General features: G+C 37.9%; 55 protein-coding genes and 2 pseudogenes (2 of these 57 cut by a window edge). 29 read left to right on the top strand and 28 right to left on the bottom strand.

The window, feature by feature from the left end; genetic code table 11:
- Nucleotides 1–379 carry the 3' portion of a TSUP family transporter gene (locus RMB13_RS15335; protein ID WP_005301047.1) on the top strand. Its footprint begins 398 nt before the window's first position, so only the last 379 of its 777 coding nucleotides appear in the window; the start codon falls outside the window, past its left edge; its stop codon occupies nucleotides 377–379.
- Nucleotides 380–592: 213 nt separating this feature from the next.
- Complete coding sequence (locus RMB13_RS15330) at nucleotides 593–1,036, top strand: hemerythrin domain-containing protein (protein WP_003653765.1); 444 nt, start codon at nucleotides 593–595, stop codon at nucleotides 1,034–1,036.
- A gap of 7 nt (nucleotides 1,037–1,043) precedes the next feature.
- Here the strand turns inward: RMB13_RS15330 and RMB13_RS15325 are convergent, their stop codons facing one another.
- The 3 genes from RMB13_RS15325 to serA form a co-directional block, all read right to left on the bottom strand.
- Nucleotides 1,044–1,907: an EamA family transporter gene (locus RMB13_RS15325; protein ID WP_311085673.1), complete on the bottom strand. Its 864-nt coding sequence runs from the start codon at nucleotides 1,905–1,907 to the stop codon at nucleotides 1,044–1,046.
- Between the two features lie 92 nt (nucleotides 1,908–1,999).
- A complete protein-coding gene (locus RMB13_RS15320; RefSeq protein WP_017390971.1) occupies nucleotides 2,000–2,884 on the bottom strand; it encodes a DMT family transporter in 885 nt (294 codons plus the stop codon).
- Nucleotides 2,885–2,982: 98 nt separating this feature from the next.
- A complete protein-coding gene (gene serA / locus RMB13_RS15315) occupies nucleotides 2,983–4,215 on the bottom strand; it encodes a phosphoglycerate dehydrogenase (protein WP_003653762.1) in 1,233 nt (410 codons plus the stop codon).
- 364 nt (nucleotides 4,216–4,579) lie between these two features.
- On the opposite strand from serA, the gene RMB13_RS15310 reads away from it, so the two are divergent.
- The gene (locus RMB13_RS15310; RefSeq protein WP_004639662.1) at nucleotides 4,580–5,989 is read left to right on the top strand and encodes an FAD-binding oxidoreductase; all 1,410 of its coding nucleotides are present in this window, start codon (nucleotides 4,580–4,582) and stop codon (nucleotides 5,987–5,989) included.
- A 63-nt stretch (nucleotides 5,990–6,052) separates the two neighbouring features.
- Here RMB13_RS15310 and RMB13_RS15305 read toward each other — a convergent pair whose 3' ends face one another.
- The gene (locus RMB13_RS15305; protein ID WP_311085671.1) at nucleotides 6,053–6,841 is read right to left on the bottom strand and encodes a xanthine permease; all 789 of its coding nucleotides are present in this window, start codon (nucleotides 6,839–6,841) and stop codon (nucleotides 6,053–6,055) included.
- Between the two features lie 187 nt (nucleotides 6,842–7,028).
- Here RMB13_RS15305 and RMB13_RS15300 point away from each other — a divergent pair, with 187 nt between their 5' ends.
- Entirely contained in the window at nucleotides 7,029–7,397 is a 369-nt protein-coding gene (locus RMB13_RS15300; protein ID WP_311085670.1) for a hypothetical protein, read from the top strand.
- Between the two features lie 45 nt (nucleotides 7,398–7,442).
- On the opposite strand, the gene RMB13_RS15295 is transcribed toward RMB13_RS15300, so the two are convergent.
- Nucleotides 7,443–7,757: a putative quinol monooxygenase gene (locus RMB13_RS15295; protein ID WP_311085669.1), complete on the bottom strand. Its 315-nt coding sequence runs from the start codon at nucleotides 7,755–7,757 to the stop codon at nucleotides 7,443–7,445.
- 13 nt (nucleotides 7,758–7,770) lie between these two features.
- Complete coding sequence (locus tag RMB13_RS15290) at nucleotides 7,771–8,358, bottom strand: NAD(P)H-dependent oxidoreductase (RefSeq protein ID WP_005038353.1); 588 nt, start codon at nucleotides 8,356–8,358, stop codon at nucleotides 7,771–7,773.
- A 241-nt stretch (nucleotides 8,359–8,599) separates the two neighbouring features.
- Between RMB13_RS15290 and RMB13_RS15285 the strand changes: the two genes are divergently transcribed.
- The gene (locus RMB13_RS15285; protein WP_311085668.1) at nucleotides 8,600–8,965 is read left to right on the top strand and encodes a hypothetical protein; all 366 of its coding nucleotides are present in this window, start codon (nucleotides 8,600–8,602) and stop codon (nucleotides 8,963–8,965) included.
- A 363-nt stretch (nucleotides 8,966–9,328) separates the two neighbouring features.
- A complete protein-coding gene (locus RMB13_RS15280; RefSeq protein ID WP_311085667.1) occupies nucleotides 9,329–10,558 on the top strand; it encodes an MFS transporter in 1,230 nt (409 codons plus the stop codon).
- A gap of 39 nt (nucleotides 10,559–10,597) precedes the next feature.
- Here RMB13_RS15280 and RMB13_RS15275 read toward each other — a convergent pair whose 3' ends face one another.
- The 5 genes from RMB13_RS15275 to RMB13_RS15255 form a co-directional block, all read right to left on the bottom strand.
- Nucleotides 10,598–11,134, bottom strand: coding sequence for a hypothetical protein (locus tag RMB13_RS15275; RefSeq protein ID WP_311085666.1), 537 nt, complete (start codon nucleotides 11,132–11,134; stop codon nucleotides 10,598–10,600).
- A 25-nt stretch (nucleotides 11,135–11,159) separates the two neighbouring features.
- Nucleotides 11,160–13,310: a YccS family putative transporter gene (gene yccS, locus RMB13_RS15270; RefSeq protein WP_198497010.1), complete on the bottom strand. Its 2,151-nt coding sequence runs from the start codon at nucleotides 13,308–13,310 to the stop codon at nucleotides 11,160–11,162.
- A gap of 203 nt (nucleotides 13,311–13,513) precedes the next feature.
- The gene (sodC, locus tag RMB13_RS15265) at nucleotides 13,514–14,089 is read right to left on the bottom strand and encodes a superoxide dismutase family protein (protein WP_045433290.1); all 576 of its coding nucleotides are present in this window, start codon (nucleotides 14,087–14,089) and stop codon (nucleotides 13,514–13,516) included.
- Between the two features lie 123 nt (nucleotides 14,090–14,212).
- Complete coding sequence (locus RMB13_RS15260) at nucleotides 14,213–15,331, bottom strand: AI-2E family transporter (RefSeq protein ID WP_005038369.1); 1,119 nt, start codon at nucleotides 15,329–15,331, stop codon at nucleotides 14,213–14,215.
- Nucleotides 15,332–15,455: 124 nt separating this feature from the next.
- Nucleotides 15,456–16,100: a ParA family protein gene (locus RMB13_RS15255; RefSeq protein WP_017390979.1), complete on the bottom strand. Its 645-nt coding sequence runs from the start codon at nucleotides 16,098–16,100 to the stop codon at nucleotides 15,456–15,458.
- Between the two features lie 159 nt (nucleotides 16,101–16,259).
- On the opposite strand from RMB13_RS15255, the gene RMB13_RS15250 reads away from it, so the two are divergent.
- Together RMB13_RS15250 and RMB13_RS15245 are read left to right on the top strand one after the other, a co-directional pair.
- Nucleotides 16,260–16,727: a Holliday junction resolvase-like protein gene (locus RMB13_RS15250; RefSeq protein ID WP_003653742.1), complete on the top strand. Its 468-nt coding sequence runs from the start codon at nucleotides 16,260–16,262 to the stop codon at nucleotides 16,725–16,727.
- A 138-nt stretch (nucleotides 16,728–16,865) separates the two neighbouring features.
- A complete protein-coding gene (locus tag RMB13_RS15245) occupies nucleotides 16,866–17,429 on the top strand; it encodes a hypothetical protein (RefSeq protein WP_311085665.1) in 564 nt (187 codons plus the stop codon).
- A 54-nt stretch (nucleotides 17,430–17,483) separates the two neighbouring features.
- Here RMB13_RS15245 and RMB13_RS15240 read toward each other — a convergent pair whose 3' ends face one another.
- A complete protein-coding gene (locus tag RMB13_RS15240) occupies nucleotides 17,484–18,017 on the bottom strand; it encodes a hypothetical protein (protein ID WP_311085664.1) in 534 nt (177 codons plus the stop codon).
- 26 nt (nucleotides 18,018–18,043) lie between these two features.
- Nucleotides 18,044–18,832, bottom strand: a complete 789-nt coding sequence (locus RMB13_RS15235; protein ID WP_132070418.1) for a class I SAM-dependent methyltransferase — start codon at nucleotides 18,830–18,832, stop codon at nucleotides 18,044–18,046.
- Nucleotides 18,833–18,959: 127 nt separating this feature from the next.
- Between RMB13_RS15235 and RMB13_RS15230 the strand changes: the two genes are divergently transcribed.
- The 8 genes from RMB13_RS15230 to astE all read left to right on the top strand — a co-directional run bounded on the left by RMB13_RS15230 (nucleotide 18,960) and on the right by astE (nucleotide 30,607).
- Complete coding sequence (locus RMB13_RS15230) at nucleotides 18,960–20,237, top strand: hypothetical protein (protein ID WP_311085663.1); 1,278 nt, start codon at nucleotides 18,960–18,962, stop codon at nucleotides 20,235–20,237.
- Nucleotides 20,238–20,650: 413 nt separating this feature from the next.
- Complete coding sequence (locus tag RMB13_RS15225; RefSeq protein WP_132070414.1) at nucleotides 20,651–22,084, top strand: amino acid permease; 1,434 nt, start codon at nucleotides 20,651–20,653, stop codon at nucleotides 22,082–22,084.
- A gap of 1,031 nt (nucleotides 22,085–23,115) precedes the next feature.
- Entirely contained in the window at nucleotides 23,116–24,390 is a 1,275-nt protein-coding gene (locus tag RMB13_RS15220) for a Glu/Leu/Phe/Val dehydrogenase (RefSeq protein WP_005038387.1), read from the top strand.
- Between the two features lie 136 nt (nucleotides 24,391–24,526).
- Nucleotides 24,527–25,741 (top strand): aspartate aminotransferase family protein, encoded by a 1,215-nt coding sequence (locus RMB13_RS15215; protein ID WP_311085662.1) that lies wholly within the window; start codon nucleotides 24,527–24,529, stop codon nucleotides 25,739–25,741.
- A gap of 17 nt (nucleotides 25,742–25,758) precedes the next feature.
- A complete protein-coding gene (gene astA / locus RMB13_RS15210; protein WP_003653733.1) occupies nucleotides 25,759–26,790 on the top strand; it encodes an arginine N-succinyltransferase in 1,032 nt (343 codons plus the stop codon).
- Nucleotides 26,790–28,259 (top strand): succinylglutamate-semialdehyde dehydrogenase, encoded by a 1,470-nt coding sequence (astD, locus tag RMB13_RS15205; RefSeq protein ID WP_311085661.1) that lies wholly within the window; start codon nucleotides 26,790–26,792, stop codon nucleotides 28,257–28,259. The genes astA and astD overlap by 1 nt, the downstream gene beginning before the upstream one ends.
- A gap of 17 nt (nucleotides 28,260–28,276) precedes the next feature.
- Nucleotides 28,277–29,620 (top strand): N-succinylarginine dihydrolase, encoded by a 1,344-nt coding sequence (gene astB, locus RMB13_RS15200; RefSeq protein ID WP_003653731.1) that lies wholly within the window; start codon nucleotides 28,277–28,279, stop codon nucleotides 29,618–29,620.
- A gap of 12 nt (nucleotides 29,621–29,632) precedes the next feature.
- A complete protein-coding gene (gene astE / locus RMB13_RS15195) occupies nucleotides 29,633–30,607 on the top strand; it encodes a succinylglutamate desuccinylase (protein ID WP_311085660.1) in 975 nt (324 codons plus the stop codon).
- A 60-nt stretch (nucleotides 30,608–30,667) separates the two neighbouring features.
- On the opposite strand, the gene RMB13_RS15190 is transcribed toward astE, so the two are convergent.
- On the bottom strand, nucleotides 30,668–31,492 hold the full coding sequence (locus RMB13_RS15190; RefSeq protein ID WP_311085659.1) for a hypothetical protein: 825 nt from the start codon (nucleotides 31,490–31,492) through the stop codon (nucleotides 30,668–30,670).
- Nucleotides 31,493–32,083: 591 nt separating this feature from the next.
- Between RMB13_RS15190 and RMB13_RS15185 the strand changes: the two genes are divergently transcribed.
- Both RMB13_RS15185 and RMB13_RS15180 read left to right on the top strand, forming a co-directional pair.
- A complete protein-coding gene (locus RMB13_RS15185; protein WP_311085727.1) occupies nucleotides 32,084–32,392 on the top strand; it encodes a hypothetical protein in 309 nt (102 codons plus the stop codon).
- Between the two features lie 36 nt (nucleotides 32,393–32,428).
- Nucleotides 32,429–33,784: a S8 family serine peptidase gene (locus RMB13_RS15180; protein ID WP_311085657.1), complete on the top strand. Its 1,356-nt coding sequence runs from the start codon at nucleotides 32,429–32,431 to the stop codon at nucleotides 33,782–33,784.
- A 100-nt stretch (nucleotides 33,785–33,884) separates the two neighbouring features.
- Here RMB13_RS15180 and RMB13_RS15175 read toward each other — a convergent pair whose 3' ends face one another.
- The gene (locus RMB13_RS15175) at nucleotides 33,885–34,316 is read right to left on the bottom strand and encodes a hypothetical protein (protein ID WP_005038404.1); all 432 of its coding nucleotides are present in this window, start codon (nucleotides 34,314–34,316) and stop codon (nucleotides 33,885–33,887) included.
- Nucleotides 34,317–34,415: 99 nt separating this feature from the next.
- On the bottom strand, nucleotides 34,416–34,835 hold the full coding sequence (locus tag RMB13_RS15170) for a hypothetical protein (RefSeq protein WP_003653724.1): 420 nt from the start codon (nucleotides 34,833–34,835) through the stop codon (nucleotides 34,416–34,418).
- A 171-nt stretch (nucleotides 34,836–35,006) separates the two neighbouring features.
- On the opposite strand from RMB13_RS15170, the gene RMB13_RS15165 reads away from it, so the two are divergent.
- The gene (locus tag RMB13_RS15165) at nucleotides 35,007–35,903 is read left to right on the top strand and encodes a LysR substrate-binding domain-containing protein (protein WP_270903376.1); all 897 of its coding nucleotides are present in this window, start codon (nucleotides 35,007–35,009) and stop codon (nucleotides 35,901–35,903) included.
- Nucleotides 35,904–35,938: 35 nt separating this feature from the next.
- Here the strand turns inward: RMB13_RS15165 and RMB13_RS15160 are convergent, their stop codons facing one another.
- On the bottom strand, nucleotides 35,939–36,649 hold the full coding sequence (locus RMB13_RS15160; RefSeq protein WP_311085656.1) for an amino acid racemase: 711 nt from the start codon (nucleotides 36,647–36,649) through the stop codon (nucleotides 35,939–35,941).
- Between the two features lie 237 nt (nucleotides 36,650–36,886).
- A complete protein-coding gene (locus RMB13_RS15155) occupies nucleotides 36,887–37,753 on the bottom strand; it encodes a LysR family transcriptional regulator (protein ID WP_311085655.1) in 867 nt (288 codons plus the stop codon).
- A 108-nt stretch (nucleotides 37,754–37,861) separates the two neighbouring features.
- On the opposite strand from RMB13_RS15155, the gene RMB13_RS15150 reads away from it, so the two are divergent.
- Together RMB13_RS15150 and RMB13_RS15145 are read left to right on the top strand one after the other, a co-directional pair.
- Nucleotides 37,862–38,764 carry a DMT family transporter gene (locus RMB13_RS15150; RefSeq protein ID WP_311085654.1) on the top strand — a complete coding sequence of 301 codons (903 nt, stop codon included), beginning with the start codon at nucleotides 37,862–37,864 and terminating at the stop codon, nucleotides 38,762–38,764.
- 55 nt (nucleotides 38,765–38,819) lie between these two features.
- Entirely contained in the window at nucleotides 38,820–39,104 is a 285-nt protein-coding gene (locus tag RMB13_RS15145; protein ID WP_311085653.1) for a YciI family protein, read from the top strand.
- Nucleotides 39,105–39,157: 53 nt separating this feature from the next.
- Here RMB13_RS15145 and RMB13_RS21870 read toward each other — a convergent pair.
- The 5 genes and pseudogenes from RMB13_RS21870 to RMB13_RS15125 form a co-directional block, all read right to left on the bottom strand.
- Nucleotides 39,158–39,357 (bottom strand): annotated as a pseudogene (locus RMB13_RS21870) (hypothetical protein); the annotation flags it as partial.
- A complete protein-coding gene (locus tag RMB13_RS15140) occupies nucleotides 39,336–39,809 on the bottom strand; it encodes a hypothetical protein (RefSeq protein WP_132070392.1) in 474 nt (157 codons plus the stop codon). The gene RMB13_RS15140 and the pseudogene RMB13_RS21870, both read right to left, overlap by 22 nt.
- An 85-nt stretch (nucleotides 39,810–39,894) precedes the next feature.
- Nucleotides 39,895–41,964, bottom strand: a complete 2,070-nt coding sequence (glyS, locus tag RMB13_RS15135; RefSeq protein ID WP_311085652.1) for a glycine--tRNA ligase subunit beta — start codon at nucleotides 41,962–41,964, stop codon at nucleotides 39,895–39,897.
- The gene (gene glyQ, locus RMB13_RS15130; protein ID WP_002044989.1) at nucleotides 41,964–42,941 is read right to left on the bottom strand and encodes a glycine--tRNA ligase subunit alpha; all 978 of its coding nucleotides are present in this window, start codon (nucleotides 42,939–42,941) and stop codon (nucleotides 41,964–41,966) included. The genes glyS and glyQ overlap by 1 nt, the downstream gene beginning before the upstream one ends.
- A 91-nt stretch (nucleotides 42,942–43,032) precedes the next feature.
- Nucleotides 43,033–43,515, bottom strand: coding sequence for a hypothetical protein (locus RMB13_RS15125; RefSeq protein ID WP_003653714.1), 483 nt, complete (start codon nucleotides 43,513–43,515; stop codon nucleotides 43,033–43,035).
- Between the two features lie 137 nt (nucleotides 43,516–43,652).
- Between RMB13_RS15125 and RMB13_RS15120 the strand changes: the two genes are divergently transcribed.
- The 5 genes and pseudogenes from RMB13_RS15120 to RMB13_RS15100 all read left to right on the top strand — a co-directional run bounded on the left by RMB13_RS15120 (nucleotide 43,653) and on the right by RMB13_RS15100 (nucleotide 48,821).
- Complete coding sequence (locus tag RMB13_RS15120) at nucleotides 43,653–44,438, top strand: tetratricopeptide repeat protein (RefSeq protein ID WP_311085651.1); 786 nt, start codon at nucleotides 43,653–43,655, stop codon at nucleotides 44,436–44,438.
- Between the two features lie 561 nt (nucleotides 44,439–44,999).
- A pseudogene (locus tag RMB13_RS15115) lies at nucleotides 45,000–45,416 on the top strand (lysozyme inhibitor LprI family protein).
- Nucleotides 45,417–45,525: 109 nt separating this feature from the next.
- The gene (locus tag RMB13_RS15110) at nucleotides 45,526–46,788 is read left to right on the top strand and encodes a putative DNA modification/repair radical SAM protein (protein ID WP_004639582.1); all 1,263 of its coding nucleotides are present in this window, start codon (nucleotides 45,526–45,528) and stop codon (nucleotides 46,786–46,788) included.
- A gap of 2 nt (nucleotides 46,789–46,790) precedes the next feature.
- The gene (locus RMB13_RS15105) at nucleotides 46,791–47,588 is read left to right on the top strand and encodes a TIGR03915 family putative DNA repair protein (protein WP_311085650.1); all 798 of its coding nucleotides are present in this window, start codon (nucleotides 46,791–46,793) and stop codon (nucleotides 47,586–47,588) included.
- 132 nt (nucleotides 47,589–47,720) lie between these two features.
- Nucleotides 47,721–48,821, top strand: coding sequence for an HPP family protein (locus RMB13_RS15100; protein WP_004639579.1), 1,101 nt, complete (start codon nucleotides 47,721–47,723; stop codon nucleotides 48,819–48,821).
- Between the two features lie 67 nt (nucleotides 48,822–48,888).
- Here the strand turns inward: RMB13_RS15100 and RMB13_RS15095 are convergent, their stop codons facing one another.
- Nucleotides 48,889–49,143 (bottom strand): PspC domain-containing protein, encoded by a 255-nt coding sequence (locus RMB13_RS15095; RefSeq protein ID WP_005038434.1) that lies wholly within the window; start codon nucleotides 49,141–49,143, stop codon nucleotides 48,889–48,891.
- Between the two features lie 251 nt (nucleotides 49,144–49,394).
- Between RMB13_RS15095 and RMB13_RS15090 the strand changes: the two genes are divergently transcribed.
- Nucleotides 49,395–50,036 carry a hypothetical protein gene (locus RMB13_RS15090; protein ID WP_281836153.1) on the top strand — a complete coding sequence of 214 codons (642 nt, stop codon included), beginning with the start codon at nucleotides 49,395–49,397 and terminating at the stop codon, nucleotides 50,034–50,036.
- Between the two features lie 74 nt (nucleotides 50,037–50,110).
- Here the strand turns inward: RMB13_RS15090 and RMB13_RS15085 are convergent, their stop codons facing one another.
- On the bottom strand, nucleotides 50,111–51,934 hold the full coding sequence (locus tag RMB13_RS15085; RefSeq protein ID WP_003653705.1) for an acyl-CoA dehydrogenase C-terminal domain-containing protein: 1,824 nt from the start codon (nucleotides 51,932–51,934) through the stop codon (nucleotides 50,111–50,113).
- A 255-nt stretch (nucleotides 51,935–52,189) separates the two neighbouring features.
- Here RMB13_RS15085 and RMB13_RS15080 point away from each other — a divergent pair, with 255 nt between their 5' ends.
- Entirely contained in the window at nucleotides 52,190–54,544 is a 2,355-nt protein-coding gene (locus RMB13_RS15080) for a hypothetical protein (protein ID WP_311085649.1), read from the top strand.
- A gap of 49 nt (nucleotides 54,545–54,593) precedes the next feature.
- On the opposite strand, the gene aroE is transcribed toward RMB13_RS15080, so the two are convergent.
- The 3 genes from aroE to ribA all read right to left on the bottom strand — a co-directional run bounded on the left by aroE (nucleotide 54,594) and on the right by ribA (nucleotide 57,243).
- A complete protein-coding gene (gene aroE, locus RMB13_RS15075) occupies nucleotides 54,594–55,382 on the bottom strand; it encodes a shikimate dehydrogenase (protein ID WP_311085648.1) in 789 nt (262 codons plus the stop codon).
- A gap of 180 nt (nucleotides 55,383–55,562) precedes the next feature.
- Complete coding sequence (gene hemF, locus RMB13_RS15070) at nucleotides 55,563–56,513, bottom strand: oxygen-dependent coproporphyrinogen oxidase (protein WP_311085647.1); 951 nt, start codon at nucleotides 56,511–56,513, stop codon at nucleotides 55,563–55,565.
- Between the two features lie 118 nt (nucleotides 56,514–56,631).
- Nucleotides 56,632–57,243 carry a GTP cyclohydrolase II gene (gene ribA, locus RMB13_RS15065; protein ID WP_017391003.1) on the bottom strand — a complete coding sequence of 204 codons (612 nt, stop codon included), beginning with the start codon at nucleotides 57,241–57,243 and terminating at the stop codon, nucleotides 56,632–56,634.
- Nucleotides 57,244–57,546: 303 nt separating this feature from the next.
- Here ribA and dxs point away from each other — a divergent pair, with 303 nt between their 5' ends.
- On the top strand, nucleotides 57,547–57,671 hold the 5' end (the start) of the coding sequence (gene dxs / locus RMB13_RS15060) for a 1-deoxy-D-xylulose-5-phosphate synthase (RefSeq protein WP_311085646.1). The gene runs 1,780 nt beyond the window's last position; 125 of the gene's 1,905 nt are visible here — the first part of the coding sequence; its start codon is at nucleotides 57,547–57,549; the stop codon falls past the right edge of the window.

Genomic DNA, 57,671 nt, shown 5'->3' with positions numbered 1-57,671 from the left:
AATTACCAATAAAATGCTAATTTTAGCCGCTATAGGTAGTTTAGCGATTGGTTTTTATGACGGTATTTTTGGCCCAGGTACAGGTAGTTTCTTTATTTTCTTCTTTATCCGCTTTTTACAAGTTGATTTCTTGCATGCTTCAGCTTTGTCAAAAATCGGTAACTTTATGACGAACTTAGCTGCCTTGAGTTTCCTCATTCCGACAGGTCACGCGATTTTGCATATTGGTTTAATGATGGCTGTTGCAAATGTGCTTGGTTCTGTTGTTGGGGTACGTACCGCGCTTAAATACGGTAGCGGATTTGTTCGTATTATCTTTTTAATTTTGGTGAGTATCCTGATTTGCCGTTTGGGCTATCAAATGTTTGTAACAGGCTAAATATTTCGAAAAGTATGAACTGATCAGGAGGCGAAGTTCATACTTTTTACGATGCCATTCAAAATCATAAATATAAAAATAATTACAGAAGTTTACTAGAAAGAAAACTGTGTAAAAAATAGTCTCATTTTAAGCTACTTAAACATTATAAATTTCAACGTATGATAAGCCTTGAAATAAAAAAGATTTTTTAGCTAAAAAATGAGGAAGAAAATGAATATTTTCGAAGCATTAAGAGAAAGCCATGAAAATCAACGAAACCTTTCTGAACAATTAGTTCAGACACATGGTTTAACCGAAGAAAGAAAAGAATTATTTGATGCATTAAAAAACGAACTTTATGCTCATTCTGTTGCCGAAGACCGTTATTTATATATCCCTTTAATGTTTGATGATGTTGGTTTAGATATTACGAGACATGCTTTATCTGAGCACCATGAAATGGATGAGTTGGTCGAACAGCTCGAAAAAACAGATATGAGTAGCCCAAGCTGGTTAGCAACCGCCAAACAGTTGAGTGAAAAAGTCCATCACCATTTAAAAGAAGAAGAGCATAAATTTTTCCAACAGGCGGGAAAAATTCTTAAAGACAGTGAAAAAGAAACGCTTGGTAATAAATATTTAAAGGAATATAAAAAGTATAAAAAGCAGCAATAGGATTTAACTACGCTACTTTTTTAGTACTTCTTAAAGTAACCCCAATCGACGCTAGCATTACACAAGCTAAAGCCACCCATTGCAGCATACTGATTTCTTCGTGAAGTAATAAGAAACCCGTTAATGCTGCCAATGCTGGTGCTAAACTTGTGAGGGTACCGTAAGTTAATTTATTAAGTTGTTTGAGTGCCATCAAATCAAGAGCGTATGGAATAGCGGTCGCTAAAATAGCAATAAGCAATGCTTTACCCCAGTACTGCGTCTCAAGTAATGCGGGGGCATTATGCCAGATGCCAATGGGTAGTAAGGTCAGTGCAGATAATCCAATTCCAATGGTTAAAGCATGCATACCTATATTTTGGGTCACAACTTTCTGACCAAAATAAATATAGAAGGCCCAGCAAAATCCAGCACCTAGCGCACATGCAGCACCTACATAGGAAAAGTGGTGTTGCGTTGGGTCTTGCCAAGGTACCATCAGTGCAATACCTAACATGGCAAGTGCGACCCAAATGTAGTCACTCTTTTGTTTAATAGAGAGTAGAGCAAGACCTAATGGTCCAATAAATTCTAAGCCAACTGCAATCCCTTGAGGTAATTTTCCAAGCGACGTATAAAATAAAATATTCATGAGACCTAAAGATGCGCAGTACATCAATAAATCACGCCATTTTAAATAGGGTAAGCGTGACCAGATTTTCCATGAGCGGAACATGATAGCGACAATAACCGTTGCAAAGCTCAGCCTTAAAATTGTAACGGTCAGAGGGTCTAATATTACAATGAGCTGCTTAGCAAATGAAGCACTGATTTGATATGAGACCATCGACAGAATCATATAGAGCACAGCAATAATGGGAAGATTCTGCATGGAAAATACCCGAGGGCCTCATCTAATATTATTTAAAACAACAATGTTCAATTATAGCGAATACCATGTTCCAACTCGCAGGCTGAGTCGATTTAACTGACTGTTTTTTCACGTTCCTGACGTGCTTTTTGGGTGGTTATGGTACAACCGACTGAAGCTGCAATAATTGTTGCAAGAGCCAGCCATTGATTCCATAACAAATATTCACCTAAAAAGATAAAGCCAGAAAGTGCAGCAACTGCGGGTTCTAGGCTCATCAATGTTCCAAAACTTAACGGTGTTAAATTACGTAGTGCTAGCATTTCTAAAGAGAATGGTAATGCGCTGGCTAAAATTGCTAAGCCAATAAAATAAAAAAGATAGGGGAGCTCTATAACTTGGCCCATTGACCCTGAAAAAAAAGTAATTGGTAGCAATACACATGCACCTACAGTCATTCCTAAACACACAGTGTGGTTACCTGAAATGCCAGAAGGTTTTTGACCAGCAATAATATAAAGCGCCCAGCATGCCCCCGCACTAACCGCAAATAATACTCCGATCCAATCCAGACTATGAGCTTGATTGAAAGGGAAAAGTAAAATGAGGCCAATAATCGCGAAACTGACCCAGACAAAATCATATTTTTGGCGTGCGTGATATAAGGCTACACTTAAGGGACCAATAAATTCAAAAGCGACGGCAATACCAATTGGTAATCGCTCAATCGACAGATAAAAAAGTGCATTCATTCCGGCAAGAGCAAATCCATAAGCCAAGATCGCTTTCCAACGAACCTGACTAAAATTAATTCGCCAAATTTTAAAAATAAAGGCAAGAATTATTGCACCTAAACATAGGCGCATTGCGGAGACAGTGAGCACAGGAAAGTTCTGAAACAGAATTTTAGCTAAAGATGCACTGCTTTGTACGCTTAGCATAGCGAGAATGAGAAAGCCCAAAGCATGTAGCTGAGATTTCTGGTTCGAACTGGACATTTTATTATTTGATCGATTGGTATACTTTTCACATGATAATGTAAATGCCCATAAAAAAGCCACAGACAATGCTGTGGCTTTTAAATTTACAGTTCGTATTAGAACAATACGCGAACGCGAATTGTGCCTTCAACTTCATGCAACATATCTAAAGCTTCGTGAGAAGCAGAAGCGTCAACGTCCATTACGAGGTAACCAATGTCACCTTTAGTCATGAGTGATTGACCAGAAATGTTGATGCCTTGCTCAGCAAACAAGTTGTTGATTTTAGACAATACGCCCGGTACGTTTTTGTGGATGTGCAATAAACGGTGTTGGCCAGCAGTAAGTGGTAACGCGATTTCTGGGAAGTTCACCGCAGAAAGCGTCATACCCTTGTCAGAGTAAGCAACAAATTTCTCTGCAACTTCTAAACCGATGTTTGCTTGCGCTTCCATGGTTGAACCGCCAACGTGAGGAGTCAAAATCACATTGTCTAAGCCACGAAGTGGAGAAACAAACTCTTCACCATTTGCTTTTGGTTCTTTAGGGAATACGTCAACCGCTGCACCAGCAATATGGCCAGACTTGATTGCATCTGCTAAATCTTCAATCACTACACATGTACCACGTGCAGCATTTAGGAAGATTGCACCTTCTTTCATTTTTGCAAATTGTGCTTTAGTGAAGAAGTTACGTGTAGATGGAACATCAGGCACATGTAAAGTCACTACATCAGCAGTCGCTAAGAGTTCGTCTAACGAACCAACTTGGCGAGCATTACCCATTGGTAATTTAGTTACTGCATCGTAATAAATCACATGCATACCTAAGCTTTCAGCAAGAACAGAAAGCTGAGAACCGATGGAACCGTAACCTACAATACCTAAAGTTTTGCCACGAGTTTCGAAAGAACCGACAGCAGACTTATCCCAACCACCACGATGACAAGCCGCCGATTTTTCAGGAACACGGCGAAGAAGAAGAATCGTTTGAGCAAGTACAAGTTCTGCAACCGAACGCGTATTTGAATACGGTGCGTTAAATACAGGAATACCACGTGCCATTGCTGCTTTAAGATCAACTTGGTTTGTTCCGATACAGAAACAGCCCACTGCGATCAATTTATTTGCAGCTTCGAAAACTTCTTCAGTCAATTGGGTACGCGAACGAATACCAATAAAGTGAGCATCTTTAACCGCTTCTTTTAGCGCTTCGCCTTCAAGAGCAGTTTTGCGATAGTCAATATTGGTGTAACCCGCAGCGTTTAAAGTATCGACTGCGTTTTGGTGAACGCCTTCTAACAAAAGGAAACGGATTTTATCTTTAGGTAGTGAAAGATGTTGGCTCATTACGGCTCCGCTACAAAGGCCAAATTTGGTGGCGGTATAATAACATAATGGGCGGTGCTATAGATATTTCGTTTGCGCCATCATCTTATGGCAATTTTATCTATATCTAATCACTTCTGTTTATGGCTTGTTGACAGTTTTAAAATGTGCTTGTCATTTGAACTTAAAAATATTGATGCTTTGACGGTTCATAAGTCATTTATGAAGGTTAAACATGTTTTGTAGTGACAGTATCTCTATTCTGAACTTTATCGCTTGTGCGGTTACATGTAGAATATAGCTTATGGCTTTGCTCAGGTGAAAACTCTGAGAAATATTACGCCATAGTCCCACCACAGTTTACTTCTTGCTAGGTCTGCAAACGATGAATGCTCCAGTCGCTTTAACACCTGAGTTACTTACCCAATTAACGGCAATCGTCGGTGAAAACCGTATTAAAACCGATGCTGATAGTCTCGAAAACTGGGGTAAAGATCATACTAAGCATTTTAATCCGAACCCATCGGTCATCGTTTTTCCATCGACCACTGAGCAAGTTCAAGCTGTTGTGAAGCTTGCGAACCAGTTTAATATCGCAATTACCCCTTCAGGCGGCCGTACTGGTCTCTCGGCTGGTGCTGTTGCAACCAATGGTGAAATTGTCATTAGCATGGACAAAATGAACCAAATTCTTGAGTTCTTCCCAGCAGATCGTATGGTTCGAGTGCAAGCTGGTGTTGTGACTGAACAATTGCAAAATTATGCTGAAGAACAGGGTATGTATTATCCGGTGGACTTTGCGTCAGCAGGTTCTAGCCAGATTGGCGGTAATATCGGAACCAACGCTGGTGGTATTAAAGTAATTAAATACGGCATGACACGTAATTGGGTGCTTGGTTTAACCGTTGTCACTGGTAAAGGTGATATTTTACGTTTAAACAAAGGCATGGTTAAAAATGCAACTGGTTATGCATTACAGCATTTATTTATTGGTGGTGAAGGTACATTAGGTTTAGTGACTGAAGCGGAAATTAAACTTGAGCGTCAACCGCAAAACTTACAAGTTTTAGTTTTAGGTGTTCCTGATTTTGATGCAGTAATGCCTGTATTACATGCGTTCCAAAAAGATATCGACTTAACTGCATTTGAGTTCTTTGGTGAGCTTGCAATGCAAAAAGTTTTAGATCATGGACATGTACAACGTCCATTTGAAACTCAATGTCCATTCTATGTATTACTTGAGTTTGAAGCACCATATGAGCCGATTCTCGATAAAGCAATGGAGATTTTCGAGCATTGTATGGAGCAGGGTTGGGTACTTGATGGTGTAATGAGCCAGAGCCTTGACCAAGTAGAAAGCTTGTGGCGTTTACGCGAAGATATTTCTGAATCAATCGCGCCGTTCACTCCATATAAAAATGATATTTCAGTATTAATTACGCACGTACCTGCATTTATTCGTGAGATTGATGCAATTGTTCAAGAGAACTATCCTGACTTTGAAATTTGCTGGTTCGGTCATATTGGTGACGGTAATTTGCACTTAAATATTTTAAAACCTGAAAACTTAACCAAAGATGAGTTCTTTGCGAAGTGTCAGGTCGTCAATAAATATGTGTTCGATACCGTTAAAAAATACGATGGTTCAATCTCTGCTGAGCATGGTGTAGGTATGACGAAAAAGCCATATTTAGAATATTCGCGTTCAGCTGAAGAAATTGAATATATGAAAGCGTTGAAGAAAGTATTTGACCCGAATGGTTTAATGAATCCGGGTAAATTATTTGATCTTTAATGCCTGATTAGATAAAAGAATCTCTATTAAAAGCGTATCGAAAGATGCGCTTTTTTTAATCTATCATTTTTTATAAGCTCTCCAACCCGTCAAAATATGATAAATCAGTGGTAAAAGACAAAGAGCAAAGAAGCTACAAAGTCCAATGGCCCATACAGGCAAATTACGCGGATTACCTAAAAAGAAATAGGCAAAAATAGAATAAGACAACATTGCAAACATCGCCGTTGTGCCTAACGGAAGCGTTACTCTAAAAATTAAAATGCTAGCAAATGTTTTGTAGGGTTCCATGTTCCGATTGAGGCTATAGGCAATAATCATGAGCAATACATAACCTAAAATAAACAACATAAATAAGGCGGCTGCAAACAATAGAATTGCTCGCCAACTCTTTTCTTGCGCGGTGCGATCACCAGATTCATAAACAACTGTAATATGTTCACCAACTACAGGCACATCACCAGAGCGGACAGAGTTATCTAAAGTTAGTGTTTTGTTTTGATTATCTTTGAACTGAACCTGAGCGGTGTGCATGAGAGTTTGAGTTTTATATTTACGCCCATTGGAGTCTGTACGTTCAGTATCAACCCATTCAGAGGTATAGTTCACTACAGTTGCATCATAACTTGGCTTGGTTGCTAAACCGTATATTGCTTGTGAAACCCAATAAGTAAAAGGGAAAAATAAAGCGCTAATACTAAAAACAACTGCAAATAAATATGCAAATTCAAACTTACTACTTTTACGATTTTTTGCTAAACGCTTGACCCAAAACTTGGTAAGCACAAACGACCAGACCATTAAAATTGCAACGACTACCAAGAAAACTTGCCCTGCATAAGTCAGTTGCATGGATGATCCTATTTGTTATGTGTAATAGAAATTAATTTTATCAAACGAATGCCGTTAAGGTTGGGTGAACAGGATAAATTATTTGATCTTTAAGTGATTAGTCATCTTTAGAACTACATAGTTTCTATAGAGTAACCGACCAAGGCATAGCATCATAAAGCTATGGCTTTTGTTTTTGGTGATAAAAATGCAACGTTTATTTTTAATTTCAGCTCTCTGTGCTGGACTTTTCACTGGGTGTGCGACAACCAGTAAATTCATACCTTTTGTGGGTTCAGAAACCCCAATGCAACAAGTACTTAAATCTCAACCTGAGATTGTAAAAGAGTACAATAATACCTCAGTTCAGCAAGTGTTTAACCGTGTGGAATCACCAACTGTTTCTCGTATTACTGTCATTCAAACAGGTTTAATGGACGACTCTGTTTCTGCAATCCGAACAGAGTATGCATTTAAATTGGTTGATGAAAAGTGGCAATTGCAAAATAAGCAAAAGAGCTATCAATGTGCGAGAGGGAAAGGCTCTAGAGGTTTCCAAACACAACTTTGTTCTTAAGCAAAAAAAGACGATAAATATATCGTCTTTTTTTTATGGGCTAAATTATACGCCACTTTCTAAAATTTTAATTTTGACATCAATTACATCATCTTTAACTGCTGCATGATGGGCTTGCATATGAGGTGTAGCCAGATGTGCTTCAAGATGGCTAACACTTGCCCATTTTTCTAACATCACAATCGTGTCAGGCTCTTTGGTTTGGAAACTGGCATTTGATATATGGTCAATCAAAGGCTCATAGCCATGGCAACCATCTTCCGCTAAAACAGTAGGAATGATTTTTTGAAAGGCATCCAATACATTTTGGCGATGCTGTCCACCCGATTTAGTACGAATTTCCGCAATAATAGTAAGCATGTATTTTTCCTTATTAGGCTGCTGCAAATACAGAATTTAAGTGGGTTTTATATTCTTCAACATAACTATCAACGTCAGGCATTTTAATCACGTCGTTTACAATAAAAGTCGGTAATGTGCTCATCCCCAAAAACTGATTCGCTTTATGAAAGGGTAAATAAACACCATCAACACCTACGCCATGGAAAAACTGATCTGCATCATCAAATGCTTCCATCGGGGCATTCCATGTTAATGACAACATATATTTCTTGTCATGAATTAAACCGCCTGAACCGTATTTTTTTGCGGCATCAGAGCGGCTACGACCATCGTTTGCATAGAGTGAACCGTGACCCACAGTAAATACATCATCAATATATTTTTTTACAGTCCAAGGAGCACCCATCCACCAACCTGGCATTTGATAGATCACCACGTCAGCCCATAAGAATTTTTCAACTTCATTTTCTGCATCGTAGTTGCTATCGGCACGTGTCACTTGAACTTCATGTCCGAGTTCGGTGAGATGTGAGGTTGCCAGTGTGGTTAATGTGTCATTTAATTCACCATTTGAATGTGCAAATTGTTTGGCGCCGTTAATGACTAAAATCTTACTCATGGGAGTTACTCTAATTAAATTCCTAAATTTGAAATCTACTCTACGGAATTTACTCTTATAGAAAAATGCATGAATTGGAAAAATATTCTTGATTAAAAATCAATAATTAAATAGGAACTCGAATTGTGAAATAAATTTAGATGAATAATATCAATAACTTTAATCTTATTTTACAAAGTACTACGGAAAAAACTGTTTATGAGCTTTAGCATTAAGTTTGAGTAGGACTAAGAGATTACATATGAGAAAAATGAGTTTGCTGACTGTTTTTAGCTTAGCAGTGCTAACAGCTTGTGCTCCAGCTAAAAATTCTTCTGCTCAACTTGCTGATAGCCCGATTCAAGCAGTATTACTTGATCAACCAGATCTTCTAAATGATGCAAGTAATTTGGATATTTCACAGCAAATGAATGCTGCCGATGATCCCTCGAATGCTCAAGTTACTATTTTACAGACAGATCCTAGTGAAGATGCGATAACAAAAGTTCGTACGGAATATTTATTAAAGCGAGACCAGCAAGTCTGGAAAATTGTGAATAAAAAGCAAAGTTATCAATGTACGAAAGGGCAGGAAACCCCAGATTTCCAAGTTAATCCTTGTCCTTAATGATTAATTTTTATTATAGATGTGGATAACTTTAAGGTTATTCACAATAAAAAAAGTATGGCTGTGGGTAAAAAAATAAGATTTAAACTTCTTATAATTGTCCGATTGCTGAGCAATTCAAAAAATGCTATTGTTGCGCTCGGTAATTATGCCAACTGGTAAAAATTATCAAATCTCACGCCATATAATTTTTCTATTCTTAGACACCCTGTGAATACGGTGTTTCACATTCTAAACATGCACTCTCACGGCATATAAAAACTTAATTAAAGATTGATTGACCATACTGTCATCATCATGACTACATCCTATTTTATATGTAGTTGTAGAGACATATGGCCGCTATTTTGAAGTGTACAACTCATGAAAAATATTCAAACGACAACGTTGAACCGTACAACGTTGATGTTTCCTTTGGCCTTAGTGCTATTTGAATTTGCGGTTTATATTGGTAATGACCTGATTCAGCCAGCAATGTTGGCAATCACTGACGATTTTGGTGTAAGTGCAACTTGGGCACCTTCTTCAATGTCATTTTACCTATTAGGCGGTGCCTCGGTTGCATGGTTACTTGGGCCTTTGTCAGATCGTCTTGGGCGTAAAAAAGTACTTTTGACTGGTGTCTTATTTTTCGCCTTATGCTGTTTTTTAATTTTATTAACCCGACAAATGGAACACTTTCTGACATTACGCTTTTTACAAGGTATTGGTTTAAGTGTAATTTCAGCAGTGGGTTATGCTGCTATTCAAGAGAGTTTTGCTGAACGTGATGCAATTAAAGTCATGGCACTCATGGCAAATATTTCATTGCTTGCACCTTTGTTGGGACCCGTACTCGGTGCTTTCTTAATTGATTATGTGTCTTGGCACTGGGGCTTTGTAGCCATCGCTGTATTGGCATTACTCAGTTGGGTAGGTTTAAAAAAACAAATGCCAAATCAGCAGGTCAGTGTTACCAAGCAACCTTTTAGCTATCTTTTCGATGATTTTAAAAAGGTATTTAGTAATCACCGCTTTTTAGGTTTAAGCCTTGCTTTACCTTTGGTGGGTATGCCTTTAATGCTTTGGATTGCCTTATCTCCAATTATTTTGGTAGATGAATTGAAGCTAACGAGTGTGCAATATGGTTTAGCTCAATTTCCGGTATTTCTGGGTCTAATTATCGGGAATATTGTTTTAATTAAAATTATTGATCGCTTGTCTTTAGGTAAAACGGTCATGATCGGTTTACCTATCATGCTGATTGGCACACTCATTTTAATATTAGGTGTAGTGTGGCAAACCTATTTAATTCCTTGTTTACTCACAGGCATGACATTAATTTGCTTTGGTGAAGGAATTAGTTTCTCAGTTTTGTACCGCTTTGCACTGATGTCATCTGAAGTATCAAAAGGAACTGTTGCGGCAGCCGTTTCGATGCTGCTGATGATGAGTTTCTTTGCCATGATCGAGCTGGTACGTTATCTCTATACTCAATTTCATTTGTGGGCCTTTGCATTATCTGCCTTTACATTTATTGCGCTCTGGTTTACCCAACCACGAAATGTTTTAAAGCAAGAAATGCAAGAAAGAAAGCTTCAAGGAAATGATTAAATTAAAAATACCGGAATTTATATTCCGGTATTTTTTTAACTATTCTTTTAACATTTTTTCCATTTCTTCGCGGTCTGTTTCATAGGTACAACCTAATAATGTCATCGGACTTTTTCCGGTCATTTCTGATAAGTTGAGATTATGATAAACAGTAAAAGAATCTGCTGTTGCAGGTTCTGTCTTGACGGCGCGAACACCTCTAAAAAAAGGTAATGTTTTAAAGTCTGGATGTTGAGGTATATCAAATTTTTTCGAAAGTTGATTAACATTTGCATTTCGGAAAACGGCTACTATGCCTTGACCCGCCAAAGCAATTTCATGAGTTTTAATACCAAATAATTGAATGGGCTGAGCTGTTTTATATAAATAGATGAACGGTTGCTCTGGATCATCAACTTTTTTAAAACCAAGTGCTGATAAATTTTCATCATATTCAGAAGCAAAGTTGGTATAAGTTTCCTGATCTGATTGACACTCTATAATCTTTTTTAAATCATTTATTTCAAATGCATATGATGTGCTACTCAGCAATAAAAAAGTGGCACAAAGAAATTTATATATCTTTGGAAAGTACATTTTTATCCTCAATAAAGTGTTATAGCTATTTAATTTCTTGCTCTAAAAGTTTGTCTTTAAGCATTAGCAATTCTGGTAATGTTTCTAATAATAAACTGATTTGTTTCAAGACTAATGTATATTTCTCGGAAAGTTGTTCATGAGTGGTTAGGCCTCGAATTTCTTGCAATGTTTGCTCAATATGTGTGTTGTCGGGTAGTGACTGCCCAAGTACGCTTTGACTAAGGATTTGCTGGCAACGCAGTAATAATTGTAAAACTTGTTCTTCATCAATTTTTTGTCGTTGACTGCCTAATGCTGCCACATAGCTGAGTTGACTGTGGCTATAAACCAAATAACGAAAAGCATAATGAATGAGCTCTGGATTAGGATTAGGCTCGGCACTTAAGCTTGAGATCATGTTTGATAGCTCAATTTGAGCATTATGGGCCGCACGACGAATTCGACGGTACTCTATATCTTGATTTTTGCCATATTGGTATTGCTCAACAATTACATTGAAATAGTCGAGTGTCGCTTTGCTGCTTTTCTTAATATTGTTAGGAATATTGCGAAAATTCCAATCAGGCCATATAAAACTTACCGCGAGCCATGCAATAAAACAGCCTAATAGCGTATCTATCAGGCGAGGTAAAATAATGCTGTAGCCTGCACCTTTTAAATTAAAAATTAATAGCACCATGAGGGTAGCCATAAGAGTGGCCAAAGCATATTTCTTTTGCCGTAAGTAAAAAAAGCATACTCCACAAATAATCGTAATGATTAACTGACCTTCAATACTCGGTACAAAATATAAGATTGGTATTCCTAGTAAGACACCGATTAATGTCCCAATTGTTCGGAGCTTAAGGCGGCTTTTAGTCGCAAAATAGGTAATCTGACAAACAAATAAACTGGTCAGTAAAATCCAGTAGCCATGCTGAGCGAAAGGTAATAAGGAAATGGCATAACCCGCAGCGAAAACGACTGCAATTCGTATCGCATGTCTGAACAATGCAGATTGAGGGGTAAGCTGTTGCCGAAGTTTCAAGATCAGATCTGAAAATCCTTGAATATCATCATCAAGTAAATTTAAGTGCTCTTGCCTTGTTTGGGTATTATTTTCAGGGAAGGGCTGTGCATATTGCAGTTGTTCAAACTGTTCATGCATTCCTTTTAAATTATCAAAAATGAGTTTTAAATTTTTAACTTCAAAATTTTGTGGATGTTGTTGTATCCAGTCCTTTAAAGAACTCTCTAGGTGATTTAATCCTGTCTGGCTTTCTTGCGAAGGCTGAGATGGCCGATTATATAAAATACATTGGGCTAAGTCCTGACAAGCTTGTGCTTGTAGGCGCAGATTTTTTTGGAAACGGAAAATAAGATCACTACGGCTAAAGTTCTGTTGAATATGTTCGTAATGTAAATAATTAGAGGTGGCTTGCTCGTGAATGTCTCGCGCAAAAAAATACAGGTTTAGCCAATAGATACTTTTATTACTCACCCGTGAAGCCTTTAGCCGAGTGAGTAGGGAACTGCGTATTTGATTCAGACTTTGAGCCACTTGTGTATTTTGTAAGGACAGTTCATATAAGAGTTGTTCTACATTCTCTTTATTGTCTGGATCAAACAAACGTGCTTTGGCTTGCAGTAGAACAGAAATCTCTTTAAAAATTTGTGAGAGTTTATCTTGTAAGGGTAGTGTAGGTTTAATAATAAAAAACAAAATAGAGGTGAAACCGTACCATAAAGCTCCATAAACAAAGTAGGTAGGTTGTTGATACCAATGAGCATATTCTCCTAAACCGAACATGCTATAGATGGAAAGCAAAATAGTGCCAAACGAAATCGTGGCATAACGTTGCCCTAAAGCCCCTAATAAAATGAAAAAAGCGCTAGAAATTGAGAGATAGAGAATAAAGAAAATTTTGTAGGGAGCGAGAAATCCAAGAATGCTACTGACTGTAAAAAATAGCAGGCAGACATAGACTAAGTTGCGTAATCGAATGCTTAAACGGTCATCAAAGTCGGTTAACGCTGCTGCAATTGCTCCTAAAGTCACAGGAACAATCAGCTCGTTATGACCTAGTGAAAGTAAACCTAAAGTTGTGCCTGTGAGTACAATCAGAATTTGCAGGCAATAAATTAAAATCGAGTTTGTCTTAAAACTATTAAATATCTGGGTCAAATAATTCACGGCTTTTGTTCTAAATTAGAGAATACGTGAGAAAGCAGTATGTAACTTTAAATTTTTATTACTTCAAAAATATTATTCTTTTTATCTACAAAAGTCAGTCACTTTTTAAGATTTTATTAGGCTTAAACCAAGTTATAGTGATCAATAAATTAACAAAATTGTGGATATCTTTTTAGATACCCACAATTTAATAAACAGATAAATTATTTAATCACGCCACATGCAATTCGTGCTCCGCCACCGCCGAGAGGCAGAGGAGAGTCTGAATAATTATCTCCACCCGCATGAATCATGATCGCTCGGCCTTGAATATCTGCAAATTTCAATCGAGGTGCGATCACAGCAGTTGTTGCAACACCAGTATTATCGACCACTAAAGCAGGCAGATCACCTAAATGGCCAGTCGTTGGCGTACCATGATGAGGAGCTTGGTTAGGATTGTAGTGACTACCAGCAGCTAAAGCAGCACCAGGTTTTCCATCTTTCTCAGCAGGAGCACAAGAGGCATTTTCGTGAATATGGAAACCACGAGTACCGCTAGGTAAGTCAGCTAAAGCAGGGGTAATAATTAAACCTTTGTCGCTATCTTGAAAGCTAATGGTACCTATTTTTTTACCAATACCATTTGCGGTAACTTCATTTACATCAACCACTTTTTTCGTATGCATTGTGGTTAATGAGTGAGCTGTGTCGGATACAGTTTTTGTGACTGAACTACAGCCGACTGCAAAAAAAGCTGTAAGCGCAAAGACTGCGCCAATTTTATTAAAAGTCTGCATGGTTGGATGCCCTTATAAATATATATGTCTGATTATTAGATTCAAACAAAGGAAGGCTTAGCCTACAAGTTAATTTAAATAGTCACTTTGTATCTTGAAACATTTTTAAATTAAATAAGTATGTCACTCTTTATGATTGGAAGATTCATTATCAGAATCATAAATCATGGTCGTTTTAGGCATAGGTTCAGGTTCAATGGTTTCATGTAACCATTCACGCCAAATCGCCAATAAAATAGCTAAAATCACGGGTCCAATAAATAATCCCACCAAACCGAAACTCGCAATACCACCTAACACACCAAACATAATTAATAGGAATGGAATTTTAGTAGCACCGGAAATAACAAGCGGGCGAATCACATTATCTGAGCTACTAACAATCACCACACCCCATACAATTACACCAATTGCTTCCATGGTTTGTCCCTGAGAGAACAACCATAAGCCGACGCCTAAATAGGAGATTGGAGTGCCAAATGGGATTAGAGCCAATAAGAAAGTAGCAATGGTGAGTACCATTGGGTTTGGTACGCCCGCTACGAAATAACTTAATCCAGCTAAAACGGCTTGAGCAATTGCAGTTAAACCAACACCGTAGACTACGGCACGAGTCGTTTCAGAAATCGTATCAAGATAGTGATGAACACGAAGGCCTATGACCATTTCTAAAGCTTTGCTCACCTGAGACAAAATCAGTTGTCCATCACGGTAGAAGAAAAAGAGGCTAAATACTGCAAAGCCAAGTTTGACAATATTTTTACTAATTTCACCGAGCAGCACACGACCATAACTTAAATGGCTTTGTACCCAAGCTGCAATGTTCTGAATGGTACTATTAGGATCGTTATTTAACTCATTGAGTGTGCGAGAAATTTCTTTTCCAACAAAAGGAAGATCACGAATAAAATCAGGAACGCTTAAATGACCCGAAAAAACCTGACGTTGTAAGTCAAAATATAAGTTTCGGCCTTCATGCTGCAAAATAAAAATAGCGCATGTAAAAGGTATGCCAACAACCAAAATGACCAGACTAATCATTAGTGTTGCATTTAAAGTATTACGGGTTTCTCCAAAAAAACGTTGAATTCTTAAATAAATAGGCCAAGTCATATAAGCAATGATGGCAGCCCAAAGAACAGGAACAATAAAGTATTTCAGGATATTAAATCCTAAAAAAATCAAAATAAAAAACAGCCCAAACAATAAAACGCGCTGTAAATTAGGAGCGTATGGATGCACGAACAATATTTCTCTAATTTTCTACGTAGAATAAAGTCATATTAACTGAAAAATAACCTGAGGCAAATTTTAAGGCCGTAATGTAAAGAACCTTATACAACTCTTTTTAGAAGCTAAAATTTACTTAAAACCACTCAGCTTTGTCTTCAACTAACTTGTTTAGAACGGGTTGCCATTGATCTTGAATACTAATAAAGTTTTTTTGTGGTTTATCAAAAACACTTAAACCCTGCATAGCTAGGCTACCATAAGCACTGCGTTCAGAAATCCATGCAACAGGTTCTTGTTCAATTTTTTCAAAAAACTGTTGAATATCTTTTGAACTTGCACTGTTCGGTTTTACACGATTAGCAAGAAGTAAAATTTGTACTTTGCCTTTACGAATACGTTTAATATCTTGTAAATGCTTTAAAAAGCGACGAGTACTGTCTATATCAAAAAATGAAGGCTGAAGTGGAGTAATAATGGCATGAGCTTCGCTGATGAGTTGTTCAGCGTGTTCACCTGAAAGTGCACCAGGTGCATCAATAATTAAATAGTCCAGATGTTTAGGCGCATCACCAATTGATTTTTCATGACGCCAGTCTAAGCTCTGAATCGTTGCGACGGTATCAGGGCGTTGTTTTAACCACTGTAAAGCCGATTTTTGGTTATCGGAATCTGCTAATGCTACTTTATATCCTTTTTGTGCCAATGCCGTTGCCAACGTAATGGCCGTCATGGTTTTTCCGCATCCGCCCTTTTGATTTGCAATAAGTATCGTTTTCATAAATCCAATTATTTTCAGCAGCACATTTTGTTTATGTTTTATACCTTAGCATCTTTTTATGTGAAGGAGATGACCGCATTTGACAAAAGTTTAAGCTGTTTCGTTATTTTAGATATGATTAGATCTGCAATGTTGATTTGTGCTTGTTAAGGAAAGTTTATGTCTGTATGGCTTGCCATGCTAATTGGAGCGGGTATTGGTATTATTATCACTACTATTATTTTATCAAATACTCGCAATGGCCGAATTAAGGCTGAATATGAGCAATATATTGCTGAACTTGAATTGGAGCACCAACAAGCTCTGACTCAAGCACAAAAGAGAAGCGTGAATACAAGTCGTGCGGTGTTGAAAGGGAAAATGGCAGAACAATTCGCTCCCATTTTGCCAGAATTTCAGTATCTACCGAGCGATGCAAAATTCATGGGCGATCCGGTGGATTATATTATTTTTGATGGATACACCGATTTTCGAGATGGTGATGGAACGGCAGAAGACATTAATATTATTTTACTTGATGTAAAAAGCGGTGGGGCAAGGCTAACCAAAGGCCAACAGGCAATTGCACAAGCTGTGCAACAAGGAAAGGTTCGTTTTGAAACTTTAAGAGTGGATTTTGAAGATTAAATTTTAATTTTGAGTGCACAAAAATAGACGAAATTAATCTGTATTGTTACTAAATTCCGATATTTTTTTCATGGCTTGCGACTACTATAAATTGAAGATCTATTTAATTTGATCTAGCAATATTCGAGGTATAAAGCGATGAAAAAACAACGTTTAATGATGGGCTTGCTGGCTGCTATTAGTATGGGTTCAGCATTTGCATCGACCTCAAGTGAATATAATATTGCCCACGGTTTGAACCCTGTTGAAAAGGACCAGTCTATTTCAGTATTACAGCCTTTTCAGGGAAATTTCAGAATCTTGGGTTCAAAAGTTTATCAAAATGATGAACAAGCTAAGTTTTCACCTATTGACTATGCGGTAAGCTGGGGTTTGTTTGCTCAGCCTGAGATTGCACGTCATATTTCAGTAAAACAATATGACCGTTATCTAAACTGGAAAATTCCTAAATTACCTGTTCCAGCAGATCAGGCGATGCAAATGGTGTCTAACATGCACATCATTCCTGCGAACCCGCAAATCGCCCAACAGATTAAACAGGTAAAACGTGGAGATCTGGTCTATCTCAAAGGTGATCTTGTCGAAATTAAAGATAAAGATCTAGTTTGGAAATCATCGCTTACACCAACTGATACCGGTGATGGTGCTTGTGAACTATTTCGTGTGCAATCTATTCATTGGGTTGAAAAGCAAAATATATAATTTAAAAAAGCCTTCATAAATATGAAGGCTTTTTATTAAGGAATGTAGTAGTACTTATTTCTGTTGCGATGCTTTCCAATATTTTAATTGGTTTTGTGCTTGTAAATAGTCTGCAAGATCATTGACCTGCTCATCTTTAGTCGCGTGTTTGTCACTCAAGTGTTTTTCTTGGTTTTCCCAATATTGGTAGAGTAGGCCTTGTATATAACGGCCTTGTTCAGTGTTTAAATCCAAATCTTTTAGCATGGTCAGAGAAGAGCGCACATTATCAAGAGTACGTTGTTGCTCAAACTCTGTAGTGAGGGTTCCAGCTTCATGCATTTTTGCTAATTCGCTTTCCATCTCGTCACTCATTTCTGTAAAGCGGCGGTCATAGTCCTCTAGTAGCGCAATATCGTGTGCATCCTCAGCAGTTGCTGGAAAAGTCTTAATAGGTCTTTCATTCAGTTTTTCTAAAACCTGATCGGTAGATGAGGTGGCAGAAGGTTGCTCCGTCTTAGCAGGCTCATCCGCTTTTTTACAAGCAGTAAGAAATAGGCTAGAGCAAAGCAAAGACATTAATATGACCTGAGGTGTTTTCTTCTTCATAACTTTCAACCAAACCTATTCACTAATTATTTAACGGGTAACGTACTTTTCTGAAAGTGATATGCATACGTAACATATGGAAAATCAATCTGATCTTGAGGACCTAATCCCGTAAAATCATAAACAATTTTTTCGAACTGTGCTTTGAGTTGTAACTGATCTTTTTCAGTCATTGCAGCAATAAAACTTGTTGAGAGTAATCGCTTGCTCACCACTTGTTCGACGCTACCTCGTTGTGACTGTGTAAACGTTTGTAGACTATCAAACACAAATAAATCTTGTTGTTCAAATACGCGTTTCCACTTTTCACTATGATAACGAGGTGTATCTCCTTCAAGTGGAAGTAGAAAATCAGCTAAAGCTTTGACCCAGTCCGTACGCTCATCGCGTTGATTCCAAACCAGCCCTAAATGTCCTTGTGGTTTTAATATCCTATACATTTCTGTTAGGGTATCTATGTTGTCAAACCAATGAAAAGATTGCGCACAAATAATGGCATCAATTTTATGATCTGCTACAGGAATAGAATGGCTAAAAGCCTGTAATGTTTTGATATCAGGATAAACGTGTTGAAGCTGCTGTAACATCTCGCCAATTGGCTCAACTGCAATAATATCTGCATGTGTTTGTTTTAAGTAGGGTAAGAATTTGCCAGTACCCGATCCAAGATCGATAACAGTAGAGTTTTCCTGTATTTGGAGGCAATTTTGCAGCCAACTCACTATTTCTGCGGGATAATTAGGCCTAACTTGCTGATACAGTTCAGCAGCTGAGCTGAAGCCTTTTTGAGCGGCAGGATGTAAGGATTGTGTCATATTTTGCGCTTTTTAATCTGACTGGCATCTATAAAATAAGATACTCCGCAATCATAAATTGGCAAAACACCTATTTTGTTTCATTTTTGACGTTGTATGTGGGAGCAAATTTTCTTTCGGTGTGAGCATGGATAAGCAAATTATTTTTGAAGACGAACACATTAGAGCCATTTTTTTACCAGGCGATTCTAATACATTGGTTCTCTCTTTTGGCGATTTGATTACCCGAGCGAGTGGCTTATCTATCAATGCTGAAAAGTCCCTAATTAAATACCAATACAATGTTATTGGGATAATGCCAAAACAAAAATCATGGTTTCCTCAAGCGAGCATGATTGAGCTGGCGAAAACAATTTCGCCTATTCTTCAGGGTTTTAAAAATATTGTGGGTTATGGCGGTTCGATGGGCGGCTATGCAGCAATCAAATATTCTAATTTATTGAATATGAATCGTGTGATTGCATTTGTGCCTCAATATTCAATTGATCCTGACCATGTCGAAGATCGACGCTATGCTGAGTTTTTTGATGCGGTAGCAAACAAAGACATGCAGATCCAGCTGCAAGATGTGGATGCAGCGCGTGAATACGTCATTGTTTATGACCCTTATTTCTCGATTGACCGCGAACATTACCTAAAAATAAAAGAGCTATTGCCAAACTTACATACGATTCATTTGCCATTTACTGGTCATGAAGCATTGTCAGTATTAGCAAGTTCAAGTTTATTGCATGATTTTATTGAGCATGAGTTTGACGAAATTTATTTCTATCAACAGGTTCGTAAGGTCAAAAAACAAAGTAAATTTTATTTCCGTAATGTACTTGCACATGTTCTTTCGCATCATGACGACATGTTGTTAAAGATATTACGCCAAAATGATTTTCAGCTAGATGAACGTTATTTTGATAATCCCCTTAAACAGGCTATTACCCGTAGCCTTATGAAAGCAAAGCAGGCAACTGACTTAGACTTCCAAAAACTGGGTATTAAGGTACAACAAACTCAGCAAGAGGTGAGTTATAAAGAGGGATTACAGAATAGCTTTAATTCAATTTTGGTATTCAACCTCATTAATTCAAAGTTTGAGAGTTATGCTCTAGATGTTCTGTTGGCAAATAAGTCTTATTTGATTCCAATTGTGGCTGAACACACTGGTGTAGTGCACATTGAATTAAATAATGAAACTTATTTGTTAGGGATGAATGATCGTAAAGTCATTAAATTGTTCAAGAGCAACGAGCCTTTAACATCTGACATGAGTCCGTTTGTAATCAAAAAATATTCCGACTTTTTTGCAATTAGCTATAAACAATTAAATTTATCTTGTGATGAACATGGGATGTGTGAATTTATAGAAGGTTCAATCAAGCCTACTGAACAAATGATCTCAATCACCTATTAAACCTTTCTGGTGGTTAAATAAAGCTCAAGTCTAAAGATTTGGGCTTTATTTTTTGCTTAAAAAATATTTTTTCATTAATTTATTTGTATATTAAATTCAAAGTCATTATTTAAATAAATGATGTGTTTGTTTTGTGGATGTCTGGAGTATTAAATACAAGCATTATAAATTAGGTGAAAAAATATCATGCTTTAAAGTAAATGGCCTTTGTTTAGATATAAAGTAAATAAATGATCTAAGGCTAATTAAAATACAACTATAACTTTAAATTTTAATAAGTATTTGTTTTTTATTTATATGTTATTTATGTGGTGGTAGGTTGTTTAAAATAAATTCACTATTCAAAGATAATTGCATATTTATTTTTTTATCCTAAAATGATTTTTTACTAAATTGTCGTTACAGTTTTTTATATGCAATCATTAAATTATCGGAATAATGATGCATCGCAACATGGAAGTTCTGCACCTTTGAAACGAGCAATGAGTACTCGACATTTGGTGATGATCTCCCTTGGCGGTGCCATAGGTACAGGTCTTTTTTTAGGTTCTGGTGATGTAATTTCTCAAGCAGGCCCAATCGGGGCAATTATTTCTTATTTTTTGGGTGGTTTAATCGCCTACACCGTAATGCTATGCCTCGGTGAGCTTGCAGTTCATGTACCTGAATCGGGTTCTTTTGGAGAATATGCCCGCCGTTATATCGGTCCAGGCACAGGATATATGATTACTTGGCTGTACTGGTTAACTTGGACTGCCACTTTGGGGACTGAGTTTACCGCTGCGGCTTTACTGGTTCAGGAGTGGTTTCCAACTACCTCTGTTTGGGCTTGGACTCTGTGTTTTGGTGCCCTAGTTTTTATTCTGAATGTGAGTTCAACTCGATTGTTTGCCGAGTCTGAATTTTGGTTGGCACTTGTCAAAGTTATCACGATTATCTGTTTTATTGGTTTAGGGTTGCTGGCAATTTTTGGTTTTATCCCGTACCAAGGGCATGAGACAGCGCCATTATTTAGTAATTTGACAGCACATGGTTGGTTCCCTCACGGTTTATTTCCAATTTTTGCAACTATGCTGATCGTTAATTTCGCATTTTCGGGTACAGAGTTAATTGGTGTGGCGGCTGGTGAGACTGAAAATCCTGCAAAGACAGTCCCAAAAGCGATTAATGCCGCCATTTGGCGTCTACTAATTTTCTTTGTTGGTACCATTGTTGTGATTACTTCGCTATTGCCATTCGAGCTTGCAGGTTTGAATGCAAACGAAGTAAGTAATAGCCCTTTTGTGACTGTGTTTAATTACATTGGTATTCCTTATGCGGAAGATATTATCCGCTTTGTAATCATTACGGCTTTACTCTCAGCTGCCAATTCTGGTTTATTTGCTGCTTCACGTATGATGTGGTCACTTTCAGTAAAAAACCAATTACCAAAAATATTTTCAAAGCTTACTCCTTCAGGAACACCGATTGTTGCCATTACTGTGACGATGTTTGGTGCAATACCTGGGTTGCTTTCAGAGCAGTTTGCCCCTGAGACGATCTTTAAAAATTTATTGGGTGTTGCTGCATTTACCATGGTGGTTGTTTGGATTGCAATTTGCGTATCTCAATTTAATTTCCGTAGACAGTGGTATAAATCTGGGAAAACTGCAAAAGATTTACGTTTTGCTGCTCCTTTATTTCCTTTGACTCCAATTGTCGGTGGTCTGTTCTGTGCTGTTACTTGCATTAGTATGGTGGTCGATCCTTCGATGCAAGTTGGCTTTATCTGTTGTATTGTTTTTATTCTTTTATGTTATGCGAGCTACTTCATTTTTTATCATAAGAAAGATGTGGTACAGAGCTAGGCGTTGTATGCTTTTACAAGCATAGTCTAAAGGTCCCATTTGGGGCCTTTTTTATGGTCTGGAGGAAATTAAAAAGGATGGATTCTATATATTTTTTTTAAAAATGAATTTTTATTTTTAATCATGGAAACAAATGTTGTTTTATAAATTCACCATTTATTGGATTTTTATTAATATTTATTTATTATAAATATTTGATTAAGTCTCTGTTTAGTCTTGTTATTTAATAAGGTGGTGTTTTTAGTTTTTTAGAATAGCAGGGTGGAATAGGATTAATATGGATTTAATGTGGAGAATAGATAATTTTTTGATGGTTTTTGAAAAGATTGAATTTTATAACCAATTGTTATTTATGATTAAAAATATTTACATTTTTTATATTTATGGAAGTTTATTTTCTATAATTTTTTTTTATTAGAGTTAAGGATTTTTTAATATTTGTTGTTTTTTTATTATAAATGTTAGTTCGATTTGATTATTTTTTCTCTGCTTATTTATTTTAAAATGTTCTAAATGAGCTTGCTCTATGCTATATTTATTGGAAGATTTTATATCTATGTTGCAGCTTAATTTTAAGCAGTATGTGTGGAAATAATTAATCTGTAGGATTATTGAACAAAGTTTATTTTAAAAAGACTAATGGAGGGATCTATCGATTAGTCAAAAAAATTTTATGGACTCATGGTTTTTGTAAATCATAGTTCTTTTTAACTCCCAAACGGTTATGTCACTTCTTTTGTATTCATATTTCAGCCGGCTGGTTTTAGTGGGTTGTGGCTAGTTTTTTGCTTTTATAAAACTCTCTTTATAAACAGCAATTTAGACAAAAGAAAACTTGTAAAAGATATCGGTATATAAAAGTAGATCGTACTTTTAGTACCAACAAATGGAATTTAAAAAATCTGATGCTTTAGAAGAGCAAAAGATTTAGTAAACAAACTAAGGCACTGTTATTTCAGGGTTTTAGTTGCTAAATAATAAAGATTACAGATTTATCAAATCTGAGTCTATGAAGGTATATAGGAAAAAAGATGTCAGATCTTTCATACGTAAACGAACACAGCGATGCTTGGCAAACTTACTTGGCACAAATTGACCGTGTTGCTCCGTACTTAGACCACTTAGCTGAGTTTATCGACACTTTAAAACGTCCAAAACGTGCACTTATTGTAGACGTGCCAATTGTAATGGACGACGGTTCTATCCAGCACTTTGAAGGCTACCGCGTACAACACAACTTGTCTCGTGGTCCTGGTAAAGGTGGTGTTCGTTACCATCCAAATGTTGATTTAAACGAAGTGATGGCATTATCTGCATGGATGACAATTAAAACTGCTGTTTTGAACTTGCCATTTGGTGGTGCAAAAGGTGGTATCCGTGTTGATCCGCGTAAATTGTCAAATCGTGAATTAGAGCGTTTGACTCGTCGTTATACGACTGAAATCGGTCACATTATCGGGCCTCAAAAAGATATCCCAGCTCCGGATGTTGGTACAAATGCCAATATTATGGGTTGGATGATGGATACTTATTCTACAAGCCAAGGTTACACAGTAACTGGTGTTGTAACTGGTAAGCCTGTTCACTTAGGTGGTTCTTTAGGTCGTGTAAAAGCGACTGGTCGTGGTGTATTCGTTACAGGTCGTGAAGTAGCTGCAAAAATCAACTTACCAATTGAAGGTGCGAAAGTCGCTATTCAAGGTTTTGGTAACGTAGGTAGTGAAGCTGCTTTCTTATTTGTTGAATCAAAAGCGAAAGTTACACACGTTCAAGACCATACAGGCACTATTTTCAATGCTGATGGTATTGATCTTGAAGCGTTACGTGATCACGTAAATGCAAATCAAGGCGGTATTGGCGGCTTCGCTGGTGCGCAATCAATTGCTGATGAAGATTTCTGGACAGCAGAAGTTGACATTATTGTTCCTGCTGCATTGGAAGGTCAAATCACTGTTGAGCGTGCTCAAAAACTTAAAGCTAAGTTGATTTTAGAAGGCGCAAACGGCCCGACTTATCCTAAAGCTGAAGACGTATTAGTTGAGCGTGGCATTGTTGTAGTACCTGACGTTGTATGTAACGCCGGCGGTGTAACTGTAAGTTACTTCGAATGGGTTCAAGACATGGCGAGCTACTTCTGGACTGAAGAAGAAATCAATGAGCGTTTAGACAAATTGATGGTTCAAGCTATGGATGACGTTTGGAATACAGCAAACAGCAACGCTTGTACTTTACGTACAGCAGCTTACATCTTGGCATGTGAGCGTATTTTAAAAGCTCGTAAAGAGCGTGGTATTTTCCCAGGCTAATCTGCGGAAATTACTTTTAGAAAAAGTGGTCTGAGCAAATACAAAGGATGTTATAGGGTTTATTTGTTCAGTCCCTTTTTCTGAATTATTAAAATTTAAGTGATATCGAATATATTAAATAAATACTGAGGTAAGCATGGAACAGCCAATTTCTGTAACTCGAAGCAACTTTAACGACTGGATGGTTCCAGTTTTTGCACCGGCAAATTTCATTCCTGTACGTGGTGAAGGTTCGCGTATCTGGGATCAAGAAAATAAAGAATATATCGATTTTGCAGGCGGGATTGCAGTAAACGCATTAGGTCATGCGCATCCAGTGGCAGTAAATGCTTTAACAGAACAAGCAAAAAAACTTTGGCATGTGGGCAATGGTTATACAAATGAACCTGTTCTACGCCTTGCAAAACAACTCACTGAAAATACATTTGCAGACAAAGTTTTCTTCTGTAACTCAGGTGCTGAAGCGAACGAAGCGGCACTAAAACTTGCACGTAAAGTGGGTTTAGACAGTGGTGTTGCTGGTAAAAGTGGCATTGTGGCATTTAAAAATGCTTTCCATGGTCGTACGTTATTTACCGTTTCAGCAGGCGGGCAACCTAAATATTCACAAGACTTTGCACCGCTTCCAAATGGTATCAATCATGTTGCCTTTAATGATTTAGACGCAGCAAAAGCGGTAATTAATGAGCAAACATGTGCGGTTATTGTTGAGCCGATACAAGGTGAAGGCGGCGTTATTCCTGCTGACATCGAATTTTTAAAAGGCTTACGCGCACTGTGTGATGAGTTTGGTGCCTTACTTATTTTTGATGAAGTACAAACTGGTGTAGGCCGTACAGGTTCACTTTATGCCTACATGAACACTGGTGTTATTCCAGATGTTCTTACAACTGCAAAAGCACTAGGTGGTGGTTTCCCAGTCGGTGCAATGTTAACAATCGATAAGTTTGCTCCGCATTTTTCAGTGGGTACACACGGTACGACTTACGGTGGTAACCCGTTAGCAAGTGCGGTTGCAGGTGCAGTATTCGAATTTATTAATACACCTGAAGTTCTTGAGGGTGTGAAGCATCGTCATCAGTATTTCCTTGATGCCTTGAATACTTTAAATGCTGAATATCAGATTTTTGAAGAAATTCGTGGTCAAGGTTTGCTCATTGGTTGCGTATTAAAAGCTGAGTATGCAGGAAAAGCTAAAGATATTACGACTTGGGCTGGTGAGGAAGGATTACTTGCTCTAATTGCAGGTCCGGATGTCGTTCGTTTTACTCCGTCTCTCATTATTCCTGAACAAGATATTGATGAAGGGATTGCTCGTTTAAAAAGAGCATTGGCAAAATTGGCTAAATAAAAAAAAGGAAGCTAGCCATGATGATTGTCCGTCATGCCGAGTTTCGAGACCTTGAAGATATTTATAAATTAGCAGGTAAGTCGGGTGTAGGCCTGACTTCCTTGCCACAAAATATGGATACACTTTCGGCTCGAATTTCACGTACTCGCAATACTTTAAATGGCAATGTCCATAAAAGTGAACAAGGCTATTTATTTGTTCTTGAAGATACAGAAGCTCAACGTGTTATTGGTTTAAGTGCAATTGAAGTTGCTGTAGGGCTCATGGAACCTTGGTACAACTTTCATGTTGGAACACAAGTACATGCTTCAAAGGCATTAAATGTTTATAAGTCATTACCAACCTTGTTTTTAAGTAATGACAGAACAGGTAGCAGTGAACTCTGTACATTATTTTTAGACCCAGAGCGTCGTGAAAACCAAAACGGTAAATTCTTATCGAAAATCCGTTTTATGTTTATCGCTGCCTTTAAGCAATATTTTGAGAAAAAATTAATTGCCGAAATGCGTGGTTTCTCAGACGAAAATGGATGTTCTCCATTTTGGGATGCGATTGGTCACCATTTCTTTAATATGGATTTCTCAACTGCCGACTATTTAAGCGGAATTGGGCAAAAAGTATTTATTGCCGAGCTTATGCCACGTTTTCCAGTCTATGTAGATCTCTTGCCAAAAGATGCGCAAGAGGTGATTGGAAAAATGCATCCACAAACTTTGCCTGCCTATCATGTGCTTGAGTCGGAAGGTTTACGCTATCAAGGATATGTCGATATTTTTGATGCTGGCCCAACGGTTGAAGCCAATATTGATGAATTACGCGCAGTAAAAGAAAGTCAGTTATTAAACGTCAAAATTACAAGTGAAGCTGCGGTCGGTAAGACCCAATATCTCGTTGCTAATGATAATTATCATGACTATCGCGCAATGCTGATGAAGCTTGATCTTGTTGATAACACTATAAATTTAACGCATGAACAAGCTGAAAACCTCGGTGTACAAGAAGGTCATGTTGTTCGTGTGCTATCACTCAATCCAATGGAAGTATCCTGATGTCAAACTCTTTATTTATAAACGGTGTCTGGTTACAAGGCAGCGGCACAACATTTGAAAAAACAAATCCAGTTGATAACCAAACTGTCTGGTCGGGTGCTGAGGCTACTGCTGCTGATGTTGAGCAAGCTTGCCAAGCGGCACGTACTGCATTTCCAGCATGGGCACGTTTACCTTTTGTAGAGCGTGTAGCGATTGTTGAAAAATTTGCAACTTTGCTTGAAGAAAATAAAAAGCACTTAGCGGAAGTCATTAGCCAAGAAACTAGTAAGCCATTTTGGGAAACGTTAACTGAAGTTCAATCAATGATTGGTAAAGTTGCTATTTCAATTCGTGCTTATCACCAGCGTACTGGTGAAAGCTCAACTGAAATGGCTGATGGTGTGGCATCTTTACGCCACCGTCCACATGGTGTGCTTGCAGTTTTCGGTCCATATAACTTTCCGGGCCATTTACCAAATGGACATATTGTTCCTGCATTACTTGCAGGCAATACCGTGGTATTTAAGCCAAGTGAATTAACGCCTTGGACTGCTGAAGAAACTGTAAAACTTTGGCAGCAAGCAGGTTTGCCAAATGGCGTAATGAACTTGGTGCAAGGTGGTCGTACCACTGGTGAAGAGTTAGCTGCTTCACATGAAATTGACGGTTTATTATTTACCGGAAGTGCGAACACAGGTTATCACCTACATAAACAAATGGCAGGTGCTCCTGAGAAAATTCTTGCGCTTGAAATGGGCGGCAATAATGCATTGATTATTGATGAAATTATCGATATTGATGCTGTGGTTAATCTTACTATTCAATCTGCTTTTGTTTCGGCGGGTCAGCGTTGTACATGTGCACGTCGCATCTTGGTAAAAAATGGCCCAGAAGGCGATGCATTTATTCAACGGTTTGTTGAGGTTGCTAAAAACTTAAAAGTTGGTCGTTGGAACGACGAACAACAACCATTTATGGGTGGCGTTATCTCGTCAGTTGCCGCATCAAACATGATGCTTGCTCAGCAAAAATTGCTTGAGCTTGGCGCAAAAAGTTTATTGCCAATGACGCGTCAGCAAGAAGACAGTTCATTACTTACGCCAGGCATTGTGGATGTAACAGGTGTGACAGATATTCCAGATGAAGAATATTTTGGGCCGCTTACGACGATTCAACGTTATGACAACTTTGATGAAGCATTGAAAATTGCAAATGCAACTCGCTTTGGTTTGTCTGTTGGTCTGGTTTCTCCAAAACGTGAATTGTTTGATCAAGTACTTATTGAAGCGCGTGCCGGTATTGTGAACTGGAACAAGCCATTAACAGGTGCTTCAAGTGCTGCGCCATTTGGTGGTGTTGGGGCATCGGGTAACCATCGTGCGAGTGCCTTTTATGCCGCTGACTATTGTGCTTGGCCAATGGCTTCACTTGAAAGTGACAGCTTAACCTTACCAGAAAAATTATCTCCAGGGATTGTGTTGCCTTAAACACTAGGGAAAGAAAAATGAAAGGATATGAAGTAAATTTCGATGGTTTAGTGGGACCAACACATCACTACGCGGGCTTGTCGTTTGGTAATGAAGCATCGACAAAAAACCGTAATAATGCCTCTAATCCAAAATTAGCAGCTAAACAAGGCTTGCTAAAGATGAAAGCTTTAGCTGATTTGGGTATGAAGCAGGGTGTACTTGCTCCGCATGAGCGTCCACATGTTCCAATGTTACGCCGTTTGGGTTTTACAGGAGATGACATTAGTGTTGTTGCTCAAGCAATGCGTCATTCACCTGAACTCTTATCATCTTTAAGTTCCGCTTCGCCAATGTGGACTGCAAATGCGGCAACAGTTTCACCTTCGGCAGATAGCCAAGATGAACGTGTACACTTTACCGCAGCGAACTTAAATAATAAGTTTCACCGTTCGATTGAAGCGGAAACAACAAGCCAAGTTTTACAAGCAATCTTTAAAAATGAACGTCATTTTGTACACCATGAAGCATTGCCGCAAGTGGCTTTGTTTGGTGATGAAGGTGCAGCAAATCACAATCGTTTGGGTGGTGATTATGCCAAGCGTGGGGTTCAAGTTTTTGTTTACGGTCAACAACATTTAAATAATGGGTTGCCAGGACCAAAACGTTATCCTGCTCGTCAGACACGTGAAGCAAGTGAAGCAATTGCGCGTTTGCACCGTTTAGATGATGCACATACAGTTTTTGTTCAACAAAATCCGGATGTGATTGATCAAGGCGTTTTTCATAATGATGTGATTGCGGTCAGCAACCAACAGGTTTTATTTCATCATCAACATGCATTCTTAAATCAAGATCAAGCTTTTGCTGAAATTCGTCAAAAGATGGCAAGCATCGGTGAAGACTTTATCTCGATTGAAGTTCCTGAAAATCGCGTTACCGTTGATGATGCCGTAGCAACATATTTATTTAATAGCCAGATTTTAACTCGTCCAGATGGTGGAATGACCATTGTTGTACCAGAAGAGTCTCGCCAAAATAAGGCAGTGTGGGGTTATTTGAACGATATGGTTCAGATGGGTACACCAATTGATGCTATTCAGGTTTATGACTTACGTGAAAGTATGCGTAATGGTGGTGGTCCTGCATGTTTACGTTTACGCGTAGCTTTAAATGAAACCGAGTTAAATGCTGTAAATCCAAAAGTATTAATGAATGATCAACTGTTTGGCACACTTAATCAATGGGTAGATAAACATTATCGTGATCGTTTGGCTCAAGAAGATTTAGCTGATCCGCATTTATTGATGGAAAGCCGTATGGCACTCGATGAGCTGACCAAAATTTTAGGTTTGGGTTCGGTTTATCCTTTCCAAAAATAAGGAGGAGGTGACATGCAAGATTTTCTAGCATTAACCTTACAAGGTGAGCAGCCTACAACACGTGAAGGAAAACAAGATAATTTTTCTTGGCGTTGGTTAGGTGAGGGAATTCTTGAATGTACGCCACATGCACAGTACGACAAAGCCGTCGTACTGTCAGCTGGAGTACATGGTAATGAAACAGCACCAATTGAATTGTTGTCTCATCTTTGCACAGATTTATTTGCCGGACGCTTAAACCTTGCTGTGAGGTTGCTGTTTGTATTGGGTAACCCATATGCAATGCGTCAAGGTAAACGTTATGTGCATGACGATGTGAACCGAATGTTTTGTGGTGGATATAAAACTCTGCCAGTAACTGAAGAATCAAAGCGAGCTGAGGTTTTAGAGCAAGTTGTCATGACTTTCTTTCAAGAAAGTTTAAACCAAGCAAAACGTTATCACTATGATTTGCACACCGCAATTCGCACTTCTTTATTGCCAACCTTTGCTTTGTTTCCATATCAAACGCATGCTTATGATGCGAATTTGACAGCGAGTCTTGAAGCGGCCAATTTAGATGCTTTGGTGTATCACAATGCGATAGGTAAAACGTTTACGCATTTTACCAGTGAGAATTTTAAAGCAGCCAGTGCAACTTTAGAGTTAGGCAAAGCTTTGCCATTTGGACAAAATGACTTGAGTCAGTTTGCGGCAATTGATGAAGTTATTCGTCATGTCGTTTCTGAGCAAGTTTTACCAGCACGCAATAAAGCGAAAATTCGAGTGTTTAAAGTATCGGACTCTTTAATTAAAAAAGATGAAGATTTTCAGATGAACTTATCAGCTGAAGCTCCGAATTTTTCGACTTTTACAAAAGGTGAAATCATTGCGACACAACCTTCTGGTAATTATGTTGTTGAACAAGATCAGGTCTGGATTTTATTTCCAAATCCAAATGTGAAGCTCGGTTTACGTGCAGGTTTAGTTTTAACTGAAATGAGCTGAATGATTGATTTTAAATAAATAAAAAAGGGCGATTAATCGCCCTTTTTTGTGCATTACGTATTAGTTAGTACCGAAAAGACCTTTAATCCAAGATTTCTTTTCTGCTTTTTGTGTAGACGCTTGCGCATCTGCATTTACACTTGCATTAATTCCGACAGGAGCAACGTTAACACCAACATTTACACCAGTATTAGCATTGATTGCCGCTGGTTGAGCTGCATTTAACTTTGCCTGAGCATCCGCTTTAGTGTCTGCAACAAACTCTTTTTGCTCAGCTTGATTTTGAGCTACGCGAGTTTTTACAGCATCTACATGCGCTTGAGCATTAGCTTGTTTTTCAGCAGTAAATTCTTTTTGGTCAGCTTGTTTTTCTGCAACTTTAGTTTTTACAGCATCTACATGCGCTTTTGTATCGGCTTTAGCTTCAACTGCTAGGTTTTTAGTACCCGTTGCAGCTTTAGTAGCTAAGTTTTTAGTGCCAACTGCAGCTTCAGTTGCTAGGTTTTTAGTACCAGTTGCTGTTTTAGTTGCAAAGTTTTTAGTACCAACTGCAGCTTCAGTAGCCAAGTGTTTAGTACCTGTTGCAGCTTCAGTCGCTAAGTGTTTAGTACCTGTTGCTGCTTTAGAAGAAAGTTCAGTCACTTTACCAGTTGTTTTTTTAGTCGCTTTAACTGTAGTGTCAGCAGCAACATGACCCGCATGTTTTGCTGTGCTACCTACAGTATGTGCAGTATTTTTGACTGTGTTCGCTACGCCACTAACAAGACCACCTGGTTGTACATTTACTTCGGCAGAAGCACCTGCATTAACGCCCGCACTTTGTGCAAAAATAGAGGCAGAAGCAAGAACACTTGCAGTAACGATAGCTGTTTTCATCATTTTCATTGCGATATCCTTCAAAGAATATACCCTTTTAGTGAGGTATTTCATAAACGCTAACGAATCATAGCTAACACACCATAGCTTGGGAACTGACTTCATCAAAACGTTACAACAGTGTTACGTTGAGTAAACAGACTAGGGATAAATTGTGAAGATTAATAAAAATTAATAATAAAGTGAAAAAGAATGTTTATTTGTTAGTTATTCTAATTAAGCTGGTCTAATTTTATCTTTTTTTTTTTAAATTAAATTTCAAATTTTCTTGAAGTTACTCTTCTTTTCAACATGTACGTATATCTCTAATTGTGATTTGAGTCTCATTATTTATTAGTGGGAACGGCATAGTTATTGCTTATTATGAGAATAAGATGCTTTTTAGCACTTTTTTGAACCATCTTCTGCCAGAAATATAAATGTACAGGGCAGAACAACATTTTTGCTTATTTGGGTGTGGATATTTCTACTTCTCTTGTGGGTATATATTTCATTCATTAGATTTTTCACATGAAATATATTTTAAGAAATACCTCTTTATTTCGAATAATCAAAAATAAAAATAGATGTCTATAAACAAAAAAACAGAGATCTTGAATGATGAAAATTATTGCTTCCTTTCTTGTATTGGTCGGCTTGGTCGCCGTTGTTCTCTATTTTAAGCCAACAAGTGGTGCATCTGATGTGTTCAATTCAGTTTTACATGAATCGAATTCGTCACAACCAGACACATCGTCTTCTCTTTCTAAACTTAAGGAGCCTACTCAAGCTAAAAATCTATCTTTATATTCAACTCATCCTCAATCGGTGTCAGCTGATACCGTTCCTTTTTACAACACAAAAAGTGATCTTTCTATTCAACCGATTGATCCAGAAAAAGATCCAGCAAATGAAATAAAAGCGAAATAAGCAAATTGTTAGTTGAAAAAACTACGGAGAAAAATAATGCAAAGTAAAACGTTATTTCTATTAGGTCTATGTACGATATTAAGTACAACAGCATCCGCTCTTCCTTTAGATTCTAAAGGTGCTAAACAGCTGTTAAATCAAGCAGCAAAACAAAAAGTGCTTCAGGGTAAAATTGATTTAGATGCTCTGGTCACTAACGATTCGAATGATTTAATTGTTGAATACAATATTCCTTCGGTGAGCGTGCCTTCTGGTTTAGAGCGGCGGAGTTATATCGCAACCAATAAAAAGAATATACAGGCAAGGTTTAACCGTGCTGGCGGTGTGCAAGTACTGCGGGACTACAATAATTTACCTTTAGCTTTTTATCGGATTAGTAACCGCGAAGCATTAGTCTCTTTATTAAATGACCCGAATGTTAAAGCTGTTTACCCAAATCGGATTAATCAAACCACGACCAATGAAAGCTTACCTTTAATTAACCAACCACAAGCAAACACCAATGGTTTTACGGGTGAGGGTTCTAGTGTGGCAGTGATTGATACAGGTTTGAACTATTTACATTCCGATTTTGGTTGTACAGCAGTCAATACACCATCAAGCACATGTCGGGTAGTTTATTCTTTTGATAGTGCACCAGATGATGGAGCATTAGATGATGACGGACATGGCAGTAATGTTTCAGGTATTGTATCTAAAGTTGCAACTAAAACTAAAATTATTGGTATTGATGTCTTTAGAAAAGTGAGGTCTCAAGGTAAGTGGGTCAGTACAGCCTATGATAGTGATATTCTTGCAGGGATTAACTGGGCCGTAAACAATGCACAAACTTATAATATTAAAGCGGTTAATTTAAGCCTTGGTGTTCCTGGCGTTAAATATACTTCAGAGTGTAGTGATAGTAGTTATGGAACGGCATTTGCCAATGCACGTGCTGCTGGTGTGGTTCCTGTAGTCGCTTCAGGTAATGATGCATTTTCAGATGGTATTTCATCTCCTGCCTGTGTTGCTGGTGCAGTGAGAGTCGGTGCTGTTTATGACAGTAATATTGGTGGTGTGTCATGGGGGAATCCAGTGAAATGTTCTGACCCAACCACAGCAGCAGATAAAGTTGCATGTTTTAGTAATGGCGGTAGCCTTGTGACTTTATTAGCACCTGGTGCAATGATTACCGCGGGTGGTTACACCATGGGCGGTACGTCTCAAGCAACACCACATGTGGCAGGCGCGATTGCTTTATTACGAGCGAATAGCGTGAGTCCAACTGAAAGTATTGATCAAACGATTAGCCGTTTAAAAACGACAGGTAAACCAATTACAGATTCGAGAACGGGATTAGTTTTTCCGCGAATTGATTTGCTGGCAGCAACAAATGGCTTGATCGCTAATTAAATAGCTTATTTATAATTTTTAAATCAGGTCCAAGAAATTTTAAATGGCTATAACTCGTTGCAAAAGAAAGCTTCTGCAACGAGTTTTTTATGGAAAAGCCTTAATTACACTTTGCTAAATTAGCTGCATTAAAATTATTTTGGAGTTTTTTGAAGTTATTTTGAATTTCAGGATCTTGAATATTAAAGGTCGTAGAACTCTTAGTCGTAGAGTTGGTTGCTTGATTTAATATGCCTGATTCATCAGGGTATTGTAGGGTCGAAGAAGTCGCTGAAATTAGACCTTTATTATTAAACGTCCAATGTTCGGTCACATGTCCTCCACCTAAATAACCTGTAAATTCAATCATACAAGCTTGATTATCTTGTTTAATGAGCTTGGCCACATTACCTGTCGTAGACGGATAGGCTTCGATATTGGTGTCTTGCTCTAAAACTTGAGCTTGAGAATAAGAAGAAAGGGGCGTTGGCGTTGCACATGCAGTTAATGCTAAGCAGCATAGTGTTGAAAAGAGAAGTTTTTGACTATTCATAAGGCAGATTCCTAGCTCTTTATAGTGAGTGGTATTTATGTCTAGATTGATATTTGTATTTTATATTAAAGCGCGAATTTATCGCGCTATCCAAGAAATTTAGTTAACCGTAGTGCTAGATTTACTTAACTCACCTTGTTCTATTGGGATGTTTTCACCGTTTCGGCTACTGGTAATATTTTGCTTAGCTTGATCTATTTTTGTTTCAGTAAAAGCTTTTGCTGTATCCGCTTTTTGTTGAACGACTTCTGCCTTTTCAGCAGTAAATTCTTTGGTGTTTTTCCACTTTTCACTAATTTTATTTGAGGTCTTTTCAGAAGCACCTTGAATATTGTCTCCTAAATTTTGTATGCCTTTTCCTGTTTTATATAACAGTACACGCCCTAGGCTTGGATTATCACCATAAGGTTGTGTTTTTGGAGCTATTTCATTCACTTGTTGAGGTTGCGTTGTTTCAGCAAATAAGCTTGATGAAGCCAATATAGAGGTCGCAATACATAGAGTTTTTAGGGTTTTCATTTTGGATAAACCTCCCCAACCAGAATCAAAAGATGAAGTGCTGATCTTACTGATAAAAATACAGCTTGTACTGCAATGAGATAAAACCCATACGATTTGATTACGATAAATCATCATTTCAAATATAATTAAATACCATATCTAAATTTCTAGAATGATCTGGAGCCTCAAGTGATACAAAACATTGAATTAAAATGGTTATATGACCTGATTGTTCTAGAAAAATACCGAAATTTTACAGTCGCTTCTGATATTAGAAATATTTCTCAGTCTTCGCTGAGTCGTCGCATTCAAGCCTTGGAAAATAGTCTTGGTTTTGAAGTGTTTGATCGAGAAACTTCTCCTTTACAGTTAACGGAGCAGGGTAAGCTTTTTATATTGCATGCTAGAAATTTACTGGATGATTTTGAGTTTAATATAGATCAAATTAAAGGTGATAATCATGTGCGAAGCAAAGTCACGATTGCTTCTGCGCATTCTTTGGCGGGTTATATTTTTCCTAAAATTTTAGGAAATTTAAAAAATTACCAAGAAAAGATTTTTCATGTTGAAGCAATCAATGTGAATGAAACCGTAGATTCTCTTAAAAATGGTCAATGTGACTTTATTGCATCTTTTTATGATGATGACTTAATGAACCCACAATTTTTGTGCCATAAGTTGTTTTCGGCAAAGCTTTATTTAGTCACGGCTCCAAATCATTTAGGTCGACCTAAATTTTCACTCGAAGATACTTCAATTCCGCTCATGAACTATACCGATGACAGTTACATGGGGAAAAAGGTAAATAAATTTCTACAAGATCATCATTCGGACAAGTTTGAGACAAATTTTGTGTCTTCAATGAGTCTATTACTTAAGGATATGATCAAAGGCGGTTATGGCGTAGGGTGGTTACCCGATTACAGCATTCAAGATGAGTTAAAACAAAATCAGTTGATGATCGTACCAATGAAAGAGTCAGTACTGTCTGTCGATATTTATTTATATCGCAGTAGTGCAAGGCTTAATGCAACTTCTGAAGGGTTATGGAATTTTGTGAAGGCAATTGATTGGACCATTGCCTAAATTAATTATGCATAATTTGCATTAAATTTTTTTAATCATGCGGCTGATGCTGTTAATGAACTCTGATACCACGCAATCGCATTTTTAATAAGTAAATCGGTCGCATCAACAAACAGTTCAGGATTGTCTTGGATACTGTCTTGTAAGATAAGCGGAATTTCAGTACACGCTAATAAGAATTTTATGCTTTTGTTTTGTCTATAAAAATGAATAACCTCACTCATAAGTTGTTTTGATTTTTCGATATTTCCTGCTTTGTATTGATAGATACTTTGCATCACTTTGTGTTGCATCTCAACAGATGGGGTAGAGAAACGAATATTGTTTTGGATGAACTGGCTTTGATAAAGCTGAGTGCTTATGGTGGCAGACGTCGCAAGAATACAAACTTCAGCAATTTGGCTGTCTTGAATAAAATGAACCACAGATTCAATAATACTAATCATTTTGGTTTGGGTACGTTGCTGTAACTGGTTAAACCAAAAGTGGGCAGTATTGCAGGGAATAATGATACAGCCGACCTGTGCCGCTTCTAAAATTTTAAGATATTCAGCCATTTTTTCGAGTGGTTTATCATCATGATTGATAATCGATTGTGTTCTATCTGGGATGTCTGGAATTGAAACCGTGATGACAGGAATATGCTCCTGATCGCAATGTGCTGGCGTATTTTTAATAATTTTATCCATGGCATCAATTGTGGCTTGCGGACCCATACCGCCTAAAATTCCAATTGCTTTATTCATGTTGAATGACTCAAAAAATACGTTATGTACTTAGCATCTGCTTCTTTTGAGTGAGGTCGTTGCAAAAAACGGATGGGTCATGCAGTTTATGTTTTTATAATTGATTCTTAATTTTTATTAGGATATTGTTTTTTATCAATAAAATTAAAATATTTAAAATGTCGTGATGTGTTTTATGCATCATTATTTTATGTAAAGCATAGGGTTTTACATGGGAGATTTTATTCGAATGCAAAGCTAAGCTATAAATTCTGACTTAATCAATTCTAAAAACATATCTCTCGCTTTGTGGTTACTCACATTTTTGTGCCAGAAAAACTGGTTCTGCATAAATGCAAGATGTTCAAATTTATAGCCTCGAATATTGGTTAAATTTTTATATTGCTCAAAAAGACTCTTTGGTACTAAAGACACACCAGAGCCTGCACTCACGCAACCAATAATAGTGGCGTAACTGGTAATGCTGGTAATTGGAAGCGAGATATTTTTGAGCTTAAGCCATTCTTCAAATGCAGCGCGGTAAGGGCAGCCTTCAGTCCACATAAAAATTTCTTTACCAATCAGGTCTTCTTGGCAGTGGATTTCACCGAAAGATTCTGGGGCAATTAAAATAATTTCTTCTTGATAAATACTGAGCCTATTTAACATTGGAAATTCAATACTTCCCGCGACAATCGCACCATCGAGTTTATGTTGAGAAATATCAACTAATAGCTGTTTCCATGTGCCAGTAATAATTTGAATGGAAACTTCTGGATAGCGTTGATGATATTTCGCGAGTAAGTTAGGTAAACGGGTTGTGGCAGAAGATTCAATAGCCCCAATTTTTAATGGACCAGAGGGTGGTGCATCAGGATGAATGCTTCGTTTTGCTTCATCACAAAGCGCTAAAATTTTTTGGCAGTAATTAAGAAAGATTTCTCCAGATGGAGTGAGCTTTAAACTTTTCCCTTCCCGATAAAACAGAGGTGCGCCGAGTTCTTCTTCAAGTTGTTTAATGCGCGCCGTGATGTTAGATGGAACGCAGTGTAACTGCAAAGATGCCTTGGTCATCGTGCCGCATTCAACCACCGTTTGAAACATTTTTAACTGAGCGATATCCATGTTTTATCATTCACTTTTAATGAATATTAGGCTCAATATAAGTTAATTTTATTCAACTATCCATGCGCATATGATGAAAGAGTTCCATTTCATTAGCGCAGATTTAACATGGCAATTTCACTTGCTGTCGAAACACAGCCTCCAGCATTTAAGCTCTATTTATGTATTGCTGTGACCGTCTTTTGTTGGGGTTATTCACCTATTGGTGTACACAGTGCTTTGCATTCATATACACCGCAGCATATTGCCTTGCTTCGCTTTTTGATTGCATCAGTTTTCTTACTACTTTTGGTCATGAGAAAAGGGATTCAGCCGTTAAAGTGGAAGGATGTTCCTGCGCTTGGGGTGTTAGGATTTTTCTCTGTAACGTTGCATCACTTGCTTATAAATACGGGTCAGCAATATGTCAGTGCGGTTGCATCCAGCATTTTGAGTCAATCTATTCCGCTATTTACATTTATTGTTTCAGCTTTCTTTTTTAAAGAGAAAATCCGTTTCAAACAGTGGTTGTGTATTTTATTAGGTCTTTGTGGCGCCGTTTTAGTGGTTAGCGGTGATCATGGTCTTGGTGTACCAAGCCCTTATAGTTTGTTGATTGTTTTGGCAGCAATTGCATGGGCGATTTACTTTAATTTATATAAAAAATTTGCCTTAAATTATGATGCGTTGAGCATGATGTGCTACATCATTTGGTTCGGAACCATTCCTTTACTGTTCTATAGCGCGCAGTTGTCTGCTGAAATTTTACATGCCACTTGGCAGGCCAATATGTCGATTGTGTTGTTGGGTATTTTCCCCAGTGCGATGGCTTATGTGCTTTGGGGATATATACTTAAAAATATGCCGTTAACGATTGCATCGAATTTTTTATATTGCTCGCCGATTGTCGCAATGAGTTTGGCAGTTGTTTTCTTAAATGAAAAACCATCAATAATTGTGCTGTTAGGTGGAGTGATTATTGTGGGGAGTTTAGTGTGGATGAATTGGGGGAATCGGCGTACTATCGAATAAGCTATCAGTAGTTTAACCCTTCTATGTCATGCACTATTTCCTTTAAGAGAATGAAATGATTGTTGTTACCTTGACCTATAAAAAACCATTAGTCGAAGTTGATGCTGTACTGAAAGAGCATATTGCATTTTTAGAGCATTACTATGAGCAAAAGAAATTTTTGGCATCGGGGCGTCGAGAAAATAGGGTAGGTGGAGTGATTTTAGTTCTAAGCTCTTCGATTCAAGAAGCTGAAGAAATCATGAAAAATGATCCGTTTTATATTCATGACGTGGCTGATTATGATTTTATGTGGTTTGAGCCATCGAAAAGTTTAGAAGAAATTAAAGAGCTTATTTAACGTAAAAAAATAAAGGGATCTATAAAAGATCCCTTTATTTAATAATGAGGTAATTAACCCTGCAACACGCTCACATCAGCCACAGCAGTAAACAAGTTACGTAACTGAGCCAATAAGCGTAACGGTTTGCCTTCAGGTCAGCATCATCTGCCATAACCATCACGCCATCAAAGAAGGTATTGTTAGGTACACAAAGTATTACAAGCTCAGCATCTTTACTTAAACCATTTCCTAAAGCTCTGGCAAAAAGAAGAACAGCACAATAGCTCCAAAAATTCCGCTTAAGATCAGCCAGTCTTTTTTACGCATATCTGCAAGGCGAATCACCGAAAGATAAACACTGCTGAAAAAAACCAAAACAAAAACCAGCAAAACTAGCGGATTATTGAAGAAGAATTTGCTGATGCCAAATAGCACGAAAATAATGGTACTAGAAATCCAATACAACAGAGCCAAAATAAATTTGTTCACTGATAAATTACGAACAGAACGATCTAAACGAGGCAGAGTTACAGCTAGCATAATCAGCCCTGCAAAACCGCCTAGAATAGAGATAATCATAAAGAACAGGCCGCTCATATCTGGTTTGGTCTGTATATGAGGATATAGCTTCCATAGACCATAACCGAATGCCAGCAAAAGGGTGTGGCAAAGAACAAGGTAAGCATCTATACGGTAAAACTTTTTAATTGAAGTGGGATTCATTATGATGACTGCTGATTTATTCTTAATATTAAAAAACCCCACTAATTTATAGAGGGGTTCTCATTAATTTACAACCAATTAAGGCTTAGCCTTGCAACACACTCACATCAGCGATAGCAGTAAACAAGTTACGTAACTGAGCCAATAAACGTAAACGGTTTGTCTTCAGGTCAGCATCATCTGCCATTACCATGACACCATCAAAGAATGCATCAATCGGCGCGCGAAGTGCTGCAAGCTTAGAAAGAGCAGCCGTGTAGTCTTTTGCCGCAAGTAATGGCTCAACAACTGGAGTAACTGCTTGAAGCTCAGCAAATAATGCTTTTTCAGCATCTTCAACTAAGTTAGCTTCGACTACTGAACCTTCTGGCGCTGCTTCTTTTGCAAGAATGTTAGCAACACGTTTGTTTGCAGCAGCAAGTGCAGCAGCTTCCGGCAGAGCACGGAAATGGTTTACAGCATTTACACGCTTGTCAAAATCAAGTGGAGATTTTGGTGCAAGTGCTTGAACCGCTTGAAGCACATCAACAGCAACGCCTTGGTCTTCATACTTGGCACGGTAACGACCTTCCAAGAATGCAACCGCATCAGCACGAGTTTTGTCGTGGTCTTTAACGATGTCGCCATAACCTTGAAGTGCAAGATTTACCAGTTCTTCAATAGTTACGTCCAATTCATTTTCAATGATTAAACGTAAGATACCAATTGCTGAACGACGAAGAGCAAACGGGTCTTTAGAACCTGTAGGTGCTTGTCCAATACCGAAAATACCAACTAGCGTATCTAAACGGTCAGCAAGGGCAATCGTTGTACCAGTTTTGGTTTTTGGTAAAACATCTCCAGCGAATTTTGGTAAATATTGTTCGCCTAAAGCTTCTGAAACTTCAGTGTTTTCGCCTTCAATACGCGCGTAGTAAGTACCCGCAATACCTTGAAGTTCTGGGAACTCACCTACCAGTTCTGAAGTTAAGTCGCATTTAGCAAGTAATGCAGCTTTTTCAGCATCCGATGGGTTTGCACCTGTAATTGAAGATAATGCAACAGCAAGTTTTGCAATACGTGTTGATTTATCCCAAAGCGTACCGAGTTGTGCTTGGAATACCATGTTTGCTAGTTTTTCTTTACGAGATGCAAGCGGTTGCTTTTGATCTTGTAAGAAGAAGAATTCAGCATCAGACAAACGAGGGCGGACAACTTTTTCGTTACCTTCAATAATTTGAATCGGGTCTTTAGACTCAATATTTGAAACAGTAATGAAGTAAGGCTGTAATTTACCTTCGCTATTGATCAAGCAGAAATACTTCTGGTTGTCTTGCATTGTCGTAATGAGTGCTTCTTGAGGAACAGCAAGAAAGCGCTCTTCAAAGTTTGCACGTAAAGCTACAGGCCATTCAACGAGGCTTGTTACTTCATCAAGTAAGTCAGTTGGAACAATCGCAGTCGCGTTAACTTCATCAGCTAACTTTTTCACTTGTTCTTGAATGGTTGCTTGACGTTTTTCAAAGTTCGCAACAACGTAAGCTTTTTCTAAAGCAGCTAAATAGTCATTTGCATGCGCTAAAGTCACAGCTTCAGGTGCATGGAAACGGTGACCATAAGTCACATTGCCAGCTTTGTGATCTTGAATAGTCGCGTCAACAATTTGGTCATCTTTAAGTAAGAGAACCCATTTCACTGGACGTACAAATTCGGTACGGCTTGCAGCAGAACGCATACGCTTAGCAATTGGTAAATTGTCTAACGCAGTTTGTAAAATCTGTGGAAGTAAAGCATCAAGGCTTTGACCTTTTACATCTTTTAAATAACAAACTTTTTCAACTTTACCTGCTTGGAACGTAGAAAGCTGGTCAACTGTAATCCCTTGACCACGCATAAAGCCTTCAAGTGCTTTAGTCGGTTTGCCTTCTGCATCATAAGCCGCTTGAACAGCAGGGCCGTCAAAACGTTTTTGTGTATCAGCTTGAGCAGCATCGATATCAACAATTTTAAGCGCTAAACGACGTGGAGCTGCATAAGCCTCAATTGATGCGAAGTTTAAGCCTGCATCTTTTAAGCCTTTTACCGTTTCTGCCTGTAATGCATCACGTAAAGTTTTCAAGCTTTTCGGTGGAAGCTCTTCACAGCCAAGTTCGAATAAAACAGTATGTTTGCTCATTAGTTTTTCTCCGCCTTTGCTGCTTCACTTTCAGCTTGTGCTTTTAGCTGTGCCAATACTTCATCACGTAAGTGTGGTTCTGCCATTGGGAAGCCAAGCTCTGCACGTGCTTGTACATAACTTTGTGCAATCGCACGAGCTAAAGTACGTACACGTAAAATGTAGCGCTGACGCTCAGTTACAGAAATTGCGCCACGTGCATCAAGCAAGTTAAAGGTGTGAGACGCTTTAACCACTTGCTCATAAGCAGGAAGAGAAAGTTTTGCTTCAATTAAACGATTTGCTTCTGACTCATAAAAGTCAAAGAGTTCAAATAGTTTTTCAACTGGAGCGTATTCAAAGTTATAAGTCGATTGCTCAACTTCATTTTGATGGAATACGTCGCCGTAAGTCACAGTACCGAATTGGCCTTTGGTCCAAACAAGGTCATAAACCGAGTCAACACCTTGAAGGTACATCGCAAGACGTTCTAAGCCGTAAGTGATTTCGCCTGTTACTGGGTAACATTCAACGCCACCCACTTGCTGGAAGTAAGTGAACTGAGTCACTTCCATGCCGTTAAGCCAAACTTCCCAGCCTAAGCCCCAAGCACCAAGTGTTGGAGATTCCCAGTTGTCTTCTACGAAACGAATGTCGTGAGTAAGCGTATCAATCCCGATTGCTTTTAAAGAATCAAGATAAAGCTGTTGGATGTTGTCTGGGTTTGGCTTAAGTACTACTTGGAACTGGTAGTAGTGTTGCAAACGGTTCGGGTTTTCACCATAGCGGCCATCTTTTGGACGACGTGAAGGTTGAACGTACGCAGCATTCCAAGTCTCAGGCCCTAAAGCACGTAAGAATGTTGCGGTGTGGAATGTTCCAGCGCCCATTTCCATGTCGTAAGGTTGTAATACGACGCAGCCTTGTTCGGCCCAATAGTTTTGTAGGGCAAGAATTAAGCCCTGAAATGTATCAATGTGCGAGATGGCGCGACTCATGTAGCATCCACGAATTTATGAGAAAAATTGCCCCTAAGTATAAGGATTTTGTGGGGGAGTGGCAAAGACTAGTTTCTATACCTATAAAAAATTATTGGCTGTCATTTAGCTGGGATTTTCCTACATGTTTTGCTTTTAATCGAGGTTGAAATGAGGCAAAAAACCAAAAAATGAGGCTAAGAATAAAACTTACAGTGAATGTAGAGGTTGAGATCAAAGTACGTCCAACAGTTGGGAATACATAATCAAATATTGGTAAATTATGAGAAATATTTTCATAGATCGCTAAAAAGAAATAAATCAAGCTAAATGATACATGTGCACCTAACCACATTAATGGAAAGATAAAGCGGTTTTTAGTAATGAGTACTTGGCATATCTTAAGTAGTAATGGGAATAAGATAATATAATAAGTACCAACAAAGATTCCAATAATATAGAGGAGATCAAGTGCAAACTTGCCAGTAAGGACAGACAATAAAATTAAGAGGCTGATCGGAATAAGAGGGGTAATAATAAGAGCAATTTTAGGTTGGTATTCGATATTTGGCGTTGTCGGATTCATCTTAATCATAGTAGGTTATGTTTTTTAAATTCTAAAATGATCTGTTGATAATGTCCATGAACCATTAAAATAAGATTATTATCTTTTGTATTTAATACATCTTTTGATAGGATAATTTTTCATGGTTTGAATTAGATTATTTTAGAATGAATTTGAAAAAATATTATTTTGGAATTTTAATATTATTTTTAGGCTTTGTTGGCTTTTACTATTTAAAGAATAATTGGATTTATTATTCAGCTAAATATAACTACAATTTCAACAAGTTAAATGCAGATGAGCTGAATAATTATGCTGCATTATTATATTATAAAAATAGAAATGAGTGGATTCGAAGTAAAGAGGGTGATGAGGCCACTGAAGCAAAAAAAGCCTTAGAAATTGAAAAGCTCTTTCAACAAGCGGCTGAACAAGGGAGTGCTTTAGCTAAATTGAATTTGACTACGCTTTATTATCGGAAAGAAGACTTAAGTGCTTTTGTACCTAAGATGTTCAAACTCTCTGAAGAGGCTGCGCAAGCAGGCAATGCTGATGCTCAGTTCAGGGTAGGTACGTTTTATCATCTAGGTTATGGTGTAGATACAGACTATAAAAAAGCAATGTATTGGTATACAAAAGCTGCTGAGCAGGGTAATCCAGCAGGGATGAATAATATAGGGGTTCTTTATCAACAGGGTTTAGGCGTAGCAGAAAATGGTAAAGTTTCAACAGATTGGTATATTAAAGCCGCCAATCTTGGTTATGCGAATGGTCAAGAAAATATGTTTCAAAATTATTATTCTGGGTTAAATGGTCTACCTAAGGATAAAGAGGAAGCAATGAAATGGCGTGATATGTGCTCTTACCGTACAGAGGAGATACCAATACAACCGGTTTATAATATTGATCTTAAAGTTGATGAAACCTATCCGAACACCTGTAAAAATCAGTAAAGCTTTAAGCTGCCTCCATATAGAATGGTTGGGACTATTTCATAAATAAGAGAAATGAATAGTTTTCTATTGCTGAAGAAATTTCAACTTATAAGGATTTTATATTCAATTAGCAGAGCGTTCATTCAATGTTGATGTTCTGCTCTTTGGTCTTATTATCTTTATAGTTATACCAAGTCAATAATGCCCAAAAATTAAAAGCTGTAATTAGTGTAGAGATTCCAATCCAACTAAAAATAAGTTCGGAAAAAAAGGTCTTAAAGGATAAGTTAGCAAGCCTATTAAAGATGAGGAGTATACCTAGTGCTGTTAAATATATTGTTATGAAATTTAGAAGCTTGAATTTATTTAGTAATATAGACGTTGCTATAAGGAATGGTAAAAAGAACAGATATATAATGAATAAATAAGTAAGCATAGAGCTCGTTGAAGTCAAAATAATAAGCACTGGTATAGGAGCGAAGAATAGTCCCTTTATTATGTCTAAATACCGATAGGCAACTGTTACAGAATTTTTGTTATATTGAAGCATATTAAAAATTATAGAATCGAGAATTAGTTATGCTGAAATTTTGCTGCAAACTCATTGTTTTATCCAGTCTTTTTTGTAGTCCATGGCTATACGCACAAACCGACACTGATGAGCAAGATGAATATAACCAATGTGTTGATCAGACGATTAAAGAAATGAAGCTTGAAAGCATTAACAACATGGTCGTGCATAGCTGTTCTGAACAAGCTAAAAAGACTTATGAAGAAAAAATTGTTGCTTTGATTGATCAAATTCGTACACAAAGCGAAGAATATCAACAGCCAGAGCGTTACCAAGATATTTTAAAATCTTAGCGACTTTGGAAAGCTTATGTAGATCAGGAATGTAATAATGCAGGTTCATACATTGGCTCACCGATGTATTCATATTGCCCAATGCAAGAGTATGCAGCGTGTGTAAAGCAACTAGAAGAATACGTTAATTAAGACGGATTATTTTAAACGTCACCTCATGACGCATAGCGTACTTCACTGGATTAAATTTAAGAATGCAAAATGATATTTTTTAAACGATGCCATAAATGAGTCGTTTGATATGTCTGATCGCATTCGAGAAAAACTACAAATTCTTGCTGATGCTGCTAAATATGATGTGTCTTGTTCATCAAGTGGCAGTGACCGTAAAAACAAAGATAAAGGTCTAGGTGATGCCAGTCATTCAGGAATTTGCCATAGCTATACCGAAGATGGCCGCTGTGTATCTCTCTTAAAAATTCTATTTAGCAATGTTTGTATTTTTGACTGTGCTTATTGTGTTTCACGTCGTTCCAATGACGTCCAGCGTGCAGCATTTACGGTGCAAGAGGTGGTGGACTTAACCATTAATTTTTACCGCCGTAATTATATTGAAGGCTTATTTTTAAGCTCGGGCATTTTTAAATCGGCCGACCATACAATGGAGCGTATGCTTCAAGTCGTGAAGAAGTTGCGCCTTGAAGAAAATTTTAATGGCTATATTCACCTAAAAACCATTCCGGGAGCATCGCCTGAACTTATTCATGAAGCAGGTTTATATGCTGACCGGATGAGTATTAATTTAGAGATGCCGACTGAAATTGGGCTAAAGACTTTTGCACCAGAAAAATCTCATCAGGAAGTGCAAAAAGATTTAGGGTTAGTACGTGACAGGCTCATCCAGCTTAAGGATGAGCGACAAATTATTAAGCATGTACCGAAATATGTGCCAGCAGGGCAGACCACGCAAATGGTAGTGGGTGCTCATCAAGAGTCAGACCAAGATGTCTTGTTTATGGCAGATAAGCACTATAAAGAATTCAAGCTCAAACGGGTCTATTTCTCTGGCTATATTCCAATTAATACCGAAAATAATTACTTGCCAGCAGTGGGTTCTGCACCTCCATTATTGCGGGAAAACCGACTCTATCAGAGTGATTGGCTGATGCGTTTTTACGGCTTTCAGGTCAATGAAATCGTCAATGAAAAATTCCCAAACTTAGATCTGGATGTCGACCCAAAATTAAGTTGGGCTTTAAGGCATCCTGAGCAGTTTCCAGTAGATCTAAACCGTGCAGATTATCAAATGATTTTACGTGTACCCGGCATTGGGGTGAAATCGGCTAAGAAAATTGTTCAGGCTCGTCGCTTTGGCAAAATCCACATCGATTTACTTAAAAAGTTAGGTGTCGCTTATCAGCGAGCAAAATTCTTTATCCACTGTGAAGACAGTCCAAAATTCCAAAAAGAATTATCTTCAAGTTTTATTCGACAGCAAATTTTAACGCAGGGTTCATCGAAATATGTGCAGCAGCTTTCGCCCCAATTAAGCCTTGGGTTTTAGCCATGTTTAATGATGAAGTGGCTTACTATTTTGATGGTTCAATGGTCGGGTTACTGAGCTGCGTTTTTCGTGCATTTCAATTTAAAGAATTACAGGTCAGACTCTGTTTGAATGATGCGGCTCAACATGGTTTATTTGCCGATAAAATTGAGGTTTCAAATAACGAGCAACATGCTGAACGTGTGTGGTTCGCGCTGCAAAAAAAGCTTTCTTCGTCTTCTTTAAGGCAATTTTATTTTGCTTATTTATCTGAGTCTTTAGATGCCTATCAGCATTTATTTAATTACTGTATTTACGTTTTTACTAGTCACTCCTCGATAGAAAAAGATTATTCGCACCCAAGTGTTTTAGCAATTTCGCAGTGGACGAAAAAGGTAGGGCGAGAAAAGCATCGGATGGAAGCTTTTATCCGTTTTAAGAAAACCAAAGATGAGCTGTTTTTAAGCTTGGTACGTCCCGATTTTAATGTTTTACCGCTCATTCAGCCGCATTTTAAACGGCGTTATCAAGATCAGCGTTGGCTCATTTATGATGAGAAACGTAAGTTTGGACTTTATTATGATTTACGGGAAATACATGAGGTTTCGCTTGAAGCTTCTGAGGTTGACCGTAATTTAAATAACGGAATGAGTCAAAGCTTTCAGCTTGAGCTTGATGAGCAGGAAGTTTTATATGACCAGCTTTGGAAAGATTATTTTAAGAGCGTGAATATTACTGAACGCCAAAATATAAAACTCCATGTGCAATATTTACCTAAACGCTACTGGCGTTATTTAAATGAAAAATTGATTGAATATTAAAGTTTTAAAATAACAAAAGATGGTTCAACAGAGTTTCTTATCTTTGAAAGATATAATTTAAATGCACTTTATATGGCTTTGGGCGTATACTTTTGCCCGTTATAAATAACGGCATATCCCCAAAGGTGTTCTGTGAGTGTTATACAGCGAGAATGGTTACAGATTTTAAAACCAAATTTTAAAGTTTTACCCTTAAAAGAACGGTTGCTTTGCGGTGTTGGAGCACTGTGTGGTTTAGCAATTTCTTCCTTAATTAGCTGGTATGTTTTAGGTGGAATTAATGCCTGGTACATTGCGCCAATGGGAGCTTCATCTGTTCTGTTATTTGCTGTGCCAACCAGTCCATTGGCTCAACCATGGAATGTGATTGTTGGTAATACGCTAGCCGGAATTATTGGGGTTGCCTGTGCACAGTGGATTCCTGATTTAACCACTGCTTTTAGTGTGGCTGTGGGTTTTGCCATATTTTTAATGATGACCACCGACTCTTTGCATCCACCAAGTGGTGCAGTCGCGATTACGGCTGTGTTAGGTGGTGCTGCAATTCATAAATTAGGCTTTTATTTCGTTTTTTATCCGGTTCTGCTCAACTCGTTACTTTTACTCGGTTTCGCTGTCTTTTTTAATAGATTAATTGGAAGACATTATCCAGTTACCGCACGTCTCAATGAGCGTAGCAAGGACCCAACACCGACTCAAAAAGTATCGATTCAACCGAAAGATATTGAATACGCTTTAGAGCACCACACTGAACTGTTAGATATTAGCCAGTACGATTTAGAAAAAATTATTTTAGATGCGCAAGAACATGCCAACGAACGCATAGTCAATCAATATACCTGTCAGGATATTATGAGCCGTGATGTGATTAAGCTGCATGAAGATGATGATATTCATCAGGCGCTGGATAAGTTCAAGCATATTAATCTCATGAGCTTACCAGTGGTAAATGCTGACAATCATCTAGTAGGAACTTTAGCTTTATATGAAGTTGTGGAATGGTTTAAAGGTGCAGCGGACCCAAGAAACTCTTGGCAGCATTATGTGAAACAGATTATGAGTCATAGAGTGGTGACAGTATTGCCAACACAGCCTATTCAAGATCTTGTGCCTTATTTTGTCGAAAAATCTTTTAATTATATTCCGGTGGTCGAAGAACGGAAGTTGATCGGAATGATCAGCCGCGCAGATATGATTGCTGCTTTACAACAACAGTTAAACCGTAAAATATAATCTAAAAAAACAGAGCAAAAAAAAGCTACGGTTGATTAGGGGATGCAACCGTAGCGACCAAAATTAATTAACGTGTTTGCTCTTCATGTATAGTTCGGACGGATTGTCGATAGCCTTCAATATGTTCTGGCTGTTTTTTCGGAATGACTAACCACAAAACCAGATAAACTAAGATTCCGGGAAAGGCCGCACTCATAATTGAAATCACAACAAAAATAATGCGTAGTAAAGTTACGTTCCAACCAAAACGTTCAGCAATACCACCCATTACACCGGCGATCATGCTATGTCGGTTCGAGCGATATAAACCAGAACTGGCCATCTAATTCTCCTTAAAAATAAAAAGTTACAAGGAATTGCTTATTCTCTTGCTTAATAAAAATATGGAGACGAAATAACGGTTTTAAAGTCTTCTAAAAAGTAAAATGGTTAAAATATGTAAAGGATTGGAATGAAGGAAACTAACATCAACTAAAATGCACCCTTTCAGGGCTTAAAGGTTTATGGCAGCAATGGGCTCGTGCCTGAAATGAATATAAACATGGTTGTTGCTGTTATCTGTGAATAATGTATATGTTTTTGAAGCGGTCTAGGTTTTTAGTTAAGCATTTGGTTGTAGGGACTATGATGTGCCTGACACTTAGTGCTTGCGACATAAACCATACCAACTCCAAAGATCACTCTAGTCCAAGTTCTACCGATGAAGAAAATTTAATAAAAAATAGTACATCTACAAAAACATTAGATTATGTGGCGGGACGTACTTTTCTACCTGAAGAAAATTTAGATCAAACCAAAAAATTAAGCGGAATTTCACTGCAATATGTAGGGCGATATCACACCCGAATTTCATGTAAGGATGCTTTTGCCGATTGTGAATCTGGAGAGGCAGAGTACATTTTAAATTTATTACCCAATGGATCGGCGTATTGGAATGTTATTCATTTTGGCCGAGTGGGAAGTAAAGATGGGGCTAAAAGTACTGCTGTAAATCAGTTATGTCCTGATTTAAATTGGAAAGTAGATGAAAGAGAGGATGAGTTAACCATTCACTGTCCTTTATCTAAAGTTAATTTTTATTTTAAGACTGATTCAAGAAAAAGATTGATTATGAATCTGGAAAAATTGTTTTATAGCGACTACGGTAAAAACCGTGAGTTTTTGGAGCAAAACTATTTTGTTCCAAAGCAAGCTTATGTTCTGACTAAAGAATAAATATTAGATTTTTACTTGAATAAAAAAGAGCGCAAGATGAATTGCGCTCTTTTCATTTCACTATTTAAAAATCATTAGTAGTCGAAGCTAAAGTGTTCAACTGGTAATGATGTTAATGTGCGAGAGGTTGTCACCATTGATTCTGCATGACCTTGGGTACGAGGTAACATGCGGTCAAAGTAGAAGTCTGCAACTTTGATTTTTGCTTTATAGAATTCAGGCGTTTCTGCACCATCACCTGCTTCAAGCTTTTCAGAAGCAATGACTGCTTGTTGCGCCCAGAAGTAAGCCATCATCACGTAACCTGAGAACATCAAGAAATCTACAGAAGCAGAAGATACGATGTCACGGTCTTTACGTGCAGCAAGCATAATACGAACTGTTAAAGTGTTCCATTGAGCACAAAGCTTAGTTAAATCCCAAGCAAAACGACGTAAGTATTTATTACGTGCGTGTGCAGCACAGAATTTTAAGATTTCAGCAGTGTAGTCACGAACCACTTTACCTTTTGAGCTAAGCAATACTTTACGACCAATCAAATCAAGTGCTTGAATGCCTGTTGTACCTTCGTATAGTGTTGAGATACGAGCATCACGAGCGATTTGTTCCATGCCCCATTCTTTGATGTAGCCATGACCGCCGTAAACTTGCATACCATTGTTTGCAGCTTCTAAACCAAGTTCAGTCAAGAAACCTTTCAAAATTGGTGTGTAGAAACCAAGTTTATCATCGTAGTCTTCGTAAGCAGCTTGGTCGCCACGTGTTAATGCATCTGTCATTTTGTCTGCAAGTTTTGCAGCATGATAGATCATTGAACGGCCACCTTCAGCAATTGCTTTTTGAGTCAACAACAGGCGACGTACGTCAGCATGATGAATGATGGCATCTGCAACTCTTTCAGGTTCTTTTTTACCAGAAAGTGCACGCATAGACATACGATCTTTCGCATAAGGTAATGCACCTTGGAACGATAACTCAGCGTGCGCAATACCTTGAACAGCAGTACCAATACGTGCTGTATTCATGAAGGTAAACATTGCATGTAAACCTTTGTTGACTTCACCGATTAAATAACCAGTGGCATTATCAAAGTTTAGTACAGCAGTTGCAGAAGCACGGATCCCCATTTTGTGTTCGATTGAACCACAGGTCACTGCATTACGTTCACCGATACCACTATCAGCAGTAGGTATGAATTTAGGTACGATAAATAATGAAATACCACGAGTACCAGCAGGCGCATCTGGAAGACGTGCAAGTACGATGTGAATAATATTTTCAGTTAAATCATGTTCACCGGCAGAAATGAAGATTTTTGTACCAGAGATTTTATAAGTGCCATCTGCTTGAGGTTCAGCTTTAGTTTTAACTTGCCCTAAGTCGGTACCACATTGAGGTTCGGTTAAGCACATTGTGCCGCTCCAAGTTCCTTCAACAAGTTTAGGCATATACGTTTGTTTTTGCTCATCGGTACCGAATTGCAAGATGGTATTCATACAACCCGAACTTAAGCCAGGGTACATCGTAAATGACCAGTTTGCAGTACCCATCATTTCTGATTTGATGAGGTTTAAAGACATTGGTAGGCCTTGACCACCAAATTCTTCTGGATAAGAAAGACCTTGCCAACCACCCATAACGAACTGGTCATAAGCTTCTTTAAAGCCTTTAGGTGTAGTTACTTCGCCGTTGTCAAAATGGCAACCTTCTTCATCACCAGACTGGTTAAGTGGCGATAATACGTTTTCACAATAATCTGCCGCACCTTCAAGAATCATATCAACGGTATCTGGATCTGCATTTTCACCATTTGATAAAGTTTTGTAGTGAGCAGGGTAATCTAATACTTCATTCATTAAGAAGCGAATATCGTGTAGCGGGGCTTTATATGCTGGCATGGCTTTAATCCTAATTTTGAATCATTGTGGGATTATCTGAATCGATGATTTGATTATTCACTCGCATGATAAAAATACAATGATAATCACATCCGAAAGAAATGTCAGAAAAGCGAATTTTGTCGAAAATAAATACACCTGAAAATACATTTTCTGCTACATTCAGGACTTATACTTTTATGTGAAAAAACAACTATTTTTTTATTTTTAGCAAGTTTTGCTAAAAAGATAAAGCGATAAGGTTTTAAAAAAGTTATGCATTTAAAATATCTCAGTTTATGTTTATTCAGTTTGGGTTTGACCGCATGTGCGCAGCATAGCCTACGTCCATCAGTGGCATCTGCTCATTTAGATCAAAAAGTCATTCAGGGTATGAATGCAATGTATGAATACCCAAGCTATGACTACCGCGGGCATTTTAAAGTTAATGTTGATTCAAATCAGCCCAACAAAATAAGCACTGTAGAGAAAAGTGCTCAACTTGATGCTGAAGTGCAAAAAAAAGTAGATCAATATTTACGTGAACAAAAAATTAATTTGAATAAAAAACAGAAGCAGGCGCTTTATGCCGCAATTGCAAATGAGCAATCTATTTCAGGTGTATCTGGCGAATCACGTTCAGAAAAAGTAAATGCCGTATTAATCAATTTATTAAATGATCTCCAGTTTAGTTACGATGGTTCAGTTCATTATCGTCAAAAAATGGGATCTTTAAACCTCACTGCAAGATATGAAAAACCGACTTTGCTCGTGCAGGCAAAATTGCCAATGGTGCTTAATCTAAAGGATTATAAGTTTTACGTTAATTATTTCGGATTAATGCCTTATTTGGTGAATAAAGATAATCAAAACAACTTAGCCTATGTTGATTTTTCGAAATATAAAGATCTATTTACGAACGTTGATATGAAGAAGTTCGTTGAATATGCGAAGGCTTCTGGCGCCGTGTCTTATCGTTTGGCTGATCCGCAAAATTTACAACGTTTACCAATTACAGACGCTGACCGTAAGGCAGGAATTGTAGAAAAAATTCGTTTAAAAGATACGGTTGAGGAGTTACTGCTACAAGTCGATCTATATGGTCAAGTCAATGAAAAATACCTGCAAAAAAGTGTTTTAGGATTTGATGATCAAAAGATTGCTGAATCTATAGCAACCGAGCTTGCCGCTTCTGAAGCTAAGAAAAAGTCAGGTGGTGCCGAAGGGCAGAAGGTTTCTTCTGAAGATGCCGCAGCAGTCAGCCAACAACTTTACTCACTTATTAATGCTCATTTTGGCGGTACATTGGCTTCTGAGGAAGGTGATGAAGAACAATCAAGTGCAGCTCAAGATGCAGCGGCAGCAGCAGAGGAAGCTTCTGCTTCAGGCCATGATGAGGATGCTGCTGATGTTGCGGTAGCGGATGCAGAACAAACTACCCAAGATGAAGACGGCCCAACCCTTACAGAAGAACAATGTGTTGAATTACAGACCCTTAAAAAACCAGTAGTTTTAGGGGATATTAATTACTGTCAAATATATGGTGTTGATGTTCTTGATCAAAGCGTAGAGAGTACCCAAAAAACTCAGATCAAGTCTCGTCAAGCTGCTTTAAAACAAACTTTTGCCGCTTATGATCAGAACCAGTTTGTGAATGATGAAGCATTTAAAGCTTTATGGTTAAAGCATAAAGCAGAGATTGAACAAGCTTTACCAAAACAAAGAAATCCAATTACGATTGATGTTGGACTCGATGAAAAAGGCCGTGCAGTCAACGTAGATTACGATATTGCATATACACCAGCTGAATTTAACCATCGCTTTAATATTAAAGCAGACATGCAAATTCTAAATTATGGTAAAGCAACCTCAATTAATCAGCAGCAACTTAAACAAGCTAAATCAGTTGCAGAGGCAAGCAAAGGTTCTTTATTTGAAAACTTCGTAAAAGGTTTTAGTGAAAAACTTGGGCAGAGTGATGTTTCTGAACATCCAGTTGGCTCACATAGCGATATACAAGATTTAGATTCGAATCTGGCGCTGTTGGCTAACCAAACTTATGATGCAACACGTGCCTATGACAAAACGTATAAGGCTGTGTTTATTGCAAAATTGACTGCCGAAAAACCGTCATATATTAATTATTATTCAGTTCAGCAGCTGCAAGAAATTGCCGAAGTTTATGCTTACTGGTTCTCTGAAGAAGAAACCTATAATCCTCAAGGTAAGGCTTTAGAGCGTATCGAGGCATTGCAGAAAAAGCATCATCTTGAACAAGAAGATCAGTTTGATAATGATTTAGGCCGTGCTGTAGACCATATTGTGATTACAACAATGCAAGGTAAGGCAGGGCGTGAAGCATGGCAAAAATTACAGAAACAATATAAGCAGCCTGAGCAGCTTTTCTCGAAACAATATCAATTACAATTTGAACAACAAAATGGTGCTTCTGCTGAAGAAAAACCATTGTTATCACAAACTGCTGATATTTTAGGTAAGGCTTATGTCGCTGCACGTAAACAGCAACTTACGGAAAAAACAATTCAGAATTTAAAACCTGAACATAATGAATTTATTGATTATGAGATTTTCCGAGATGTTTATCAGCAAATGGTTACAACCAAAAAATAATAAATGAAGTAAAAAAAGAACCTACATCATGTAGGTTCTTTTTTTATATTTATAGAAAATCTTTTAATTCAGGTCTTACGCCGTTCCAGATAGAAAAGGATTCAATAGCCTGACCGACTAACATCCCAAAACCTTCAGAAGAGGGCACATTGCGTTGTTTAGCTTGATCAAGGAAGCTAGATGGTTTCCCATATGCCATTTCATAGGCATATTTAAACTCTAAAGTTTCTGGGAGTTGTAATGCATCACCCGAGAGGCTTGCAGAAGTCGCATTAATTACAATATCAAATTTCCCTTCTAGCTCATTTAGAGAAATTGCTTGTAATTGAGCTTGTGGGACGGCTACTTTTAGGTCATCTATAAGTTGTTCGGCACGAGCTAGAGTACGGTTTGCAATCACAATCTTTTTTGCGCCAGCTTGTACTAGTGGATAAATAACACCACGAGTTGCACCGCCAGCTCCTAAAATTAAAATAGTCGTATTTTCTAGGTTCCAGTCTAAAGCTTGAATCGCGGCAACCAAGCCTTGGCCATCAGTATTATCGCCGTGCAATTTGCCATTTTCCATCCATAACGTATTAACTGCTTTTGCAATCTGAGCACGCTCGGTTAGCACATCGCACAAAGCGAAAGCCTGTTCTTTAAACGGCACAGTAACGTTCATGCCACTTCCGCCATTTGCAAAGAAACTACGCATACTCGGCTCAAAACCATCAAGAGGGGCAAGACGTTTTTGATAGTCGAGGTCAACACCTGTTTTTTGAGCGAAAGCATGATGCAATTCAGGAGAGCGTGATTGTTCGATTGGGTTGCCAATTACTGCAAACTGTTTGGTCATTCTTATATCCAAAATTTTAAAATGGCATGAAGCAGTTAAAAACGTGTGCTGAATATTCAGCAGGCCTCACTATAAGCCAAATTGGAATAAGAAAAAATATTTGAATAGAAACAAAGAAATTGAAAATAAAAAAGGAGATTCTTTAGGGTGGAAGCCAAAGAATCTCCAAAAAGCAAAAAATTAAGCGACTTTTTCTTTTAGATTTAACCAGTCATGTGGTTTTAGGTAATAATCGGTTAAACGTTTCTCTTGAGAGTCTTCATCCCATTCTGGACGATACGACCAACCTGCAAGGTTAGGGAGGCTGACTAAAATAGATTCGATACGTCCGCCTGTTTGTAAACCAAACAATGTCCCGCGGTCATAGACTAAGTTGTATTCGACATATCTGCCGCGGCGGTAGAGCTGAAATTCACGTTGAGCTTCGGTGTAAGGCTGTTCACGGTGTTTTTCAAAAATTGGCAGAATGGCATTTAAATAGCCATTACCTACAGCTTGAATATATTTAAAGCAAGTTTCGAAATCCCAGCCATTTAGATCATCAAAAAATAAGCCACCGACACCACGTTGCTCATCGCGATGTTTTAAATAGAAGTAATCGTCACACCATTTTTTATGTTCAGCATAGACATTGTCACCAAAAGGCTGACACAGGTCGTAAGCGGCTTGATGCCAATCGACAACATCTTGCTCATCTGGATAGAACGGTGTTAAGTCAAAACCACCGCCAAACCACCAAATTGGATCTTGTCCTTCAGGCTCTGCAACGAATAAACGTACATTGGCATGAGAAGTTGGGATATTGGGGTTTTTAGGATGAATAACTAATGACACACCAAGTGCTTGAGCTTTAGCACCAGCAATTTGAGGGTGTCTTTCTGTAGCTGAAGCGGGGAGTTTACTAATGTTGATGTGAGAAAACATCACACCACCTTTTTCAATCACTGTACCATTTTGCAAAACTCGTGAACGCCCACCACCACCTTCAGGACGCTCCCAATCATCAATAATAAATTCACTCGTACCGCCGCCAGCTTTTTCTTGTTGTTCTAAACCCGCACATATACGGGCTTGTAAATCGAGGAGAAATTCGCGGACACGTTGAATATCTGTTGAAGTCGGATGTTGCATAGTGACCCTCAAAGATGATTGAGATAGGAGATAGATACATCAAAGCACAAAACCATAAAAAAAGTAAGGGATTTTTAAGAAATGTCTCAGAAATCCCTTGCGATTGCTTTTTAAATATTTATTTTTTTAAAAAATCATCTTTTTGATAAAGGTGATCCATACGTTCACGTTTGGTTTTTAAATATTGTTCATTAAAAGGGTTGCGTCCAACCGTTAATGGAACGCGGTCAACCACATTAATTCCTTGATCTTTGAGTGCTTGAATTTTCAAAGGATTGTTGGTAATTAATTTTACTTCTTTCACTGCTAAGTGATCGAGCATAATGCTACACATATCATAACGACGTGCATCGGCAGGTAAATTTAAAAGTAAATTTGCATCTACGGTGTCATGACCCTGATCTTGTAAGGCATAGGCGCGAATTTTATTGGTCAGTCCAATGCCACGGCCTTCTTGACGTAAATATAAAATAACGCCTTGTCCTGCCTCGTTGATGAGCTTTTGAGTTGCTTGTAATTGAGGGCCACAATCGCACTTTAATGACGCAAATGCATCACCTGTTAAGCATTCTGAATGCACACGAACCAAAACAGGACCTGTGGGTGGGTTTTCTAACCCTTTAGAAAGTGCCACATGTTCTTCACCTGATACCGGATCTTGAAAAACAGAAATATTGAATTCACCAAAAGCGGTCGGGAGTTTTGATGTTGCAATGAACTCTATAGGCACAGATTAACTCATCTTTTAACCGAAAACGGTTTAAAGTATAGCGTAATGCTGGGAGATTGGTCGAATTGTCATAATCATTTTGCACACTAAGGTTTTCTTTTTTGTATAAAGATGACGATAATAGTTGATAAATAGTCAGATTATTCAGGATAATCTGCCAACCATACCCATGATGTATGAGAGACTGCTTTGCATGACCTCGTTCGCAAATGTGGCTGATTGAAGGTGACTTCATTCGATTGTATGATCGACCCATTTTGACCCAGCTTAGGATTTGCCAGGCTTATAAAGGCTTTGCCACATATGTTGTATACCGAAATTCCAACTCAACGCCCTGTTACGCCATTGTTAGATGCAATTGATCATCCTCAACAATTACGTCAGCTCGAGCATAGCCAATTGGTTCAAGTGGCTGATGAGTTGCGTCA

It is taken from the genome of Acinetobacter sp. V102_4 (genome assembly GCF_031799005.1).
Taxonomy (GTDB): Bacteria; Pseudomonadota; Gammaproteobacteria; order Pseudomonadales; family Moraxellaceae; genus Acinetobacter; species Acinetobacter calcoaceticus.
This window is presented reverse-complemented; position numbering and strand designations above follow the sequence as displayed.

Excerpts from the sequence above, each read along its gene's own strand:
- RMB13_RS15085 (WP_003653705.1), bottom strand. The coding sequence starts at position 51,934 with ATGCCAGCATATAAAGCCCCGCTACACGATATTCGCTTCTTAATGAAT.
- RMB13_RS15245 (WP_311085665.1), top strand. The coding sequence starts at position 16,866 with ATGAAAAAACAACGTTTAATGATGGGCTTGCTGGCTGCTATTAGTATG.
- RMB13_RS15180 (WP_311085657.1), top strand. The coding sequence starts at position 32,429 with ATGCAAAGTAAAACGTTATTTCTATTAGGTCTATGTACGATATTAAGT.
- RMB13_RS15275 (WP_311085666.1), bottom strand. The coding sequence starts at position 11,134 with ATGTACTTTCCAAAGATATATAAATTTCTTTGTGCCACTTTTTTATTG.
- astB (WP_003653731.1), top strand. The coding sequence starts at position 28,277 with ATGAAAGGATATGAAGTAAATTTCGATGGTTTAGTGGGACCAACACAT.
- RMB13_RS15145 (WP_311085653.1), top strand. The coding sequence starts at position 38,820 with ATGATTGTTGTTACCTTGACCTATAAAAAACCATTAGTCGAAGTTGAT.
- RMB13_RS15140 (WP_132070392.1), bottom strand. The coding sequence starts at position 39,809 with ATGAATCCCACTTCAATTAAAAAGTTTTACCGTATAGATGCTTACCTT.
- RMB13_RS15225 (WP_132070414.1), top strand. The coding sequence starts at position 20,651 with ATGCAATCATTAAATTATCGGAATAATGATGCATCGCAACATGGAAGT.
- RMB13_RS15080 (WP_311085649.1), top strand. The coding sequence starts at position 52,190 with ATGCATTTAAAATATCTCAGTTTATGTTTATTCAGTTTGGGTTTGACC.
- RMB13_RS15300 (WP_311085670.1), top strand. The coding sequence starts at position 7,029 with ATGCAACGTTTATTTTTAATTTCAGCTCTCTGTGCTGGACTTTTCACT.
- astA (WP_003653733.1), top strand. The coding sequence starts at position 25,759 with ATGATGATTGTCCGTCATGCCGAGTTTCGAGACCTTGAAGATATTTAT.
- RMB13_RS15320 (WP_017390971.1), bottom strand. The coding sequence starts at position 2,884 with ATGTCCAGTTCGAACCAGAAATCTCAGCTACATGCTTTGGGCTTTCTC.
- RMB13_RS15330 (WP_003653765.1), top strand. The coding sequence starts at position 593 with ATGAATATTTTCGAAGCATTAAGAGAAAGCCATGAAAATCAACGAAAC.
- hemF (WP_311085647.1), bottom strand. The coding sequence starts at position 56,513 with ATGCAACATCCGACTTCAACAGATATTCAACGTGTCCGCGAATTTCTC.
- aroE (WP_311085648.1), bottom strand. The coding sequence starts at position 55,382 with ATGACCAAACAGTTTGCAGTAATTGGCAACCCAATCGAACAATCACGC.
- astD (WP_311085661.1), top strand. The coding sequence starts at position 26,790 with ATGTCAAACTCTTTATTTATAAACGGTGTCTGGTTACAAGGCAGCGGC.
- RMB13_RS15120 (WP_311085651.1), top strand. The coding sequence starts at position 43,653 with ATGAATTTGAAAAAATATTATTTTGGAATTTTAATATTATTTTTAGGC.
- RMB13_RS15155 (WP_311085655.1), bottom strand. The coding sequence starts at position 37,753 with ATGGATATCGCTCAGTTAAAAATGTTTCAAACGGTGGTTGAATGCGGC.
- RMB13_RS15215 (WP_311085662.1), top strand. The coding sequence starts at position 24,527 with ATGGAACAGCCAATTTCTGTAACTCGAAGCAACTTTAACGACTGGATG.
- RMB13_RS15240 (WP_311085664.1), bottom strand. The coding sequence starts at position 18,017 with ATGAAGAAGAAAACACCTCAGGTCATATTAATGTCTTTGCTTTGCTCT.
- glyS (WP_311085652.1), bottom strand. The coding sequence starts at position 41,964 with ATGAGCAAACATACTGTTTTATTCGAACTTGGCTGTGAAGAGCTTCCA.
- RMB13_RS15125 (WP_003653714.1), bottom strand. The coding sequence starts at position 43,515 with ATGATTAAGATGAATCCGACAACGCCAAATATCGAATACCAACCTAAA.
- serA (WP_003653762.1), bottom strand. The coding sequence starts at position 4,215 with ATGAGCCAACATCTTTCACTACCTAAAGATAAAATCCGTTTCCTTTTG.
- RMB13_RS15190 (WP_311085659.1), bottom strand. The coding sequence starts at position 31,492 with ATGAAAATGATGAAAACAGCTATCGTTACTGCAAGTGTTCTTGCTTCT.
- RMB13_RS15295 (WP_311085669.1), bottom strand. The coding sequence starts at position 7,757 with ATGCTTACTATTATTGCGGAAATTCGTACTAAATCGGGTGGACAGCAT.
- RMB13_RS15305 (WP_311085671.1), bottom strand. The coding sequence starts at position 6,841 with ATGCAACTGACTTATGCAGGGCAAGTTTTCTTGGTAGTCGTTGCAATT.
- RMB13_RS15310 (WP_004639662.1), top strand. The coding sequence starts at position 4,580 with ATGAATGCTCCAGTCGCTTTAACACCTGAGTTACTTACCCAATTAACG.
- RMB13_RS15150 (WP_311085654.1), top strand. The coding sequence starts at position 37,862 with ATGGCAATTTCACTTGCTGTCGAAACACAGCCTCCAGCATTTAAGCTC.
- RMB13_RS15095 (WP_005038434.1), bottom strand. The coding sequence starts at position 49,143 with ATGGCCAGTTCTGGTTTATATCGCTCGAACCGACATAGCATGATCGCC.
- sodC (WP_045433290.1), bottom strand. The coding sequence starts at position 14,089 with ATGCAGACTTTTAATAAAATTGGCGCAGTCTTTGCGCTTACAGCTTTT.
- RMB13_RS15280 (WP_311085667.1), top strand. The coding sequence starts at position 9,329 with ATGAAAAATATTCAAACGACAACGTTGAACCGTACAACGTTGATGTTT.
- astE (WP_311085660.1), top strand. The coding sequence starts at position 29,633 with ATGCAAGATTTTCTAGCATTAACCTTACAAGGTGAGCAGCCTACAACA.
- RMB13_RS15235 (WP_132070418.1), bottom strand. The coding sequence starts at position 18,832 with ATGACACAATCCTTACATCCTGCCGCTCAAAAAGGCTTCAGCTCAGCT.
- glyQ (WP_002044989.1), bottom strand. The coding sequence starts at position 42,941 with ATGAGTCGCGCCATCTCGCACATTGATACATTTCAGGGCTTAATTCTT.
- RMB13_RS15090 (WP_281836153.1), top strand. The coding sequence starts at position 49,395 with ATGTTTTTGAAGCGGTCTAGGTTTTTAGTTAAGCATTTGGTTGTAGGG.
- RMB13_RS15250 (WP_003653742.1), top strand. The coding sequence starts at position 16,260 with ATGTCTGTATGGCTTGCCATGCTAATTGGAGCGGGTATTGGTATTATT.
- RMB13_RS15230 (WP_311085663.1), top strand. The coding sequence starts at position 18,960 with ATGGATAAGCAAATTATTTTTGAAGACGAACACATTAGAGCCATTTTT.
- RMB13_RS15160 (WP_311085656.1), bottom strand. The coding sequence starts at position 36,649 with ATGAATAAAGCAATTGGAATTTTAGGCGGTATGGGTCCGCAAGCCACA.
- RMB13_RS15185 (WP_311085727.1), top strand. The coding sequence starts at position 32,084 with ATGAAAATTATTGCTTCCTTTCTTGTATTGGTCGGCTTGGTCGCCGTT.
- RMB13_RS15105 (WP_311085650.1), top strand. The coding sequence starts at position 46,791 with ATGTTTAATGATGAAGTGGCTTACTATTTTGATGGTTCAATGGTCGGG.
- RMB13_RS15325 (WP_311085673.1), bottom strand. The coding sequence starts at position 1,907 with ATGCAGAATCTTCCCATTATTGCTGTGCTCTATATGATTCTGTCGATG.
- RMB13_RS15175 (WP_005038404.1), bottom strand. The coding sequence starts at position 34,316 with ATGAATAGTCAAAAACTTCTCTTTTCAACACTATGCTGCTTAGCATTA.
- RMB13_RS15110 (WP_004639582.1), top strand. The coding sequence starts at position 45,526 with ATGTCTGATCGCATTCGAGAAAAACTACAAATTCTTGCTGATGCTGCT.
- RMB13_RS15170 (WP_003653724.1), bottom strand. The coding sequence starts at position 34,835 with ATGAAAACCCTAAAAACTCTATGTATTGCGACCTCTATATTGGCTTCA.
- RMB13_RS15290 (WP_005038353.1), bottom strand. The coding sequence starts at position 8,358 with ATGAGTAAGATTTTAGTCATTAACGGCGCCAAACAATTTGCACATTCA.
- RMB13_RS15255 (WP_017390979.1), bottom strand. The coding sequence starts at position 16,100 with ATGAAAACGATACTTATTGCAAATCAAAAGGGCGGATGCGGAAAAACC.
- RMB13_RS15285 (WP_311085668.1), top strand. The coding sequence starts at position 8,600 with ATGAGAAAAATGAGTTTGCTGACTGTTTTTAGCTTAGCAGTGCTAACA.
- RMB13_RS15220 (WP_005038387.1), top strand. The coding sequence starts at position 23,116 with ATGTCAGATCTTTCATACGTAAACGAACACAGCGATGCTTGGCAAACT.